Raw genomic sequence first — 56,099 nt, 5'->3', positions numbered from 1 at the left:
GGCGATCTCGAAGCCCTCGTCGATCTGGCTATCGAGCGGGGCGGCAGGCTCGACGTCATCGTGAACAATGCTGGGATCGGGCCCATCTCGCGCTTCGACGCCCTGCGCGTCGAGGATTGGGACGCCATGATCGACATCAATCTGCGCGGAACGCTATACGGCATCGCTGCCGCATTGCCGATCTTCCAGCGCCAACAGTCGGGCCATATCATCAATATCGTGTCGACGGCGGGGATCAAAATCCTCCCGACCATGGGTGTCTATGCCGCGACCAAGAATGCCGTGCGGACGATCACTGAGGCCTTGAGGCAGGAGGCGGGGCCGCATCTGAGGGTCACCGAAATATCGCCCGGCATGATCTCGACGAACTTTGCAGATTCGATGACCGATCCGACCGTCAGAGAGGCCATGGCCCAGCGGATCGGCAACATCGCCATCTCGCCCGATGCGATCGCTCGCGGCATCGCTTATGCGATCGAGCAACCCGCCGATGTTGACGTCGGCAGCATAGTGATACGACCAACGGCTCAGGGTTGATGGCCTGTTGCCTGTGAAGAGGCTCGGGAGTTGCCCACCCCACCCGGTCATCTGCAACGGCTGGGCACCTTGAGGCTGCGCCGCGCCAGTTCCTGACCTTCGGTGCCCGCCTTAAACCAGACGCTCAGAGTTGAGGATGCCCGCTCAGGCAACCGCCGCCGCCGCTCCTAGCCGGCCTCGAGACTCGGCGTCCTACTCAGCAGCTCCGCTGCAACTCCTCTCACGGCCTGCGTCAGGCGGTCGAGCAGCTGCACCTCCAGCCTGGTGCGCTGCCAGTACAGCGTCACGCCGAGCCGCTTCTGCGGAGCCAGCTCGACCAGCCGCCCCTCGGCGATCAAGGGCGATGCGAGCACAAGCGGGGCCATCGACCATCCCAGCCCGGCCAGCGTCATGTCGAGCATGCCCTGTGTGGACGGGATCAAATGGGTCGGTGGCGAAATCGTCACGCCCCATGCCTCCCGCGCCCAGCGGAACTGAAGGTCGTCGCGACGGTCAAACCGCAGCATCGGAGCCTGCTGCAGGCTCTGCCCGTCAATACCCCCCGGACAATGCCGGGCCACGAAGCCCGCAGCGGCAACCGCGAGGTACTCGATCTGACCCAGGGGATGGATCTTGCAGCCCACAACCGGAACCGGTTCTGCTGTTACCGCCGCGAGGACGTCACCCGTCCGCAGCCGATCGGCGGTATGGGCCTCGTCGTCGAGCACGAGATCGAGCAGGCCACTGGTCTCGTTTGCGAACTTAACCGCCGCCTTGGGGAACCAAGTGCCGACGCTGTCGGCATTCACGGCCACCCGAAGCATGGTGGGTCCGGCCGCGCGCGTGGACAAGCCCGGCAGGCCTTCAATGACCTCGCCTTCGAGCAGCCGGACTTTTTCGACATGAGCGCAGAGCCTGGCGCCGATCTCGGTCGGCCGGCAAGGCGCGCCCCGCACCAGCAGGATCGCGCCGAGACGGTCTTCCAACCCTTTCACCCGCTGCGACACGGCCGATGGGGTCACGCCGAGCCCAACCGCAGCTTTCTCGAAGCTGCCCTCGCGCGCGACGGCTGCGACAGCGGCCAGAGAGAGGTAGTCGAGCATTAGCCTGCCTAATGTGTCGTTAGAAGAATGAGTTAGACTACATCAGCCCTGGGGCCCATCAAGTCGTTATGACCAGCGCCTTCCTTCCTGCCTTCGCTCAGGGCTCTGCCCTGTCGCTCGGGCTCATCGCCGCCATCGGCGCCCAGAACATGTTCGTGCTCCGGCAGGGTCTCAGGCGGGAGCATGTCGGGCCCATCGTCCTGTTCTGTGCGGCGGCCGATGCCTCGCTGATCGTGCTCGGCGTCAACGGCCTTGGAAGCGCCTTGACGGTCGTCCCCGGGCTGGCAGCGGCGCTCAGCCTGGCCGGCGCCGCGTTCCTGGCCTGGTACGGCGTCTCGGCGCTGCGGCGGTCAGCCCATCCCTCCGCCATGGTCATCGACAGGCAGCCTGGGATGACGCTGGGGGCCGCGCTCGCAGGCACAGCGGCCTTCACCTTCTTGAACCCGCATGTCTACATCGACACCGTGCTGCTGATGGGCGCGGTGGGAACGAGCCTGCCTGCCGAAGAGCGAACGCCCTTCATGATCGGGGCCGCGAGCGCCAGTTTTGCCTGGTTCGCCGCGCTGGGCTTCGGTGCCCGGTTCCTGGCACCGCTTTTTGCCCGGCCGGTGGCCTGGCGCATGCTCGATCTGGCGATCGGTGTCTTGATGCTGGCGCTGGCGACGAGCCTGCTGCGCACCGCGCTGGCAAGCTGATCGATGCATTCCCTCAATCCCCCCGAAAGGGACATGGGAGTTCGAAGCGCGGGAATCCGAGCCCGCATTTGTCGCTGGCGGCTCGCGAAGACCCGGGTTCAGGATAACCACTAGCGCCATGACAGCGACCTCACTGTCAGCTCCCTTGTTTCGCTGGTACGTCTCGTCCGCGACGTTTGCAGTGCCGCAAGCCGCCGGTCCGGTGGCCTTTGCACTGGTGGCGCTGGCGCTCACGGGCGACACCGGCGGCGCGGCCGCGATGATTCTCGCTCTGACGCTGGCGCAGGTCATCGGCGCGATCCCGATTACCCGGTTGGGAAGAGGTTTGCCGCCCACGACATTCCTGCGCATGCTGGTCGGCTTCAGGACCGTCGCGCTCTGTGCGGTTGCGGTGCTCGCGCAGTTTTCCGCTCCCTTGGTCTGGTTGATCGCGTTCTCGGCGCTGGCTGGCGCGGTTACCGGATCCGCCTTCGGGTATCTGCGAGCCGTGCTCAACGAGCTCACGGCATCCGGCTCGATGCCCAGAGCGTTGGGAATCGCGGCCACGCTCAACGAGGTGACCTTCGTCCTCGCCCCGGTACTCGCGTCCGGGCTTGGAACCATCTCGCCCGTTTTCGGCGTGCTGGCGCTCGCGGCGCTGGGTGCCGTACCTGCCTTGCTGGTCCCGACCGTCAAATCCGCGCCGACCGATGATGTGCATGCGCCAGATGCCTCCTCGGTCACACCCGCGATCCTGCTCTGGCTGATATGCGCGGCGGCGGGCGGGTCGACTGTGGCCGCCCTGGAGATCGGTGCGGTGGGGCTCGCCCTGCAGTTCGGTTACGCGCCCGCCATGGCGATCCTGTTCACCGTTCCCCTCTGCGTCGCGTCGGTGGCTGGCGGCATCTGGGTCAGCTTTCTCAATCGCATGGCCACCCGGAAGGCCGTGCTGATCCAACTGGCGATCATGACGGTGGGGGCCGTCATCGTCAGCCTGCAGGTATCGATGGCTGTCACGGTGATGGGCGCCGTCCTCGTCGGAGCGGTGCTCGCGCCGTTGGGTACCTACTACTCATTGGTCCTCGACACGCTTGCCCCGCGAAACAAGCGCGCCGAGGTCTTCGCCCTGCTCCGCACCGCGAACTCGGTCGGCGTTATCGTAGCGAGTGGGGTCATGACGATCGTCTCACTCCCGACGGCGCTCGTCGTGGTCAGTTGCCTGATGGCGTCCGTGGTGGCGATTGTAAGCCTGGCGCTGATCCGGCAGCATCGCTCGCCATGACCGGCAGCAGCGGGCAGTGGCTGCTGTTTCCGCGGCACTTGCCGTCGAAGCGAGCCTCAAGCGCGCCAGCAGCCCCTTTCCCGCCTCGGAAGAAGCGCCACTTCCGGACATTAAACCAGTGCCAGAAAGCGGGCATTGTGCCCTCCCCGCTTCCCCGGTCGGATACTCACGCCAATTGTTTCGCCGTGGTTTTGGGCCACGTTCCGGCAGACCTGAGCTCGGACTGTCGACGACAAGCGGCACTTGATCTCGCGCTCAGCTCCAGAATGCACTTTGCCACAGGCTCAGCTTCTCGCCGACGCTGTTCTGAAGAGCGTTCTCGTAAACGCGATAGCCGCACATCACGTCATAGATCGCCATGCCGCGGGCAAAGTAGACGATCACATCGTCGTCGTCGCGGCGTCCGCTGGTTTCCCCGGCGATGACCTTGCCGAGGTCGATGATTTCCTCCTCCTTCGCCAGGCCTCGGTCGACCATGACGCTCGGCGTCATCGTCTTGCGTTCCATGCTGATCGCGGAGTTCATGACATAGCCGTCGGCGCGAGCGAGCGTCTCGAAGGTTGCGTCCCAGATCGACAGATCGACAAGCAGGCTCCCCTTCTTCATCCAGTCCGGCGCGATATAGGCATCGTCGATCGTCTGGACGTTGGTTGCGGGGATGACCACATCTGCATCGATGACTGCCTCACGAGCGGAATCGACGGCGCGCACATCGACGTTCAGCTTCCGCGAGAATTCAGCGGCGAAGGCCTTGGCGCGCTCGGTGTTCAGATCATAGACATAGGCGAGCTCGAGCTCCGGCATCACCTCGGCAGTGCAGGCGATCGCTGCCTGATTGATCGGGCCGACGCCGATCAGGCCGATGCTGCGGGAGCCCGGCCGGCGCAAATGCTTGACGCCGACGGCACCAAGCGCGCCTGTGCGCATGCAGCTGATCACCATCGCGTCCATCAGGGCGATCGGATAGCCCGTCTCGGGATCGAGGATTGTCACAAGGCCTGAAGCGCGCGGCCCCTTCCCGTTGATCGGGTTATCCGGGTTGCTCGGGATGTTCTTCAGAGCGACCTTCATTACACCGTTGTCGTCGAGATAGCCGGCATGGATGTTCGCGCGCTTCTTGCTGGGATAGCCCACGAAGTTCTTGAGCTTCTCGGCCGGGACTCCCCAGAACAGGGTCGCGGTCGGCGCCTCGATCGCCTTGCCCTGATAGGCCAGCAATGTGGTGCGCTCGGTATCGGCAACCGTCGCAGGAACGTCGGCGGCGCCGCAGCGGATCGCGTCCTCCTGGCTAAGATAGATGAAGTTCGCTTCGCTCATGAGAAGGCTCCGTGGGTCATCTGTTGTCGGCGGCTGTCAGTCGCGTTGCCGCAGCTTTGGGTCGGTCGCATCGCGCAGGCCGTCTCCGAGGAGGTTCAGCGCGAGCACGGTTAGGAAGACGAAGACGCTCGGGAAGACGGCCAGCCACCAGGCGTCGAGGATGTTCTCAAACCCTTCCCTGATCATGCCGCCCCAGGTCGCCGTAGGCGGCTTGACGCCCAGGCCGATGAAGCTCAGCGAGGCTTCCGTGCGGATCGCCGTCGCCATCCAGAGCGAACCCATCACCAGGATGTCGGAGATCAGGTTTGGAAGGATGTGGACGCGCATGATCCGTCCATGACCGCAGCCCAGAGAGCGGGCCGCCTGGACGAAGTCCTGCTCCTTGAGCACCAGTGTCGGGGCCCGAGCCAATCTCACAAAGGGAGCGATCTCGGTCACTGCGATCGCGATGATGAGGTTTTCCAGGCTGGCGCCCAGGACCGCGGCAACGAGCATGCCGAGAAGCAGGCTCGGAAAGGACAGCATGAGATCGACGACCGCCATGACGAACGCGTCGAAGCGCCCGCCAATATAACCAGACAGCACTCCGAGAACGGTGCCGACGCTCATCGCGATCAGGATCGAGAGCAGGCCGACGATCAGCGAAATCCTGGCGCCGTAGATGATCCGCGAAAGCACATCGCGACCGTAGGAATCCGTGCCCAGCCAGAATTCCGATGAAGGCGGCAGGAACTGGTTGACGATATCCTGCGTGAGCGGGTCGTGCGGGGCAATCACAGGCGCGAGGATCGCGACGAGCACGATCACGGCCAGAAGGGCAAGTCCAGCCCAGGCGAAGGCGCCGCCACGCGACATGAAGCGGCCGGCCTCAGAGAGGCGCAGAACGATCGAGCTCATCGTCATGCCGTCCGAATACGCGGATCGACCGCGGCATAGGCGAGATCGGTCAGGATGTTTGCAAGCACGACGAAGGAGGCGAAGATGATCATCAGCCCCTGCAGCATCGTGTAATCGCGGGTGTTGAGAGCGCCGAGGATCAGGCGCCCGAGACCTGGCCGGTTGAAGACAATCTCCGTCAGCACCGCATTTCCGATCAGCGTGCCGAAATACAGCCCGACGACGGTGATGATCGGTAGCAGCGAGTTCGATAGGACGTGCCGCAAGGCCAAAGTCATCGGCGCGGCGCCTTTGGCCTTGGCCGTGCGCACGTAATCCTCACCCAGGGTTGAGAGCATGGACGCCCGCGTAACGCGCGCCACATAGGCGCTCATGATGACTCCGAGATTGAGTGCAGGGAGGGCTACCGCCAGCAGACGGTCCCACGGCCCGGCATTCTGGGTGGTGCCGATGACGGGAAACCAGCGCAGCTGGATCGCGAAGGCGAGCAGCAGCAGGATGCCTGACACGAAGGCCGGCAACGAAAGTCCCACGAGCGAGAACAACCGCCCGACATAGTCCGGCCAGGCATTGCGGTTTGTCGCGGCGCAGACGCCGAGCGGCAGCCCCAGCACGAGCCCGACGAGAATCGACGCGACCGCCAGCTCGATCGTGTTCGGCAGGACCCGCAGTGCCTCGTCGAGAACCGGCCGCTTGGTGACGAGTGATGTCCCCAGATCGCCCTGCAGCAATCCAGTCAGAAAGCCGAGATACTGCTGTGAGAGTGGCTCATTGAGGCCGAGCTGCTGCCGCAGCGCTTCTAGAGCACCAGCGCTGGCTTGATCACCGAGGATCACCGCTGCCGCGTCGCCCGGGACGATCCGGATGATCACGAAGATCGCCGTGAACATGGCCAGAAGCGTCGGCAAGCCGAGCGATATGCGTTTCAATGCGTATTTCATGAGGATTTCCGGGCGCGGGCAGCGGCCTGTTGATGGCAACTATTCACGGGCTGTGCTAAAACGTCGATTGATAAATTCAGCCAAGGGTATTCCAAACCCTCATGCCTCGCTCGATCAATCTCCGACAAGTCGAAGCCTTCCGCGCGGTGATGGAAAACGGCACTGTGAGTGCAGCCGCAGCGGCTTTGAACGTTACGCAGCCGGCTGTCAGCAAGCTGGTCTCCAATCTCGAACTCGATACGGGGCTGCGGCTCTTCGACCGGCTCAAGGGGAAGCTCACCCCAACCGCTCAGGGCGCGCATCTTTATGAAGAGGTCGATCGGGTCTTTTCTGGGCTCCACCAGATCGAGCGTGCCATCGAGACCGTCCGCCGCGAGCAGAAGGGCCGGCTGCTGGTCGGCGTCCTGCCGGCGCTGTCGGGCCATTTCATCCAGCATGTCACGATGCGCTTCTTGGAGAGCGAGGCACATGTGTTCGTGTCGCTGATCGTGCGTGGTTCGCCAGGCCTGGCGGATTGGCTGGTGACGCGGCAGGTAGACGTCGGAATCCTGAATGCCCGGGTCGAGCATCCCGATCTCGAGACCGAGCCGTTCCTGACCCATCCTCTGGTCTGCATCATGCCGGTCGGGCATCCGTTGTCTCGGAAGGCGGTGATCCGTCCTGACGACCTTCACGATCAACCCTTCGTCGGCTTCGACGAAGGGGTCGAGATCCGACGCCGGGTCGATGAGGTAATGGAGAGCCACGGCAGCGAGCCGCGGCTCGTTCTCAAGGCGACCACGGCTCCGACGCTTTGCGAATTCGTCGCGCATGGCCTCGGCTTGTCGCTGGTCCATCCGCTGATGGCAGGCCCCGTCAAAGGGCGCGTCGCGATCCGGCGCTTCGAGCCGGCCATCGACAACCATTTCCTTCTGGCCAAAGCAACCAAGGCCCGCAATGCGGGCCTTGTCGATCTCTTCATTCAGCATGCCCGGGAATGCGGCGATCAACTGATGCGCGAGGCGCTCATCGCGTGACGCTCGTCTTCTCCGTGATCTGCGGAGCGATGTTGATCGCGCCCTTCAGCTCGTAGCCGTAATCGACCTTCTTGCTGCGCGCCCAGACCTGCTGAAGCTCGAACAGCGGCACCGCACAGACATCCTTGTGGATCTTGTCCTGCGCGATCTTCCAGTCCGCCATTTGCTTGGCCGAATCGGTTTCCTTTCGGGCTTGCTCGATCTCGGCATCCGCCACGTCGCAATGCGAGAAATTGGTGATCGCGGTCGGTTTCCCCACCGTTGCGGCGGAATGATAGAACTCAGTGAGATAGGTATCGGCGACCGGGAACCGCGCGGCGCCATAAAACACCAGAGCGCTCGCATTCTGCCGGATCTGCTGCTGGTAGGTCGGGTGATCGACGACCTTCATATCCAGCTTGATGCCGGCTTTGCCGAGCTGATTCTGGATGACCTCCATGATCGGCAATTGCGAGGAAATGTTCGAGACCACGACGCTGAGCGTGATGCCGTTCGGATGCCCAGCCGCGGCGAGCAGGGCCTTCGCCTTGGCGATGTCGGGCTTGACGGTCCAGGAGCAGTCCTCGCCGCGATAGCCGGGCGGCACCACCGAGCAGCCCTTCTTGGCGACGTCAGGACCCACAAAACGGACGATCTGATCGACGTCAATTGAGAGTGCAATCGCCTGACGCACGCGCAGATCATCCAAGGGCTTGATGCTCTTGTTGATGTGCAAGGTGCGGAACTCGCCCTGACCAAAAATGTCCACGACCGCCTCCGGCCGCGTCTTGACCTGCGTCACCCAGCGCTGATCCCGCCGGCCATAGATCAGGTCGAGTTGCCCGGATTGAAAGGCCAGATCGCGGCTGCTGTCGGAAAGGACGAAGCGCCAAAGGACCTCGTCGATCTTGGGAGCGCCGCGGAAATAGCTCTTGTTGGCGACGAGTTTGACGTGCTGCTGCAACACATGTTCGGCGATCTGATAGGGGCCGGTTCCGATAGGCTTGGCAGCGAATTCGCGCCCTAAACGCTCGACCGCCTTCTTGCTGACGATCATGCCGCCGTGAAAATTGGAGAGCAGCCCGAGCAGCCCAGCGTCAGGATATTTAAGGTCGATCCTGACGGTCAGGTCGTCGAGCTTCTCCACGTTCGCGATGCCCGCGAAATTTGCGGCGAAGGACGAGGTGCTCGGGTCAGCCGCCCGCTTCAGCGAAAAGACGACGTCATCGGCAGTGAACTCGCCGAAATCGCCGTGAAACTTGACGCCTTTGCGCAGGTGAAAAGTCCACGATGTGCCGTCGGCCGAGGTTTCCCAACGCGTCGCCAGATCGGGCTCGATCTTGGCGGGATCGGCGCTTCCCGGAGGGAACCGGACCAGGCCGTCGAACACATTCGCGATCAGCATCGAGTCGAACCCGTTTGCGCGATGCGGATCGATGTTGGTGATGTCCGAGGTGCCAACGGCGACCTGTAGCGTCTCGGCTCTGAGCGACGACAGGGATGCTGTCGCGGCCGCGAGGCTGGCTAAGAATGCCAACGTGGTTTTCTTCATCTGAGCTCTCCCTGATAACCATCAGGCCGCTAAGCTCCAATGACGTCAATTGACATATTCGAGCTCACCTATAACCAAACGGCATAGGCGGCTCTTCGACGAGTTGGCTGGGGCCGGGTCAGCGGCGGCGCCTGCCGGCTATCCCGCATCCTGCAGCGCCTCCATGTTGGAGGAACCTGCCGCGCCGTTCGTACCGGCCTGCTCTTGCTCACGGCGAGGCGACGCCGGACCCGGGGCCCCATCAGACCACATAGTCGTCGCTGCCTATGCGTCGGTATAATTTCTGGCCCGCTTGCAACAGAGCGCCGACCTGATCCTCGACCAGTCTCTCGACGATCCGCATGGCATGAGAGGTGATTCTGTCGTTCCTGAAGTACAGTCCGCGCGAAACGGTGAGATCCTGGATCGGCGCCCCGCTGAGCTCGCCGCGGGCGATCTCGCGCTCCAAAGCCGAGAACGGAAAGATGCCGTAGCCGGCCTTGGCCAGCATTGCTTCGCGCGCAAGCGGCAGAGCATCGACCGCCGCGATCACGTTCAGAGGCAGCTTGGTCTCGAAATGGCTCCAGAGGAAACTCGCCAGCATGACGGGACGCGATCCAATGCTTGATAGCGGCACCGACTCCCGGCCCAGATCCCACAGCTCCGGAGATGCGAACAGCCAGAGCTGCTCGTGAAACAACGGCACGCATCTCAAGCGGTCATGCCCTGCGCGGCAGCTCATGATCGCCATGTCCAGGCTGCCTTCGATCAAGCCCTCTCGGACGGCAGGGGAGACGTTTTCCACCAGATGAAGCTTGATATCGGGGTAGCGCGCGATGCAGTCGGCCAGAATGCGGCCGACGAACAGGCTGCCGACTGAGGGGGGGAAGCCGAACCTGACGACGCCCGCAGGCTTGGTGACCGCTGAGGTCACCTCGTCGCGCAGCTCCTGAGCGTTGCGGAGCAGGTCTTTTCCACGCTGCTCCACCAGCCGGCCCGTCTCGGTCGGCACCACGCCGCGTCGATGGCGCTCGAGCAGCGTATCGCCGAGCTGTTCTTCCAACAACTGAATGCGCCGCGTCAAAGCCGGCTGAGCCAATCTCAGCGACCGGGAGGCGGCCGAGATCGAGCCGAGACGAACCACTTCGACAAAGCAGAGCAGCGATTCCAGATCGAGATGGCGCATCTTCTGCTATCGCCCTTCGGCATGACCGACATCGAGAATGTCTATTATGCAGATGGGCAAGCGTCGGCCTAGCTTCAGCCACCAATAATGTCGGCACGCCGGCGATCACATTTTCAGTCCCTGGGGAGGGCAAGATGACGCTAACCCGCCGGAATTTCTCGATCCATCTAGGCAGCTTGTGCGCGGCTTCCATGGCCGGCTCTGTACAGGCTCAGCAGCCGTACCCGAGCCGGCCCATTACAGTGGTGGTCCCCTCCGGCGCCGGCGGGCTCAGCGACACGCTCGCCCGCATCGTCACCGAGAAGGCGAAGGCGGACCTGGGCGCGGCCTTCGTCATCGAGAACAAGCCGGGCGCGAGCGGGATCATCGCCGCATCCGGCGTAAAGCGCGCGCAGGCGGACGGTTACACTGTCCTGCTTGCCAATGGCACGTCGAATGGAGCGGCAGAGGCTTTGGCCGCTAAGCCGCCCTACGATTCCATCAAGGACTTCGTGCCTGTCGCCCATGTCGGCGAAACGCAGCTTGCCCTCGTCGCATCGAAGAAGCTGCCGGTGAAGACGGCGCAGGAGCTCCTGGCCTATGCGCGCGCGCATCCCGGCAAGCTGACCTATGGCAGCTTCGGCCATGGCTCCGCCGGGCATCTGTTCGGCGAGGTCATGAAGAAGGAGAACGATATCTCGATGGTGCACGTTCCCTACAAGAACGAAGCCGATGTCGTGCAGGCCATGATCGCGGGAGAGATCGATCTCGGCATGCTGGTCTCCGCAAAGCCGTTCGTGGATGAGGGCCAGGTCACGCTGTTCGGCGTCACCAGCCCGAGCGGCACCGCCGCCTATCCGGGGTGGCCGAGCTTGAGCTCCCAGGGCGTGCGCGGCTTCTCGAATGCCCGCGGGTTCCAGATCTTCCTGGCTCCCGCCGGCACGCCCGAACCAGTCCTGAAGAAACTGGGAGCCGCCTTGACCCGTGCCATCTCCGACCCCGTGGTCGGCAAACGGACCCTCGATCTGGGTGTGGCCCCTGCCAATACGCCCGAGGCCGAGATGCAGACGACTTATCGTGAGCTCGTCGAACAGTGGCGCGCACTGGTCAAAGCGTCCAACGTCCAGACCCACTGAACCGTTCGAGCACAAGATGATCGTCGAACGCAATGTTCTGATCCCCGTGGATGACGGCCTTTCGCTGTCGGCCGACGTGTTCAGGCCCGAGGGCCCGCAGCCCGTGCCCGTGATCATGACGCTGGGACCCTACGGCAAGGGCGTGCGTTACCAGGATCAGTACAGTGCGAGCTGGCGCTGGATGACCGACCGACATCCGGATCTGCTGGAAGGATCGAGGCGTGAATTCCTCACCTGGGAAACCGTCGATCCCGAAATCTGGGTTCCCTGGGGCTATGCCGTCATACGGGTCGATTCCCGCGGAGCGGCGAGCACTCCCGGTCGCCTCGACATCCTGTCGCCACGCGAGACGCGTGACTATGCGCAGGCGATCGAGTGGGCCGGAAGCCAGCCCTGGTCGAACGGCAAGGTCGGGCTGAACGGCATCTCCTACTACGCGATCAACCAATGGCATGTCGCGGCACTCGCGCCCCGCCATCTCGCGGCGATGATCCCCTGGGAAGGCGCCGCCGACATCTATCGCGACTTCTTCCGGCACGGCGGCATCCTCTCGAACAGGTTTCTGGAGACCTGGTACCCTCGCCAGATCCTGTCTGTTCAGCATGGAAACGCGGCTGCGCCGCTCGATCCGTGGACCGGCTTGCGCAGCTCGGGACCTGACGACCTGACCGAGCGCGAGCGCGCCGAGGCAAGAGTCGATACGCTGGCGAATGCCCGCGCACGCGAGCTGGAGGACGAGTGGTACGCTGCCCGCTCCCCGGATTGGTCGAAGGTCACGGTGCCTTTCCTCAGCGCGGCGAACTGGGCCGGCTTCGGACTGCATCCGCGGGGCAATTTCGAAGCGTTCGTAAATGCCGCATCGACCGAGAAATGGCTGGAGGTGCACCCCGGCCGCCATGAGGAATGGTTCTATCTTCCATTCGGGATGGAGCTGCAGAAACGCTTTCTCGACCACTACCTCAAGGGAACGCCGAACGGCTGGCAGGACGCGCCTCGGGTGCTTCTCCACATCAGGCGTCCCTTCAGCGAGGCGTTCGAGCTCCGCGGGGAGCAGGAATGGCCACTGGCGCGGACGCTGTGGCGGCGCATGTTCCTCGACGCCAGTGCCGGTGCCTTGGGACGGGACGAGGCAAAAGCGGCCGGCTCGACGACCTTCGAGGCGCTCGGCGCCGGTATCAGGTTGGTGTCTGGCGAGTTGCCGGAGACGACGGAGATCACCGGCCCTCTGGCGCTGAAGCTCTTTGTCTCATCCTCGACGATCGACGCCGACCTCTTCGTCACATTGCTGGCCTTCGCCCCGGACGGCCGCGAAGTCACGTTCCAGGGCACGGTCGACGCCAGGACGCCCTTGGCCCAGGGATGGCTGCGGGCATCGCACCGCAAGCTCTGCCCGCGGCGCTCGCTGCCTTACCGGCCCTTCCACCCGCACGACGAAAAATGGCCCCTGATTCCGGACGAGATCTACGAGCTCGACATCGAGATCTGGCCGACCTGCATCGTGCTTCCGCAGGGCTATCGCCTGGCACTCGACATCCGGGGAATGGATTTCGCGCGACCCCTCGGAGCCGGTGAGGGACCCCATCGCGGGTCGGGACCCTGGCTGCACGACGACCCGATCGACCGCAACCCGCTCGTCTTCGGCGGCCGGACGACAATCCATACCGGAGCGGCGTATCCGAGCCACCTCCTGCTACCGGTCATTCCCGCTCAGCCGGCCTCCGCGTCAAGGCCGCAAGGTGATCACCGATGAAATGGGCCTCCTTCAGAGATTCCGAGCATCGCGAGCGGGCAGCATTGCTCGAACCCGATGGTCTCCATGCTCTGCCGCCGGGACTGAGCCTGGTCCAGCTGCTGGGAGATGATGGGGAACGCCTGTCGCGGGCTGCCGAGCAAGCAAGGGCGAGCCCGGAGCTCATCGTCCCATGGGAGGATGCGGACCTTCTGGCTCCGATTCCCCAACCGCCTTCGTTGCGAGACTTCTACGCTTTCGAACAGCATGCCAGAGCCGGCAGGCGCAGCCGTGGCCTCCCGATGGCTCCGGAATGGTTCGAAATTCCGGTCTTCTACTTCACCAATCCCGCAGCGGTGGTCGCCAGCCGCTCGACCGTAAAGGGCGCTCCGGGCAGCCTGATGCTCGATTTCGAGGCGGAGATCGCAGCGGTCGTCGGCCTGCCCGCCCGTGACGTGGCGCCGGAGCAGGCCGGCCGTCACATCGTCGGCCTCATGATCATGAACGACTGGAGCGCGCGCGATCACCAGCGCAAGGAAGCCGCCGTCGGCCTCGGCCCCGCAAAGGGCAAGGACTTCGCCACGACGCTCGGCCCCTATCTTGTCACGCTCGATGAACTGGAAAGCGCCCGCAAGGGCGCCGCGTTCGACCTGTCCATTTCAGCCAGCGTCAACGGGCGCCGCTACACGACGGGAAACCTCGCCGACATCTCCTGGTCCTTCGAGGAGATGCTGTCCTTCGCCGCGCGCGGTGCAACCGTTCGTACAGGCGATATCATCGGCTCGGGCACATGCAGCACCGGCTGCATCCTGGAGCTTTCGCAATCGCACGGTGCGGACAGGTTCCCATGGCTCTCTTCGGGTGACCAGGTGGTCATCGAGGTCGAGCGCCTTGGCTTGATCGAGAACACCATCGTCCAAACGGCCGAGCCCCACCGGTTGCAACCCCGCTTGCCCCGGATGCCGGAGGATTGACGCCGATGCCTCGTCGTTTCGTCGATATCTCTGCGCCGCTTCAAGCCGGTATCGCCTCGGACCCGCCCGGCTCAGAACCCAAGATCGAATACATCGGTCATGAAGAAGGGCTCGAGCGGCTGCTGCCGCATTTTCCGGGTCTCACCGCAGACGACCTGCCGGATCGCTGCGGGTGGGCGATCGAGAAAGTGGCACTGACAACCCATAACGGCACGCATCTCGACGCCCCCTGGCATTTTCATCCGACGATGAGCGGCGGCGAGCGCGCCTGGACCATCGACGAGATCCCGCTCGACTGGTGCTATGCCCGCGGCGTCAAGCTGGATTTCCGCAATCTGCCGGATGGCCACGTCGTTTCAGCCACTGAGGTCCGGGAGGAGCTGGAGCGGATCAATCACGAGCTGAGGCCTCTCGACATCGTCCTGATCAACACCCGGGCGGGTCTCCGCTACGGTCAGGACGACTATCTCCGATCCGGCTGCGGCATGGGCCGCGAGGCTACGCTGTTTCTCCTTGAGCGAGGGATCAGGGTCACCGGTACGGATGCCTGGAGCTGGGATGCTCCTTTCGTCCATACCGCCCGGCGATATGCCGAAACCCGCGATGCCAGCATCATCTGGGAAGGCCACAAGGCCGGGCGCGAGATCGGCTACTGCCATATCGAGAAGCTGCACAATCTCGAGAACCTTCCCGCAACGGGCTTCGAGGTGATCTGCTTCCCGGTGAAGATCGAGCGCGCTTCAGCCGGCTGGACGCGGGCGGTCGCCGTGTTCGGCTGACCACATCGCAGTGGCCACCGCCTGGGCGCTGCCCCGCCGTCGCTGCTCACACGCGCCATAAACTGACGCCCGGATGTTGCCGGAACCAGAGATGGGGCGCATGGCGCTGCTTGTCGAATGTGCCCGACCCACAGCTTCCATTTTCTGCGATAGGCTGCGCTCAAGCGCTTCGAACGAAGGACACGGCGGCTCTCAAGCCGCGCCCGCTGGGAGGCGTGCCCAAGGTGAGCTCCGCTCCAACGTTGTGCAGGGCCACTTCAACGATCGCGAGGCCGAGCCCACTGCCGGCGTTTCTGGCCGCTCGTCCACGATAGAAGCGCTGCCTGATCAGGGCCAGTTCGTCCGCGGGAACGCCGGGACCTTCGTCATCGACCGCCAGGGTCGCCTCTGCGGTTCTCAGCCATCTGACGCGACCGCCCGGGTGGCTGTGACCGCACGCGTTTTCATGGAGGTTGCGCAGGGCCAGTTTCAGATTGTCGCGGTCCCCCTCCACCGTGATCGCATCGATCGCGTCGTCGAATTCGACGGAGATCGATGCCGGCCGCTGTCCTTCTCGATCAATCTCGCGCAGCAGCTGCCCGAGGTTCACCCGCTCCCGCCGATGTGGATCGGCGCCCGACTCCAGCCTCGCCAGCGCCAGCAACTGACTGATCAGGCGTGCCGTCCGGTCGACGCCCTGCATGATGTGGTCCAGAGCGGCAGTCCGCATCTCGGTCGTGTCGGCAGCCCTGGCGATCTGGGCCTGGGTCCGGATGCCGGCGAGCGGCGTGCGCAACTCGTGCGCAGCGAAGGCGGTGAATTCGCGCTCGTGCCGGCGGGCCGCGTCAAGGCGCGTGAACAGGCCGTTCAGGGCATCCGTCACCGGCCGGATCTCGTCGATGACCCTGGCCTGAAGCGGTGCGAGGTCGTCGGCGGCGCGCTGCTGCAGGTCGCCGGCAATGCCGCGCAGCGGCGACAGGCCACGCCCGACGCTGATCCAGATCAGTCCGGCGAAAATCGGCAGCATCAGGAGCGTCGGTGCGACGAGGCCCATGACGAGGTCGTTGACGAGGCGATCCCGCAAGCCGAGCCGGTCGCCGACCAGAACCCGGACATCCTTGGCGGCGTCCTCGATGGCGTAGACGCGCCACAGCTCGCCGTTGATCATGCTGTCGTTGAAGCCGGCGGCATGATTGGCCAGCCTCTCTGCGGGGGCCGCCGTCGAGGCCGCGACGAGCCGGCCCCCCAGCGACCAGATCTGGCAGGAGAGCTGGCGCTCATAGCCGCCGTGGTCGTCTGTCGAGACCTGTGGCGTCGCGGCGATCGCGGACGGCGCCGATCCGCCGGCATCCCGGACGAGCGAGGAGACCATGCGCGCCGCCTCCTGCAGGCGCGTGTCGAGGACGCGTTCGAGCTCGGCCTTCGTGCCGAGATAGATCCAGGCGGTCGCAGCCAGCCAGATCAGTCCGGTGGTGGCGACGAGGATCACGAAAAGGCGCGCGCGCAGCGACGTCATGGCATCATCCTCAGTCGATAACCCAGGCCGCGTACGGTCTCGATCAGCTCGCGTCCGATCTTCTGCCGGAGATTGTGGATGTGGACCTCGATGGCGTTGCTCTCGATCTCCTCCTGCCAGCCATAGAGCCGCTCTTCCAGCTCGATGCGCGAGCGGATCACGCCCGGCCGCTCGGCGAGTGTCCGCAGGATCGCGAACTCGCGCCGCGTGACCTCGATGGCGAGGCCGTCGCGCGAAACCGAATGGCTTTCCGGATTCAGGACGAGGCCCGCCACGTCGATGGCCGCTGTCGCCCGGCCATCGCGCCGCCGCACCACGGCCCGCAGTCGTGCGGCGAGCTCGCCGAGGTCGAAGGGTTTGCCGAGATAATCGTCGGCGCCGCGATCGAGCCCGGCGATCCGGTCGCGTGTCTCACCGAACGCCGTCAGGAGCAGGATCGGGCTCTCGTCGCCCGCCTGGCGCAGGCTGGCCAGCAGGTCGAGACCCGAGCCGTCCGGCAGCATGATGTCGAGGACGATCGCGTCGAAGGCGCCTGCCGCGAGCGCATGCCGGCCATCGGCACAGTTGCCGACGACCTCGGCGCTGACGCCGTGGAGCTTCAGCCCGACGGCGAGGCCGTCGGCCAGGATGGGGTCGTCCTCGACGATCAGAACACGCATCGTTTCTCCACGGCGGGCAGCATCCCTGCTCGGCTTAAGGCTGGCTTAAGCTGGGACGCGCCGATGGCTGCAATCACTGCGGCACAAGCCGCCGCCTTCACCAGCCGACAAGGATCAGACCGATGCAGCAGGATCGCCGGACCATCATCAGCGGCCTGGCATTGCTCCTCGCCGCCACGCCGGGTTTGGCGCTGGCCCAGGGACGCGATCCTGATGTCGAGGCCATCCTCAACGATCCCGAGGCGCCGGTCTCCGGCAATCCGAAGGGCGACGTCACGATCGTCGCCTTTCTCGATTACAACTGCCCCTTCTGCAAGAAGGCCGCGCCCGATCTCGCCCGGCTCGTCCGGGAGGACGGCCGGATCAGGCTCGTCTACAAGGACTGGCCGGTGATCGCCGAGACCTCGGTCTATGCCGCGCAGCTTGCGCTCGCCGCCGCCTATCAGGGCGCCTATGCCAAAGCCCATGACGCGTTGATGGCGACAAAAGGGCGGCTCGGCCGCGAGCAGATCGCCGCTGCGCTCAAGGGCGCCGGCCTCGACATGGCCCGGCTCGAAGCGGATGTGAACGGCAAGGCTACCCAGATTACCGCGCTGCTCCGCCGCAACATGGCGCAGGCGGAATCGCTCGGGCTGCAGGGCACGCCGACCTATCTCATCGGCCCGTTCCGGACCTCCACCCAGGATTATGCCGGCTTCAAGCAGGTCGTCGCCGACGCGCGCAAAAAGCAGGCGTCCCCGTGACCGACCGGCTCGCACCCTCGATGACCGTCTCCAAGCCCACGCGCCGCCTCGCGGGCCTCATGATCGCTCTGGCTGCCGCCGGCTGTACGACCATCGCGCAGCAGCCGGTTCCGGCGACTCCGACGCCCCAGTTCAGCGCCCTCGATCTCAGGCGCTATGGCGAGGTCGGCGGCGAGCCGTTCCATGTCCCCGCCGTCTCGCTCGAAGACCTGCGGCCCCGCAATCTGCGCCGGCTCGTCGACTATCCGACCGCGCATCAACCCGGCACGCTGATCGTCGATCCCGCGAACCGGTTCCTGTTTCTCGTTCAGGAGAACGGCAAGGCGCTGCGCTATGGCGTCGGCGTCGGGCGCGAGGGTCTGGAGTTCACAGGGTCCGCGACCGTCGAGCGCAAGGCGCAATGGCCGCGCTGGACGCCGACGCAGGACATGATCAAGCGTGAGCCCAGCCGCTATGCGAAATGGGCCGGCGGCATGAAGGGCGGCGAGGCCAACCCGCTGGGTGCCCGGGCGCTCTACCTGTTCAAGGACGGCAGGGACACGCTCTACCGAATCCACGGCACCAACGAGCCCGACACCATCGGCGAGGCGGTGTCGTCAGGCTGCATCCGCATGATGAACCAGGACGTCATCGACCTCTACAACCGCATCCCCAAGGGGTCCAAGGTTGTCATCCTGCCCGCTTGATGGCGAGAACGAGAGCTGGACCGGGCGCGTTGAATGCCATTCCCCCAAGGATGCGCCCCCGGTCGTGAAACCCGGCCGAGGCTAGATCGACGCTGTATGGCGACGGCGACAAGCGAGTTCAGAATCGTAGCCTCATGCCCTGTGGGTTTCCTCAGGGGCTGACCACCTTGACGGCCGGATCAGCCATGCGAGCGGCTACCTCTGCCGGCTTGCCGACCGAAACCCCTTCGATGATGGCGTCGGGCTTGAGCTGCCGGTTGGGCAGATAGATCGCACAGAGTTCGACCTTGCTGCCCTGGCTGATCAGCTTTTCGAGAAGGGCGCGGACGCTCATGCCGGTGGGGGTGACCGGACGCGTGGCGGCTGCGGGCGCGACCTTGAGAGCAATGTCGCCGGCCGGGCCGCAGAGCACGAGATCGACCGCATGGCCGGCGCCGCGGGCTTCGTTGGCGAGGATCAGCGAGAAGGCCTGGGCCTCGGCATCGCTGCTGCTGAGCAGGGTGAGAATCTTCGCGCCGGCCGCCGCGGCGGGCGGGACCGTGAGGACGGAGACGGAGAGGGCGGCGAGAAGCGCGAGAGAACGGGCGGACATGATCACGGCCTTTGCGATGGAGGGGCTGCTATTCGCCGAGCGGGAATTTCGATTTGTCGAGGCGGTAGCTCCAGGGGAGACCGGAGTTCTTCCACCCGTCGACCAGGCGCCAGTTCTTGCGCTCCCCCTCCTTGATCGTGTCGCCTTCGAAGCCGTCGGTGACGACATAGACCTTGCCGTAACCCTTGCCCCAGAGCTCCTGGGCGGAGGGTGCGCCGCGTTCGCCGCCGGAGCGGCACATCAGCAGGATCGGCGTGTCCTTGGACAGGCCGCGCGCAGCCAGCGCCTTGGCGAGATCGGCCTCGAATCGCGGGTTCTTCTCCACCTGATAGACAGAGCGCTGCTCGTTCCACTTCGCCCGGTTGGCGATCATGAACGGCACGACGACATCGACGGCGGGGGCGAAGCCGGTGAACATGATCTCTACGGGATCACGCACATCGACGAGCAGCACCTTGTCGCCCTGCGCCTGCTTCATTGCGAAGGCCTCGCGGGAATCGACATAGAGGCCCCATGGCGTGCGTCGCGCCGGATCGGCGGGTTCCGGCGCGGCCAGCGCCAGGCCGGAGGACGCGCCCAGTAGCGGCAGGATCACGAGAAGATGTTTCATGTCTGTCTCCAGCGATGAGGGAGTTGCGAGGCCCGCGCTCAGCGGGCCGGGCCGCGGCGCGCGGAAGCCGGGGCGAAGGAGAGCGCGACATAGACGATCATCGCGCCGCCGATGACGCCGGCGGCGGCGATGGCGAGCGTCAGCAGCCAGTCGATCGGGCCGCCGAGGAGATCGGTGGCGCGCGAACTCGTAAACCAGAGCATGGCCCAGACGGCGAGGACGCCGCCGAAGGCGCCGATCCCCTGTGCATAGACCAGGCGGCGCGGCGAGATGCGACCCTCGCGGACCACGGTCAGAACGACCGCGACGACCATGAGCAGGATGAAGCCGGCGAGCGGCCAGAAGGCCAGGCCGAGCATCTCCTGGAAGACCGCGACGAACACCATGGGGTCGATCTGCTGCATCGACGTTCTCCTGTATGCGCCGCTCAGGCCTGGCCGCGAAGCATGGCGAGATAGGTCGGCTTGAGAGCGATGCCCTTCATCACCCACGACACCCAGAGCTCCTCCAGCGGGGCAATCACACCCGGGAAGGACGGGGTGAGGTTGTTGTCGTAATCGAACTCGACCAGCATCGCCCGGCCGATCCGGGTGATCAGCGGGCAGGAGGTGTAGCCGTTATAGGCGGCTTCGGAGACGCTGCCCTGGAGGCTCGCCACCAGATGGTCGACCGCCACGGGCACCTGCCATTTGACGCTGGCGGCTGTCTTTCCCTTGGGCACGCCCGCCACGTCGCCGATGCCGAAGACATTGGGGAAACGGCGGTGGCGCAGCGTCGCGGGATCGACCTCCATCCAGCCATCGGCGGCGAAGATGCCGCTCTGCCAGGCCAGGGGGCTGAACCGGACCGGATCGGGCGCGCGCATTGGCGGAACGATGTTGACGAAGTCGTAGCCGATCTCGGTCCGGCCCTGCGGGGTCCTGAAGGTGGCGATGCGGCGTCCCGGATCAATCGCCGTCATGACATGGTCGTGCGTCGTCCGGATCTGCCGCTCCTCGAACAGCATGCGCACCTTCTCGGAGACGATCGGGACGCTGAAGAGAGCCTTGTTCTGGGCGGCATAGATCAGTTCGGCCTTGCCGCGCCTGTCCGCGCGACGCAGCCGATCATCGGCGATGAAGGCGTATTTCAGCGGTGCGCCCGCGCATTTCATCTCGGTGTCGGGACGGTGGAACAGGCCTACGCCACCGCGTTCGATGAAGCGCGCCAGCTCCCGCCAGGTCGCCTCGGCCGCGTCGGGGCCGCCATAGACGGAGCCGATGCCGTCGACCCCGATCAGCCGCGTGTCCATGCCCTCGATCGCGGCATAGTCGAGCTGGAGTCCGGTGGCGACGATCAGAAAGTCGTAGCCGAAGCGCTGACCGCCGGCCGTCACGACGACGTTCGACTCGGGGTGGAAGGCGACCACCCGGTCCTCAACGAGGGTCGCCCCGGGCGCGACATAGTCACGTGTCGCCCCGATCGCATAGCTCTTCGGCTTGAGCCCGGCGGCGACCAGCGTGAAGCCAGGCTGATAGAAATGGGCGCGACGCGCATCGATGATCGTGATCTGCGCGCCGTCGAGCCTCTGGCTGAGCCGGGAGGCGGTGGCCAGGCCCGCAGCGCCCGCACCTGCGATCACGATCCGTGCTTTCGTCGCGACCTTGGCCGCCGCGCCCGCCGGCCGTGCCCATCCGGCTGCGGCGGCGCCGGCGAGTGCCAGCCTCAGCACGTTGCGGCGCGTCAAATCCCGTTCCGACGTTGATGCCATGGACCCCTCCCGGATCCGCTCCACCTTCGGGAGCGATTGGCGGGCCGCCTCGCGTGACACCCCGCCTGCGCTTCCTGCGCCTGCGGAACCGCGGTCGAAATGACAATTCGCAATGGGATGACGGCGGTGCGCTTCGACCTTGGTCGCGGTGCCGCCGGTCAGGTCTCGAGCAGGCGGCGCAGGCTCGGCATGTCGCAGAGGAACTGGTTCAGCCGCGGCTCGGAAATGAAGCCCTGCCGCTTCAGCTCCGCCATGGTCCGGCTTGCCGTCTCGGTGGTCAGGCCAAGGACGGCGCCGAGATCCTCGCGGCTGAACAATTCGCAGCGCTCGTCGCCGCGGGCTTCCGCCAGCCAGAGCAGGAGACGCACGACCCGGTCCCGCGACGAGCCGGTCGAAAACTCCGTGATCCAGCGGTCGGCGTTGCTCAGGGCCCTGTGCCAGCGCGCCATCAGCTCGTTGAAGAGCTGGGCGTTGCTGTGGGAGAGCGACCGCACGAAGTCTACCGGCAGGCGGCAGATCTCGGTCGGCTGCAGCGCCGTGGCGGTGTGGGGATACTCGCTGGCGATGAGGGCCTCGAGTCCGATCAGGTCGGTGCTGCGCAGGAGCCGCACGATCCGCTGCGTGCCATCCGGCAGGAACTGGGTCAGCTTGACCAGCCCGGAGCGGATCGTGAACAGCGATGTCGCGGGGTCGCCCATGGCGTAGATGGTAGCGCCGGCCCCGTAGACCGACTGGTCGATCGGCCGATGGAACCGCTCGAAGTCGTCCTCCTTCAGGCCGGCGAACAGCACCGAGCCGCGGATCGCACAGAGGCGGCAATCCGCCGTGCCTGTCCACGCTTCCGTCGCGCCGATTCGCTTCACCCACCGTCTCCCGGGCCGATTGCGGACAGCATTGTGCCGAGCGTCCATCAGTGCGCAAGCATGCGTCCCGCGACAAGACGCAGAGTCGTGTCGCAGGCGCGCAGGATGGCCTCGTCATGGCTGATGACGAGGATGGCCTGCTCGGCCCGTGCGCGGCGCAGACGCTGCAGCAGGGACAGGGCCGCCTGAGGGTCGAGCCCTTCGGTCGGCTCGTCGAGAATCAGGATCGGGGCAGGCTTGAGCAGGGCCCGCGCCAGCGCGATCCGCCGGGCCTCGCCTCCGGAGACCTTGGTGCCATGGGCGCCGACAAAGGTGTCGAGCCCCTCGGGCTGCTGCAGGACGCAGGGCAGGATGCCGGCCAGCTCGCAGGCCGCTCGCATCTCGGCCTCGCCCGCATCGGGCGCGGCGAGCTGCAGATTGGCCCGGATGGTCGCGGCGAGCAGAGGGGCGTCCTGCGGCAGCAGCGCGATGCGCTGGCGCCAGGCATCGCCATCGAAGGCCGAGAGCGCCGTGCCGGCGAAGGAGATGCGGCCTTCGGTTTCGGGCACGAACCGCATCGCCACCGAAACGAGGCTGGATTTGCCGGCTCCGCTCGGCCCGGCGACTCCGAGCATCCGGCCCGGCGCGAGCGCGATGTCGATGTCGCTCAGCGCGAGGTCGGTGGCGCCGGGATAGCGCAGGCTGACCCGCTCGAAGCGGAGCACGCCTGAGGCCGGCGGCGGGATCGGACGTGCCGGTTCCTGCACGGCCGGCACCCGCTCGGTCACCGACAAGAGACGCTGGATCGACGCCCGGACCGCCGGCAGGGACTGAAGGGCAAGCGGCAGCGGCGCCACCGCCTCGAACAGGGCGAGCGAAAGCAGCGCGAGCATGGGCACCTGCGGCGCCGTCAGCGCACCGCCTGCAAAGGCGGCGATCGCCACGGCCATCGCCGCGATCAGGGCGAGATGGGCGCAGAAGCCGACCATCGCGCCGGTGAAGGCATTGGCCTTCGCCAGCCGCGTCTCGTCGTCCAGAACCGCGTCGCTCTCCGCCAGCAGCCGCGCGACATGCCGCTCCTGCGGGTCGTAGATCGCGAGCTCGGCCAGACCCTCGACATGGTCGACCAGCGTCGCGGCCAGCCGCGCCTGGCCTTCCGCCAGCCGCGCGGCGGCACAGGCGCCGTAGCGCTGGGCCGCCAGCGGCACCAGGAGACCCGCCAGCACCAGCAGCGGCGCCACGACGCCCGCGATGGCCGCATGGGCGACCGCGAGCCAGCCGAGGCCGACCGCCAGAACGATGGCGGCGACGGCGATGGGCGCGACAACGCGCAGCACCACCAGTTCGAGCCGGTCGACATCGCCCCGCAGTCGCGACAGCAGGTCGCCGTCACGCAGGTCGGCAAGGACCGCCGGTGCGAGCGGCAGCAACCGCTCGAACAGCCAGGGCCGCAGCGTTGCGACGACGCGCAGCGTCGCCTCGTGCCCGACCACGCGCTCGGCATAGCGGCCTGCGGTGCGGGTCATCGCCAGTCCGCGGATCGTGGCGCCGGGCGTGAAATAGTTCATCGACACCCCTGCCAGACCGGCCATGGCCATGGCGGTGATGAACCAGCCGGAGAGGGCCAGCAGCGCGATATTGGCCAGCATCGCCAGCGCCCCGAGCCCAATGGCGAGCGCGATCCAACCGGCCAGCGGCCGCAGCAGCGGCCCGATCCTGCGCAGCGTCAACATGGGCAGGCTGTCTCGGCAGGTTCTGCCTGCCCAACCGCGATGCGACCCTCCTCGATCCGGATGATCCTGTGGGCCAGCGCGAGGCTCGCGGGGCGGTGAGCATTGACCAGAAGGGTCCGCCGCCCCTTCAGTTGCGTGATGGCCGCATGGATCATGGCCTCGCTGTCATCGTCGAGATGGGCGGTCGGTTCGTCCAGCAGGGCGAGCGGCGCGTCGCGGCAGAAGAGGCGCGCAAGGGCGATGCGGCTCGCCTGACCGCCCGAGAGCTGCCGCCCGCCATTGCCGATCGCCGTGTCGAGCCCCTGCGGCAGGTCGGCGATCACCCCGGCGACGCCCGCGCGTTCGGCGGCCCTGAGGATGGCGCTGTCGTCCGGATCGGCTTCGCCCGGTGCGATGTTGCCGCGCACGGACGCCGCAAACAGCTTGGGCCGCTGCGGCATGAAGCCGAGATGGCGGCGCCAATGCTCGGGATCGAGCGTCTCGAGCGGATGGCCGTCGATCAGGATGCGCCCGCTGGTGGGGCCGACGAAGCCGAGCAGCAGGGCCTGGATGCTGGACTTGCCGGCGCCGGAGGGACCCGCGAAGGCAACGGTTTCCCCGGGCTCGATGGCAAAGGTAACGCCCCGCAGCGCGATGCGGCCGTCGGGGTAGGTCAGATGCACATCCTCGAAGCGGATCGCGATGCCATCGCCGAAAGCGGGCCTGGCCGTGCCGCTGGCGAGCACCGGCTCCGGCAGGGCATCGAGCGCGACAAGTCTCGACGCGGCCCCCAGCGCTTCCATGCGGGCATGATAGGCGGTGCCCATCATCCGCAGCGGACCATAAAATTCCGGCGCCAGCAGCAGGATGAACAGGCCCGCCCGGTAATCGAGTTCGCCCCAGAGCAGCCGGAAGCCGATCAAAACGGCGATGATCGCGATCGCGACCGTCGAGAAGAATTCAAGCGTCAGCGACGACAGAAAGGCGATCCGCAGCACCGCCATCGTGTCGCGCCGGTAGCGCTCGGCCGTGGCGCCGACCTCGGCGACCATCCGGGGTCCGGCGCCGAAGGCCTTGATCGAGGCGAGGCCCTGCACAGCATCGAGAAAATGGCCCGACATGCGCTGCAGCCGCAGCCATTGCCGCTGGTTGAGCGCCTCGGCGCCCTTGCCGATCAGCACCATGAAGAGGGGGATGAGCGGGGCGGTGACGAGGAAGACCAGCGCCGACAGCCAGTCCAGCGGCGCCACGACGAGAAAGATACCGACGGGCAGCATCGCGGCCTGCGCGGTCGCCGGCAGGTAGCGTGAGAAGAAGGGCTCGACCGCGCGCACGCCGTCCGACAGCGCCGCGACGATCTCGCCGGTCGGCAGCGCTGCGGCGCCCGATGGTCCGACCCGGCCGAGCTTGCCGAGCAGGGCGCGGCGCAGCGCCGGCACCACCCGCATCGCGGCCGCAAAACCTAACCGCTCGGCCGCGAAGGTCGAGGCGGCGCGCAGCGCCACGATGCCGAACAGGAGGACGAAGGGCAGGACGAGCTCCGCCAGGGGCTCACGGCCGACCAGCGCCCGGTCGAGGATGGTCGCGACCCACCAGGCCTGAAGCACCACCATCACGCCCGCCACGGCGCCGGCCAGGAGCGCGAGGCGCAGCTCGCGGGCAGCCAGCGGCCGTAGGCGCCGGAGGAAGGCCAGGTCGTTCGGGGCGGAGGTCACGAGGATGCCATTCGGTTGATGGTCTTCGCCGCGGCGCCGCGATCGGCGAGGCCATCGACCGGCGGTCGTCAGCGGCCGATTGCGCCCGAGGACCCCATGGGCCGCGGCGCTGCTTCCATGCTCTGTCGCCGGTCATCGATCGACCCGTCGGCCCCAGGCAGCGCGGTTCCGCGCGTCTCGAACTCGTTCTGGAATTCGAACCACATGACGTTGATGATGGCGATGGCGAGGGCGGCCGTGACGCCGAGGATCCAGGCGAAATACCACATGGCGGGTTCCTTCCGGCTCAATAGGCCTGATGCTTGCGCGCTTCGACGTCGGCGACGGTGACCTTCCCCCACATCTGGACATAGGCCCAGACCGTGTAGGCGAGCACGATCGGCAGCAGGATCACCACGGCCCAGAACATGATCTTCAGGGTCATGTGGCTGGAGGCGGCGTCCCAGACCGTCAGGCTCGAGGAGGGCTGCGTGCTGGACGGCATGATGAAGGGAAACAGCGACAGCCCTGCGGTGCCGATGATCCCGGTCAGGCCGAGGCCGCTCAGGGTGAAGCCGAGACCGGGCCTCTCCTGCCGCGACAGGGCGGCGGCGAGAAGTGGCGCGACGAGACCGGTCAGGGGTAGGATCAGGGTGACGGGCCAGTTGCGGTAGACGTCGAACCAGGCCCCGGAAGCACGCACGACCTCCTTTGCGAGCGGGTTCGGCAGGGCCGACAGCGGCGGCTGGGAGACGATCCGGTAGCCGTCGATGCCGAGCCAGACCCACAGCCCGCCCAGCGCGAAGAGGGCGGAAACGCCGATGGCGAGCATCGGCACCAGCGCCCGCGCCCGTGCGGCGATCACGTCGTCGGTACGCATCTGCAGCCAGATCGCGCCGTGCAGCGCCAGCATGCCGACGCTGATCAGCCCGGCGAGCAGGGCGAAGGGGTTCAGGAGCGGCAGCAGGGCCCAGATGAAGGACCCCTCGTAATGCGGTCTGAGGAAGCGATCGAGGTGGAAGGGCACGCCCTGCAGCAGATTGCCGAAGGCGACGCCGAAGATCAGCGCGGGGATCAGCCCGCCGGCGAACAAACCCCAGTCCCAGGCATTGCGCCAGGTCGGATTGTCGATCTTGCTGCGGTAGTCGAAGCCGACCGGGCGGAAGAACAGGGCGATGAGGACAAGCAGCATCGCCAGGTAGAAGCCGGAGAAGGCGGCCGCATAGACGGCCGGCCAGGCGGCGAAGATGGCGCCGCCGGCGGTGATCAGCCAGACCTGGTTGCCGTCCCAGTGCGGTCCGATCGTGTTGATGATGACACGCCGTTCGGGGTCGTTGCGGCCAAGGAAGGGCAGCAGCATGCCGACGCCCATATCCATGCCGTCGGTGATGGCGAAGCCGATCAGCAGGGCCCCCACCAGGGCCCACCAGATGAGTTTCAGGCTTTCATAGTCGAGCATCGTCTCGCTCCTCGGACGGGAAATGCGCTCATTCGGCCGCGACGAGGCGGGGCGGGACGGGCGATGGCGGGTCGGGCTGCTCGTGGTGATAGCGGCCCGTATGCAGCGAGCTGGGGCCGAGCCGGACGAAGCGGACCATGAGGTAGACTTCGATGACCAGCAGCAGCGTGTAGAAGGCGAAGTACGCACTCATCGAGACGATCAGATCGGTGACCGTCAGGGCTGACGTCGCGAGGAAGGTCGGCAGCACCTCACCGATCGCCCAGGGCTGGCGGCCATATTCGGCGACGAACCAGCCGAGTTCGCTGGCGAGCCAGGGCAGCGGGATGCTCCAGACCAGCAGGCGCAGAAGCCAGCGTTGCCGCTCGATCGTGCCGCGGGCCAGATGGTAGAAGGACAGGGCGAACAGCGTGAGCATGGTGAAGCCGAAGGCGACCATGATCCGGAAGCTCCAGAACAGGTAGGGCACGTGGGGGACGCCGTCCCAAGCCGCCGTCGCGATCTGCTGCTCCGTCGCGGCGGCAGGATCCTCGACATAGCGCTTCAGCATCAGCCCGTAGCCGAGATCCTTCTTGTGGTCGTTGAAGACGGCCTTGGTTTCAGAGGAGCTGTCGCCGGCCCGCAGCTTTTCGAGCGCGCCGTAGGCAAGGATGCCCGAACGGACGCGCTGCTCGTTCTTCGCCACGAGTTCGGTGATGCCCGGAACCTGCTTGTCGATCGACCGCGTCGCGATCAGGCCGAGCGCCCAAGGAATCTGCACCTCGTAGCGGTTCTCGCGCTTGTCCTGGTCCGGCAGGGCGAAGAGGTTGAAGTTCGCCGGCGCCTGCTGGGTGTGCCACTCGGCCTCGATCGCGGCGAGCTTCATCTTCTGGACGTCGCCGAGTTCGTAGCCGCTCTCGTCGCCGAGCACGATCACCGACAGCGAGGAGGCCAGGCCGAAGCCGGCCGCCACGGCGAAGGACCGCTTGGCGAAGGCCAGGTCCCGGCCCTTCAGGATGTACCAGGCCGAGATGCCGATGACGAACATCGAGGCCGTCACATAGCCGGCCGCGACGGTGTGGATGAACTTGACCTGCGCCACGGGGTTGAGCAGCACCGCGACGAAGTCGGTCATTTCCATGCGCATCGTCTCCGCCGAGAACTCGGCACCGACGGGGTTCTGCATCCAGCCATTGGCGACGAGGATCCAGAGCGCAGACAGGTTGGTGCCGAGCGCGGTTGCGAAGACGACGGCAAGATAGCGCCGCTTGCTCAGGCGATCACGGCCGAGCAGGAGCAGGCCGACAAAGGTCGATTCGAGGAAGAAGGCCATCAGGCCTTCGATCGCCAGCGGCGCGCCGAAGATGTCGCCGACGTAATGCGAGTAGTAGGCCCAGTTCGTCCCGAACTGGAACTCCATGGTCAGGCCGGTGGTGACGCCGAGCGCGAAGTTGATCGCGAAGAGCTTGGTCCAGAACCGCGACATGTCGCGGTAGATTTCCTTGCCGGTCATCACATAGACCGATTCCGTGATCACGAGGATCCAGCTCAGGCCCAGTGTCAGCGGAACGAAGATGAAATGGTACATCGCCACCGCGGCGAACTGCCACCGGGATAGCTCGACGAAGGTCGGGTCGATCATGGACGGAGGGCTCCTCAAGAGCGGCTCGCCTCGGCCCTGCTCGGTGGGCCTCGGCGTGTGTCACCCTGCTAGGAAAGGCAGATCGCCGTAACGTCGCATTGCGTAATCGCAATCGCGAACAGAGCCGATCGTTTTCCTAGCCGAAGCCAGGCTGCGGGTCGGCGAGGAGGGACTGGGCCCAGTTCTCCATAGCGGAATTGGCCAGGGGCATCGGGGTTTCGAGGAAGCTGACGACGAACCGGTCCGTCAGTTCCGCGATGCCGATCGAGCGCGGCCGCAAGGCCAGGATCTCCGGATTGGGGATCGACATGCCGAAACAGAACACGACGTTCTGGGCGTCGAGAATCCCCTCCGCGATCTCGCCGTCCGGCAAGGCGCGCGTATGGGCCATATGGTCGAACACGCCGAGGAAGCGAGCACAGGGATGCCGCTCGATCAGCCGGCGGAAATGCGCCACGATGTCGGCAACGTTTCGGCACGCAGTTCCTGTCTTGGCGACGTCGAGGATGAAGACCGGATAGCGCGCGTGGATGATTTGCGGGCGGGCGGGCCGCAGTTCGGACTGCATGACGCCACCTATTCCGGTTGGCAGATCTGGTGCCGGGCGACCGCGATGCCGGTGCGCAGCAGCAGGCCGGTGACGAGAAGGCTGGTGAAGGCCAGCAGGACGAAGCCGATCTGGCGATAGCCCGCAAAGCCGGTCTGCTCCGCCATCGCGAAGCTCGCAACGGTGATCGCCGCGAGCGGAAAGGAATAGGCCCACCAGGACAGGTAGAAGGCGATGCGCCGCAGTCGCGGCAACTGCGTCAGCAGGAGCACCGTCAGGAACAGCCCGAAGAAGTAGAGGATGCGGGCGAAGGCGTCGATCCCGCCGGCCAGTTTGAGATAGGCGAGGCATCCGACGGCCGGAGGCGCGATCAGGATGAAGAGCGTCGGCCTCAGCCGGTCCGGCAAGGGCTGGTGGAAGACGATCCGGTTCAGGACGACGGCGAAGAGCGGCAGCCAGAACACGATGCCCACCGAAAAGAACAGCCAGGAGGCTTCGCGATAGCCGAGGCTCACCGCGGCGATCGGGACCAGCATGTTGCCGACGATCGGGATGAACCAGGCCGGGTTGAGATGGGGCGTCTGGAAATGCTCCCGGTTGATCCAGCGATCCAGCACCAGCAGGGTCAGTGCCAGCTGGAGTGGCGCGCCGACGAGCAAGAGCCCGGCTGCCAGATCGCGGCTGAGCTCCAGCGACGCGATGCTGAGCAGGATCAAGCTGATCGCGATCGTCGGGACGAAGTGCAGCCGCACCGGATGGGCGAACTCCTCGCGCACCGCCTGCGGGTGGAGCAGCATCTTGGCGCCGTAGAACAACGCGAGCACGACGAACAGGCCGCCGGCGAGCGCCAGCACGGTGTGCCCGACGGCCTGCAGGGAGGGGATCGTGCTTCCTGCCTTCTCAAATGCGATCGAGAGCCCCGCGAGGCCCATCACCATCGAAAAGAAGCTGACGGGAAAATGACTGAGGCGAGGTTCGGCCTCATGGCCGCTCGCAGAGATGGCTGTGGTCATGACGTCGCTCCCGGGCGGGCCCGCCGCCGGTGGCAGCTCTCGAGGGCCGGCGACCGTGGCGGAGCGAGAATGACGCGCGGAGGCGTTATTTCATTGCGTAATCGCAATCGGCCGGGGCGAAGGCGCCGGCATGCCCGGTCCGGGCATCCTGGCCTGTCCGGAGCCATTCCTTCGGTCAGCTGATCGTCGAACGACGGATCAGACCCTGCAGCCACACGGCTTACGCGATCGTGCTGGAGATCGTCCCCTATTTGCGGACGTTCCTGTGCGGCAGCTCGAGGCGCTGATCGGTTTCGTCGGTATCGACGATCAGCTCATAATCGATGCTGACCATCGTCGGCGGGTTGTCCTGACGGAGGCCGTGCAGCTTCACCTCGACGCCGCGCAGCTTGAACCGGATCACCGGCGTCACCCGCTCTATGCCCTTGAGCATGCAGGCCGCGACACATGGTTGTTTCGCCGGCGATTGACGAAGCGCAATGCCGGTGCGGCCGCGGTGATAGAGACGGGCAGTTGGAGCTCTGCGGCTTGTTGCGCCCTTCCGAGATCGGATCTGTCCATGTTCAAGCGCCTCGCGCTGCCGGCCGTTCTGATGCTCGTCGCGATGGCGGTGGCCGGCATCCTCTATGTCCGTAAGCTGAGCCCCGTCACGGTCGACGTCGCGCGGGTCGAGCGCGATGTCGAAATCCGGGTCTTCGGGCTGGGCAGTGTCGAAGCGCAGGTGCTGTCCCGGATCGGCTTTCAGGTCGCGGGCCGGATCGTGCAGCTTGCCGCCGACCAGGGCGAGATCGTCCCGGCGGGCACCGTGCTGGCTACTCTCGAGGACAGTTCGCAGCGCGCCCGTGTCGCCAAGGCGCAGGTGGCAAGGCTCCAGGCGCAGGCGGCTCTCGCCAGGGCGCAGGCGCTGTTGCAGCGGTCGGAGGCCAACCTCCAGCAGCGAGTGTTGGTGAACCAGCGGCGCCAGTCGCTCGTCGATCGCGGCAGCGTCTCGCGCGAGCAGGCCGATGAAGCCCAGACCAACGAGACGCTCGCCCAGGCCGATCTCGCCGTCGCCAAGGCGGAGGTCCGGGTCGCCGAGGCGGCCCGTGACGACGTCGCCGCGGCGCTGACGATCGAGCAGGTGCTGCTCGACCAGCACCGCATCATGGCGCCTTATCGCGCCCGTATCCTGTCGCGCCTGAAGGAGGCGGGTGCCGTCGCCGGTGTCGGGGAGGTCGTCTTCACGATCATCGAACCGAACTCGGTCTGGGTGCGTGTCTTCGTCGACGAGGCCGTGTCCGGCGGCCTCGCGATCGGGCAGAAGGCGCTGGTGCGGCTGCGCTCCGAGATGAACACCGTTGTCGAGGCGCAGATCGTCCGGATCGATCAGGAGAACGACCGGGTCACCGAGGAGCGCCGAGTCTATGTGCGCTGCGTGACCTGCGAGCCGGAGCATGAGGGCCGCTATCTCGGCGAGCAGGCCGAGATCGAGATCATCAAGCGGGTCGTTCCGGAGGGGCTGTTCGTGCCGCTGCGTGCCGTGAGCGGTTTCGATGGTCGTGCGGGCACGATCTGGACGGTCGAGGACGGCAAGCTCCATCGGCGTCTCGTCGCGCTCGGAGACCGGCTGCTCGACGGTCGCGTGCTGATCGTCGGGGGCCTTCCCGCCGGCGCGCGCGCGGTGGTCTCTGTGCCGGCGGACGGTTTCACGGTCGGGCGCAGGGCGGTGGCCTCCGAGAGCTCCCGATGAACCTCGCCTGGCGCGACGTCCAGCATGGGCTCGGACGGTTCATCCTGACCTGCGTCGGCCTCAGCCTGCTGCTGGGCGTCGTCATGGGCATGGTCGGCATCTATCGCGGGCTGGTCGCCGAGGCGCTCGGCCTGGTCCGGAGTGCCGGGGCCGACGCCTGGGTCGTCGAAGCGGGCAAGAGGGGCCCTTTCGCCGAGAGTTCGCGCCTGCCGCGCGACACGCGCGATGCCATCGCCGTCCATGCCGGCGTGGCGGCGGCCGGCGCGGTCGTCTACCAGACCGTCGAGTTTCCCTATCGCGGCACGAACCTGCGCGTCTTCATCGTCGGCGCCCAGATCGGGCGGCCCGGCAGCGAAGTCGCAATCGAGGAAGGCCGCGCCATCCTGAAGTCGCGCTCCGAAGTGGTGGCCGATCGCAAGGCCGGGCTCGCGCTCGGCGAACGCATCCGCATCGGCCGCGACGACTTCACCGTCGTCGGCCTGACCGCGAACGCCACCAGTTCGGCAGGCGACCCCGTGCTGATGATGACCTTGCGCGACGCCCAGATCGTCCAGTGGCAGTTCGATCCGTCTGCGGTGAGGCGGGAGACGGCCCGCGATGCGCCGGCCGGCGGGTCGAGCGACCTGGTCAGCGCCATCATCGTGCGCATGCAACCCGATGCGTCGCCCGAGGGCATCATCGGCTCGATCGCGCGCTGGAAACATCTGACCGCGATGACGGAGGCTCAGCAGGAGGAGATCCTGACGCGCTCGGTGATCGAGCGCGCACGGCGGCAACTCGGCCTGTTCGCGGTGATCCTGCTGGCCGTCTCGACGGTGGTGATCGGGCTGATCGTCTACACCATGACCATGGACAAGAAGAAAGCGATCGCGACGCTCAAGCTCATCGGAGCGCCCGACCGCGTGATCGTCTCGCTGATCCTCCAGCAGGCGTTGGCGATGGGCCTGGTGGGCTTCGCCATCGGCGCGACGCTGATCCGCCTGGCCAAGGACTATTTCCCGCGACGCGTGGTGCTGGAACCCTCCGACACGGCGATCCTGCTCGGCATTATCGTCATGGTTTGTCTGATTGCCAGCATCTTCGGGGTGCGCTCGGCGCTGAAGATCGATCCTGCCTCGGCGCTCGGAGGCTGATATGATGGCCTCATCCAGACCCATCGTCGCGCCAGGACCCGTCGTCGAAATCGCACACCTGTCGAAGACCTTCGGCGCCGGCGCGACGAAGGTGCCAGCACTGATCGACATCGATCTGACGATCGGGACCGGAGAGGTGGTGGGCCTGATCGGCCCCTCCGGGTCCGGCAAGAGCACGCTGCTCAACTGCATCGGCTGCATCACGGAGCCCGATTCCGGCTCAATCCGTCTCGATGGCCGCGCGATCTTCGACGGCAAATGGCTGATCGGCGATCTCAGGCGGCTCAGGCTCGAGACGATCGGGTTCATCTTCCAGTTTCACAATCTACTGCCGTTCCTCTCGGCCTGGGAGAACGTGGCGATCGTCCGCACGCTGATGGGCGAGAGCCCCGAGCGGGCCAAGGCCCGCGCCATGGAACTGCTCGGCTATCTGCAGGTCGACCACCGTGCCGATGCGCTGCCATCCAAGCTGTCGGGCGGCGAGGCCCAGCGCGTGGCCATCGCTCGCGCGCTCGCCAACGAGCCCCGGATCATCCTCGCCGACGAGCCGACCGCGGCGCTCGATTCCGAACGGGCGGCCATCGTCATCGACCTGCTGAAGCAGGTCGCGATCGAGCGTGACGCTGCGGTCATCGTCGTGACGCATGACGAGAAAATCTTCTCGCGCCTCGACCGCATGGTCCATCTGCGCGATGGGCGGATCGTCGAGGTGGTTTCATCGCAAGCTTTATGACAAAGCGGTGCGCTCGACCACGGCTCGCTGCCCGAGGCCAGACCTTTCGAAGGTCCAACCCGCAACCTTGGTCTCTTCAATCGCGATCCTCGGCAGCCTGCCCTGAAGCGGACGTTCCAGAGGTCGGCTCGGGACCAAACCGGGCCTTTGCAGACTCTGCGGGCGTCCGGCTTCAGATGGCTCGACTGAGCTGTCCTTGACGGATCTCATTCCCTGTCCAGCCTTTCGCCGATGTGCTGCCATGCGCGCTTGTTCTTCTGGAACCGCTGAACGGTCGTTCTGAAGCCGCCGGGAGAACCGGAGGTTCCGTTCTTGCGGCTTGGAGAGCCTCGACGCCACCGACGTCGAGGCTGGATGGCCGCAGATGACGGATAGCTCCGCCAATTTGCGCTAACGCAATCCACGGGCCGAGCACTCCGCCTAAGGGTTTCAACGCGGCGAGGAACTGAAAAGCGCGTCGCGATGATGGAGAGAGCGGATGTTCAAGACCCTTCTGGCCGGCGCGGTAATGGCGTTGGCGATCACCGGCGCGAGTGGCGCCGAGGTCGAGGTGAAGATGCTGAACAAGGGCGCCGCAGGTGCGATGGTGTTCGAGCCAGCTCTGGTGAAGATCGCGCCGGGCGACACGGTCAAGTTCGTTCCCACGGACAAGGGCCATGATGCCGCAACCATTCCGGACATGCTGCCGGCCGGGGCTGAGCCCTTTGCAAGCAAGCTCAACGAGCCGATCGACGTCACCTTCAAGCAGTCCGGAGTCTATGGCGTGCGCTGCAAACCGCATTACGGCATGGGCATGGTCGCTCTCGTCGTGGTCGGCGAGCCGACGAACATCGACGCCGCGGCCGCCGTCGCGGCCAAGGCACCCGGCAAGGCCAGGACCGTTCTCGCCGACCTCCTCGCCAAGGCGAAGTGAATCCACTCGGATCCGGACGCGGCCGGCACTCGCCGGTCGCGGGAGGTCGGCATCATGGCACCGATACCGCGACTGCGGGCCTATGACGGCCCGCCGATCCTGTCCTATGGTTTCCGGCCGTTCTTCCTGCTCGCAGCCTTGCAGGCGGGGTTGATGATCCTGGTCTGGCTGCCCTTCGTCGGCGGCCATCTTTCCGTGCCGACCGCCTTCGACCCGGTCGACTGGCATATCCATGAGATGCTCTTCGGCTATCAGGCGGCGGCGGTCGCAGGCTTCCTGCTGACGGCGATCCCCAACTGGACCGGCCGGCTGCCTGTGCAGGGCACGCCGCTGCTCGTGCTGGTGCTGGCCTGGCTCGGCGGCCGTGCCGCGGTCAGTGTCTCGGGTCTGATCGGCTGGCCGTTGGCCATGGTGATCGACAGCCTGTTCCTGCTGCTGCTCGCCGCCGCCGCCGCCCGCGAGATCGTGGCGGGGCGCAACTGGCGCAATCTCAAGGTCGTCGTCCTGCTCTCGCTGCTGCTTACGGCCAATCTCGCCTTTCACCTCGAAGCCGCGCTGATGGGCGGCGCGATGGTCTCCAGACGTTTCGCCATTGCCGTCGTGCTGGTGCTGATCGGGCTGATCGGGGGGCGCATCGTCCCGAGCTTCTCTCGCAACTGGCTGTCACAGCGCGGCAAAGGCCGGATGCCGCGCGCCTTCGGCAGCTATGACAAGGCGGTGCTGGCGATCACCGTGATGACGCTGGGACTATGGGTTGGTTTGCCGGACAGTTTGACGACAGGGGCTGCGCTGACTCTGGCAGCACTCCTCCATCTCGTCAGACTAGCCCGCTGGGCTGGGGATCGCACCTGGCGCAATCCGCTGCTCGCCATCCTGCATGTCGGCTATCTCTTCGTGCCGCTGGGCTTCGCGCTGACCGCGGCGGCGAGCTTCGGGCTCGTCGCACCTGCCGCCGGCGCCCATGCCTGGACGGCGGGGGCCTTCGGCACCATGACGCTTGCCGTCATGTCGCGCGCCAGCCTCGGCCATACCGGGCGCCCGCTCATTGCCACGGCGGCGACGCAGCTCAGCTACGCGCTGATCGTCATCGGCACCGTGGCACGGATCTGTTCCGGTCTCGGACATGGTTCGTCCGCGCTGCTGCATGTCGCCGGGCTGAGCTGGTCTCTGGCCTTCCTGGTCTTCGCTGCGGCCTATTGGCGTGTTCTGACGGGTATGCGGGCCGGCCCCAAGGCCTCGCCTGCGGCCCGGCAAACCTGACCGGCCAACATCGGGAACGACCGAGACGAGGCGAGGCGGGTCGCGGGCTGCGCCTATCCCGCGTTCTCAGCCAGCCGCCTCAAGGCCGGGACATCGCAGACGATCAGCTTCTGCCGTCCGCCTTCGACCAACCCCCGGGTCTCCCAGGAGCTGAGGATGCGCGAAACGGTGTGAAGCGTCGTGCCGGTCATCTCGGCAATGTCGCGCCGCGAGATCGGGAAGTCGACGCGCAGGCCGGCATCGTCCTGCTTGCCCGCCTGCTCGACGAGCCGCAGCACGGCATGGGCGACGCGGCGCTCTACCTCCTCGGTCGACATCTCGCGGATGCGGGTGTGGGCCTCGTCCAGGCGTTGGCCGATGGTCCGGATCGCGTTCATCGCCAGATGCGGGTTGTTCTCGACGAAGCCGTCCCAGGATTCACTGGGCCAGGCGGCGACGAGGCTGTCGACGGCGGCCGTCGCAGTGCCCGGATAATCGGGGCGGCTGAGCGCCCGGGTGAAGCCGAAGAGATCGCCGGGATGCACCACCCTGACGATGATCTGCTGGCCGTCGCGCGTCACCTGCGTCACCTTCAGCCGGCCGTGTAGCAGCAGGTAGAAGGCCTTGGCCGGGTCACCCTGCTCAAAGACCGCCTCGCCCTGCGGGACCCTGCGGGCGCTCGCCTGCGCCGTCATCCGGTCGAGTTGGGCATCACTCATGGCCGTGAAGAGCGTAATGCTGCGCAGCACGCTGCGGTCCAATGCCACGGGTGTTCCTCCTCGGACGGATTTGAAAGCGGTTCGCGACCCGGTGGGCTATCGCGCGGGAGCGCGGATATGACCGCAACCACGGGGTCCGTTCAAGTGCGTCACGACAGCCCGGCCAATGCGGTCGGCAGGCCGGCCAGCAGGCAGACCAAGGCGGCATAGCCAGCTGGTCCTCCTATGTGGAGAGCGCTGAAAGCTCCCGCGTGAAAGCGAGGCTTTTCACGCCACAGAACAGAATGCCGCCCAGCGCCGGCGCGACGAGGTTGGCTTGCGGCCGGCGGCCCTCTGCCGCACGGAGGCGAAGAAGCCGCCGCAGAGCAGGATCACGGTGGCGGAGGCGGCAAGGTCGCGGTCGAGCGCGCGACTCAGCGCCGCCAGCGCCGCCGCCGGGTGGAGTGCGCTCGGCAGCACAAGCGCGCCCCGCAGCGCGCCGAAGACGACCAGTTCACTGACGATCAGCACCGGATCGAGGCCGGGCGCGCGTCCGGCGCTTCGGCTCCGGTCGCGTGATCGGTGAGCGTGGTACTCATGCCGGCAGCCGGCGCCGCAGCATCTCCGGCACGGCGTCCCGCCAGCTCCGCTCCCGGACCAGCCGGAAGCCGAGATGGTCTGGCGGCGTGCCGACCGAGCAGCCGCCGCTCTTCGGGTTGCGGATGAAGAAGGTCATCATCGCGCGATGCTGGCCTTCGACGACATGAATGCCGCAATTGCTCGTCTCGCCGAGCGTCCGGCCGGCGGCGTCGAGCGAGACCCGGCGCAGGCAGGTCGATGTCCACTCCCAGATATTGCCGGCGATATCCGCAACGCCGTGCTCGTTCAGGCCGAACCCGCCGACAGGCCGCAGGGCCACGTCATTGCCGCCCGCGGCCTTGCGTTCCGCCTCGCGATCGTAGTCGGCGAGCCAGCGCAGCGCCGGGTTGGCGGCATCTGCATCGAGGCCCCGTGCGTCGTCGCGGAAGCGGGAGCCCGCCGCATACGCCCATTCGCGGTCACTCGGCAGTCGCCATGTCGCGCCGGTCTCCCGGGAGAGCCAGGCGGCATAGTCGCTCGCATCGGTCAGGCTGACGCCGGTCACGGGCAGGTCGCCGCGCGAGGCCGGCTGGTCGAGGCGCTTGCAGGCGCTGGCCGCGATGCAGCGCGCATAATCGGCCGCCGTCACCTGATAGCGCATGATCTCGAGCGGCCGGTGGATCCGCACCAGCTGGCGCGGGGCGTCAACGGGCTGGCCGACGCGGCTGTAATCGCCGTCGAGCCGGTGCAGCATCGTCCCGGGCCGGACCAGAACCGTCTGCGGCGGCGGAAGGTCCGGGGCCAGGCGCCGCGCCGGCGCCGCCAGCAGGAGGGCGGCGGCGCCGGCGAGGAGGACGAGGCCGAGCGAGGTCGTCAGCGTCGGCAGCGAGAGGCGCAGCGTCGTGGCCATGATCGGGAGCCCTTTCGGGAGGGATGGCCTCCCCGCCCGAGCGGGGAGGCGGGATCGTCAGATGCCTGCCGGAGCCTTGATCTGCTTCATCAGGTCATCGTTCCACTGGCCCTCGACCTTGAAGTGGCCGGCGGCGCCGAGCTCGAAGGCCTCGATCAGGTTGTGGTTGACGTAGGCGTAGATGCCGGGCTGCAGGAAGGTGTAGAGCGCCGCACCCGCGCAACCGCCGGGGATGAACCAAGTCTCCAGATCGCGCTCCGGCGGGTTGCGGAACTTGCCGGTGGCCCAGACATAGTCGCCATGGCCGCCGATGAGATGAGGCCGCGTGTCCCGATTGGCCTGGGAATGCACGACCAGCACCGTTTCGCCGACCTTGGAGGTCAGGGCGTTCTTGCCGGTCAGCGCGCCGACCTTGCCGTTGAAGACGATATGGCTCGGCGTCAGCGTCCGCATCGCCTTCACGACATCCTCGTGGGCGTCGCCCGGGCTGGCATAGCGCTTGAACTTGCCGGTCTCGTCGCGTGGGACATAGAAGTCCTGCTCGCCGACATAATAGACCTTGTCGTACTTCAGCGCCTTGCCCTGGCCGTCCTTCAACCCGTCGCGCGGCAGGACCATCAACGCCCCGTTCATGCCTGCTGTGACGTGCCACGGCACCATGCCGGGAGGCGCGCAGTGATAGACGAAGACGCCCGGCCGCGTCGCCTTGAAGCGCAGCACCACCCGCTCCCCGGGGCTGACCTCGGTCAGTGCGCCGCCGCCGAGCGCGCCGGTGGAGGCGTGGAAGTCGATATTGTGCATCAGTTCGTTGGTGTCGGCGTTGATGAGCGTCAGCTCGACATAATCGCCCTCATGCACGACCATCAGCGGGCCCGGGACCGTGCCGTTGAAGGTGAAGGCGAAGGTCTCAGTGCCGGCATCGTCGAGAACGATCTTCTTCTCATGGATGGTCATCTCGAACTCGATGACTTTGGGGCCGCCTGTCGCGATCTGCTCGTGCGGATGGACGAAGGGCGGATCGACGAGCTTCTGCTTGACGCGCGGCAGCTTGGCGATGTCTTCCGCCGTCACCTTGGTCATCACTGCCTGCGCCTGTGCTGGGGCGGCGGCCTGAGCGATCGCGCCTGTGGCCGCCGCTCCTGCCAGGATACTGCGGCGGGTCAGGGTGAGGCTTTCGCCCGGTTTGCGGTCTTGGCCCATGGCTTGTCTCCTTGCCGACAACCGGCGTCTCCGGTCGTGATCACATTAGGAGGCGGGCGGATCCGATCTTTGTTGCAGCACAACATCTTTGACGATCCCGGCGGGTCGCCTCACTCCGCCGCGACCATGGCGGGCTGCCAGGCGGGCTCGTAGACGAGCACGACCTCGACCGCCGAAACGCCTTCCACCGCCCCGGCAGCCAGCGCCACGGCCTGCTTCAGGAAGCCCGCCAACGGACAACCGCGCGTGGTCGTCGTCATGGTGACGGTAACGGTGGCGTCGGATGCGGCGGAGATGCCGTAGATCAGGCCGAGATCGACGACGCTGCGGCCCATCTCGGGGTCGAGCACATCGCGCAGCGCGATCTCGACCAGCCTTTCGAGACGCACACTCATCCGTGGCCCCTCGCGCCGCCGCCATGGCGCACCAGGAGCCGATAGACAATGCCGGCCGAATCGAAATTGCCGGCCCATTCATGCTGGCGCTTGGCCAGTTCGCGGAAGAGGAAGACCGGCTCGCGAGCAAGCAGAGCGAAGAGCACCTCGCCCGGCCGCAATTCCTCGAGCGCCTCCAGGATCCGCACCATCGGCTCCGGCGGGTCGAGATTGCTGAGGTCGAGCTCCATGGCCGGCTCTCCCCAGAAGATCGCCGCCGGGCTCGAGCCCAGCGCCAGGCCCTCCTCGGGCTCCGCCGCGACGGGCGAAAACAGGACTTCCCAGTCGCCATCGCCGAGCGCGCTTTCGCTGGCGGCAAAGCCGCGATTGGCCATTACCGACAAGAGCGGTACCGGCCGAAACGGAGCGATCAGGCGGAGCGACTGTCCTGCCGCCAACTCACTCGTAGCCTCCATGATCGCTTGGAAGGGGTCGTCGCCAGCCCGCAGCAGCGGTCTGACATCAACATCGAGGGGACCGGGCGTGCCTGATGTGGGGTTGGGTCCGCGGGGGGTCGTCATGGGACAAGCTCCTTTCATCTGCGCGCGCCAGCAGCAGCCTGGGCCGTTCATGCGGCGGTGGCCGGTCTGCCGCCTTGACCTGGGACAAGCGCCGTACCCGGACGAACTCGGCCGCGATCCCCGCCGTGCCGGCCAGCGCCAGTGTCATCGCCAGCCGGAAGCCGAGGGTCGCGCCGCAAGCCAGCGCTCCGCTGCCGAGGACCGTGCCGCCGTAGTAGAGTGCGAACCAGACGAGAGGACGCCGGGCCGCGAGAAGCTCGCCGACACGGGGGGCAGGCCCTTTGCCGATCCGTGGCGCATAGGCTTCGAGCCATGTCAGGAACGGGACGATCTTGGTGAGCTGCGCCAGCGTCAGCCCGCCGAGCCAGCCGAAAACGAGCAGGAAGGACGCCGCAGCGACGAAACCCTCGCCAGCTCCCGCGATCAGCGCAATCGGTAGCGCCCCGATGCCGAAGCCGAGCGCGGCGAAGGCCGGAAGGCTCGCCAGCATGTTGACCTCCAACGCCTTGCGCCTGCGGCTGCGATAAAGCGTCAGCATGTCGCGGCCATAAAAGCCGGTCGCAAGCGCCAGCAGCAGGCTCACCGTGGCGACGAGCCCCGAACCGCCGTCGAGGCCGACCGTCGGGGCGCCGAGGCCTGCCGCGGCCAGAACGAGCCCCATGCCGGCTGCCGTGACGAGGAGGTTCATTCGGCCGCCCGATGGCTCGGGCGCTATCATGAACATGGCGAAGAGGCGATAGCTGACGCCGAAGGCGATGAGCCCGAGCCAACCGCCGAAGCCCAGCAAGGCGTGGAAAGGCAGCCCGCCCGGCAACAGCGTGCCGAACGCGCCGAGCGCGCCGCCCCGGCCGGACAGGATGGTGGAGAAAGCCGCCCCGCCCAGCGCGGTCAGAGCGAGGCAGGCGAGGCCGCCCCGAATTATGCCGGCAAAGGGATCTAGCCGCCGCAAGCCCGCCAGTGTCCGGCACAGCATGACGACGAGCAGAAGAAGCCCGCCGAGCAGGCTCAGCCCGCCTAGCGGCAGCAGGCCGAGCGGCACATCCGCCCAGCCAGCGAGCGTCGCGAAGCCGGCGCAGAGCAATAGCAACCCCGCGACCAGCGACATGAGCGTCGGCAGTGCGAGATAGGGCGAGGCCAGCGGGCGCGCCGCCAATACCGGCACGAATTGCAGCAGCGCCCCCGCCATGGCGAGGCTGAGCCAGCCGATCGCCACCAGATGGACGAGCATCAGGGTCGCGGGCTCGCTCATCCCGGCTGCGGGGTAGCCGATACCGAGCATGGCGAGCCCCTCCGCCGCCAGCAGGCAGCCGAGCGCAGCGGCGAAATAGCTCATCGTCCAGCGGGAGAGCGATGGCATCGGCATGGCCGCTTGGCCTCGGTCGGCAGCCGTTCTCAGTGCCCGCAGGTGCAGGCATGGCCCGCATCGTGCCCGCCGCAATCGGCGTCTCCCGCCGGCGCCGCGTTGCGGGCGATCTCGACCTGCCAGACGTCCGGCCCGGCCGCGACGTAGCTCCAGGAATAGATCTCGGGCCAGCGCGCATCGATCTGATGATGCAGCGGAGCGGGATCGTGATCGTTGACGATACAGAAGGATTCCCCCGGCTCGAGGCGCTCCAGAATGCCGAAGATGGTGGCATGCCGCATGCCCGGCGGGATCGCGCGCACGTCGAGCGGTGCGAGAGTCGGGGTGGTCATGATGGTCGGCTCCGGGTTGCGGTCCCGCAAGGCGGGGCATTCGGGGAGCCTAGCCCGGCCGCACCCGGCCGGAATTGTCGGAGCGCAAACAGCCGAGCAGCGGCCGCCCTACTGCTCGATGAAGAGGACCATGGCAATGGCAGCCGACACCTGCACGGCCGCGCCGACGCCGCCCTTCTGCAGCACGCCCATGCGGTTCAGGATCACCGCCATGACGACGATGGCGGAGGTGACGACGGCGCGACCCGTCCGGGCTTCAGTCATGATCAGTCTCCCCGGTGTTCGCCTTCGACGGTCGGGCGTTCAGCCTGCGAGTGCTCGGTAGATCGCCGGCAGCGCGGCCGGCAGGCGCTCCAGCCTGGGGGCCACGGCATGACCGCCTTGCCCGAAGAGATGCGGGCTCTCTAGGGAGCAAAGCGTTGGCGCATGCGTCAAGACCCGCCTGCCGCAATGCCGTTGAGGGCTGTGATTGCGTCGTCCGGCAGGACAAGCGAAGCGGCCGCAAGATTTTCGCGGAGATGCGCGATCGAGGACGTTCCCGGGATCAGGAGAATGTTCGGCGCCCTTCGCAAAAGCCAGGCCAGGGCCACCTGCATGGCGGTCGCGCCGAGCTTCGCTGCCAGCTCGGTGAGGATCGCCGACTGCAGTGGAGCGAAGCCCCCTAAGGGGAAAAACGGCACATAGGCGATGCCGTCTTCGGCAAGGTCATCGATCAGTTGGTCGTCATCGCGGTGAGCGAGATTATAGTGGTTCTGTACGCAGACGATCTCAGCGATGCCGCGGGCCTCTTGCACTTGCGCCGCCGTGACATTGCTCAAGCCGATGTGGCGGACCAGTCCGCGCCGCTTCAGCATGGCGAGTGCCTCCAGCGGAGCGGCGATCGAGCCCTCGGCCGGGCCATGGCTGTCGAACATGATCCGCAGGTTGACGACGTCGAGCGCCTCGAGCCCGAGATTGTGGAGATTATCCTCGACCGCCCGAAGAAGTTGGTCGACCCCCATGGCTGGTAGCCAAGAGCCATCTTCTCCCCGCTGCGCCCCGACCTTGGTCACGATGACCAGATTGCTGGGGTAGGGCGACAGCGCCTCGCGAATCAGCTGATTGGTGACATGAGGCCCATAGAAATCACTGGTGTCGATGTGATCGACACCGGCGGCGACGGCCTCACGCAGCACTGCGAGCGCCCCATTCCTGTCGCGTGGGGGCCCGAATACCCCTGGGCCGGCGAGCTGCATGGCTCCGTACCCCAGTCGCGTCACACGTCGGTCTCCGAGGGTGAAGCTGCCGGCCTGCTCGATCGATTGCATGTCCATCTCCTTCGATGACCATGAGATAAAGACTGGCGACTGAGAGGATAATCCCGAATGATCCGTACAGGCCGTGCGGAAATCCGAACAATGAAAACCGAGCTGAGCGATCTCAACGGCTTCTTGGCCGTGGCCCAGGCGCGCGGGTTCCGCGACGCGGCCCGCAAAACAGGTGTCAGCGCATCTGCACTGAGCGAGGCGGTTCGCCGGCTCGAAGCCCAACTCGGCGTCCGCCTGCTCCATCGCACCACGCGCAGCGTCACCCCAACAGAGGTGGGGACCAGGCTGATCCATCGTCTGGGACCGGCGCTCGGTGAAGTCGAAGCTGCGCTCGCGGGCACGAAGAGCCTGGGTGACGAACCTGCCGGCACGCTTCGCCTGAACGTGCCGGTCAGCGCCGCCCGGCTGGTGCTCCCGGCGATCCTGCCCGCTTTCCTGGCCGCCTATCCCCATATCACGATGGAGATTCTCGCCGACGACAACTTCGTCGATGTGGTTGCTGCAGGTTGCGATGCCGGCATTCGCTATGATGACCGCCTGGACCAGGACATGATCGCCGTCCCGATCGGACCGCGACGGCAACGCTTTGCGACAGCCGCGGCGCCGGCCTATCTCGAACGGCATGGCCGCCCTCGGCATCCCAAGGACCTGCTCAGCCACGCCTGCCTGCTCGGGCGCTTTGCCAGCGGCGCGACAACGAGCCCCTGGGAGTTCGAGCACGACGGCGCGATCGTGCGCGTCGAGCCGCGGGGACCAGTGCTAGTGCAAGTCGGCGGCGCTACCGATCTCGCCATCGACATGGCCGTCGCGGGCGTCGGGATCATCCAGCTCTTTGAGCAATGGCTGCGTCCTCATCTCGAGAGCGGCGCGCTCGTGCCGGTTCTGGAGGATTGGTGGCAGCCCTTCCCAGGGCCATTCCTATATTTCTCTGGCCGCCGGCTCTTGCCCCCGCCGCTACGCGCCTTCATCGACTTCATCAAGCAGAGCAGTGGCGGTAGCGGCCTGTCATCTGAGCCGTCGACAAGATGAACGAATGGGCCCCGGGCGTTCGCCCCCGGGGCCCTTCTGTGCCAGAAGTCTGATGCGCTCGGCCTACCTGTTCATTTCCATGAACATTCGTGGGCTAGGATGCGTCACGGGCTGCTTGCGGACATGTCGGGATATCGGATTTTAGCGCCGGTATCCCGTGATGCGCCCGCAAAGCCGCGGGCTGTCGGTCAACGCTTTGCTAGGCCTTCGACAGGCGCGAGACATTGGCTCGAACCGCGGAGCGATATCGCTGCACGATCCTGATGGGAGGAACGCCGCCCATCAGACTCTCGATTGCAGAATGAGCCGCGTCGACTTTTTCGGTGATCATCAACTGGGCTTCCGTCCCGGCTGCTTCTCCTCCGAACGAGAGCCTGGACGTCCGAAGACAGATCGCCTGGTGACTTTCGAAAGCGAGCATCCAGAGCTCGTAGAACAGTCCCATGGGGCTGCCGGACTTCACGGCTGGCGAGGCGGCCATCAGCGCGAAGCCTTGTAGAGCTTGGTGGCGATCTCGAACATTTCCTCCGGGGCGTAATCCGGAGTGAATGCCGATGGAACGCCGGTCAGCTGGTGGATCTTCCCGCCGTCCGGCATCCCCTCGACGACTTCCAGTTCGCCTGGCGGGTCGCCGGGAAGCGCCATCTCCCCATTGCCCCAGATCCCGGCCATTTCGGTGTAGTCACCGGGGCTGAAGGTATAAAGGCGCCTGTGGGAGCCCTCCTGAAGGTATTTCTGGCATTCGGGAATCTTGTCGAGATTGATGTTGGGCGTCGGCAGCATCTTCTCGATCTCGACGCCGGTGATCTGCTTGAGAGCCAGCGCATAGGCATGCGCGTGGACTGAGCCGCGAACGAGCAAATAACCGCACACTTCGCGTCCCGTGGGATCGGACAGCGTCTCATAGACCCGCATCTTGTGCAGGCGCGCGCCGCATTCCAGGTGAAAGTTGTGCAGGAGATCTGTGACGACATTGCCCGTGGTGGTGATGAAATCGGTATTCCAGGAGACGCCGTTGCTGTTCACGGGCGTCGCGCCGCCTGCATTCGACAGGAAGGCCGCAGCGAGGCGCATGTCCTTCATGGCTTCGTAGGGCGCTCCCGAAATATCGCCGCCATCGCCTTCGTCGCCATCTTTCTTGTCGGGGCCGTTGGCGATCATGGCAACGCCATTGCTGACGAGCTCGACATGGCCCAGCTCTTCGGCCGTGATCGCGGCCACCAGGCTGTAGAACGGCCTGAGTTTCTCTTTGCTGCGGAAGTTGAAGCTCTGGAACATATAGTTCCCCAGCGTGGACATCTCGCCGTATTTGCCGCCGAGCAACTCCTGCAAGGCGGCGGCCGCGTTGGGATCGGCCTTCTTCGGCGGTGGTAGTTCAGCCTGGAGCTGATCAATTCGCATGAACATGAGCGCTGTCCTGACCCCCCGGCCTTGGATGTCGTGAGGTTCGACGATGATGGGTGGGCGCCCGCGACGCTCGGAATTGTCCGTGCCGAGCGTCTGAACTGAGGCAACGACGGCCGGTCGCGATTGTTCCCCGGCCGCTACGGCCGAAGAACGACCTTGATGACCCCGTCCTCCTTGTCCCTGAATTTCTTGTACATCTCGGGAGCGTCTTCGAGGCTCGCCGGGTGCGTGATTACGAAGCTCGGATCGATCTCGCCGGCCTCGATCTTGGCGAGCAGCGGCTTGGTGTAGGCCTGGACGTGGGTCTGGCCCATCTTGAAGGTCAGGCCCTTGTTCATGGCTGCGCCGATCGGAATCTTGTCGCCCATGCCGACATAGACGCCCGGGATCGAGATCGTTCCGCCCTTGCGGCAGCACATGATCGCCTGGCGCAGAACATGCACGCGATCGGTGGCCAGGAAGGCGGCAGCCTTGACCTTGTCGAGGATGGCGTCCGCCGCGCCATGACCCGAGGCTTCGCAGCCGACGGCATCGATACAGCTGTCGGGGCCTCTGCCCTTGGTCATGACCATCAGCTCGTCGTAGATATCGACCTCGCTGAAGTTCAGCGTCTCCGCGCCCCCGGCTTGCGCCATGGCAAGGCGCTCCGGCACCTCGTCGATCGCGATGACGCGTCCGGCGCCCATCATGATGGCAGAGCGGATGGCGAACTGGCCGACGGGCCCGCAACCCCAGATCGCGACGGTGTCACCATTGCGAATCTGGGCATTTTCAGCGGCCATATAGCCTGTCGGGAAGATGTCGGAGAGGAAGAGGGCCTGCTCGTCGCTGACGCTGTCGGGCACCTTGATCGGGCCGATATCGGCCATCGGGACACGCAGATACTCGGCCTGGCCGCCACTATAGCCGCCCAGCATGTGGCTGAAGCCGAATAGCCCGGCCGGTGACTGGCCCATCGCTTCCGCGGCCATCTTGGCATTGGGATTGGTGCGGTCGCAGGCCGAGAACAGCCCCTGGCGGCAGAACCAGCAGTCACCGCAGCTGATCGTAAAGGGGACGACGACCCTGTCGCCCACTTTGAGGTTGGTCACCTCGGCGCCCAGCTCCATCACGACGCCCATGTTCTCGTGGCCGAGGATGTCGCCGCTCTCCATGGTGGGTTGATAACCATCGAGGAGATGCAGATCGGAACCGCAGATCGCGCAACAGGTGATCTTGATCACGGCATCGCGCGGGTGTTCGATCTTCGGGTCAGGCACAGTGTCGACGCGCACGTCGCCCTTGCCGTGCCAGCACAGCGCTCTCATGGGGTCGTCCTTGCTTGTCCGGAGGCCCCCGCCTACCGACGGCAACGCAAGTGAGACGTCAGACGTTCCCTTCGCCGCCCTCATGGAAAGTAGGACCGTTTTCTTCGATTGTCCGGAACCAGTGCGAGGGATCGGACGATCGGGCGAGACGGCGAGTGGCTACTCTGATGCGATGCCAGCCAGAATCTCCAGCAGCCTCGCTTCCTGATAAGGCTTCGGCAGGAACACGGTGTCCGAGGGCATGTCGACGACCGCAGGCGACACTCGGCCAGACGCAAGGATGAGGACGACGGGGGGCCAGCGCTTGCGGATCGCATGGAGCAGCTTCAGCCCATCCATGGCCCCTGGCATTTCGATATCAGAAAAAACGACCCGGATGTCGGAGCGCGTTTCCAGATGGCGGACCGCCTCGTCCGCATCGGCCGCCTCAACGACATCGTAACCCGCGTCTTCGATAACCGAGACCGCATTCATTCGAATGATGACCTCGTCTTCGACGACAAGAACGACAGTATTTGCCATGAAAATCTTTCGGCCATGAGCCGACTGAACGAGCGAATATCGCGGATGTTTCGTGACTACGAAAAGAATCGGGCTGAGAATTCGACCTCGGTCGGATTCGGCAAGGCGATCAGTCGTGGGCGCCACAACCGCGCCAGTGGACGGTGAGGCTCGATATCGCAGGTTCAGCGCAGGCGGCCGCGAACGGGCGTCCGGAGAACGACAGATCAGCGCGGACGAAGCGGGCGGCTAGCTCGCGAGCTTGGACGCTTTCATCATGAGCGTGACGACGACGCCCTCAGCCGACCAGTCATACTCGATCGAGCCGCCCAACTGTCCCGCGATGCTGCGCTCGACCAGCCGGCTGCCATAGCCGCTCTGACGCTTGCTCTCGACCTCCGGCCCGCCGCGCTCGGTCCAGACCATCCTGACGTCTTCCCCTTCGGTCACGCCCGACACGTCGAGCGTGCCGCTTTCGGATGAAAGCGCGCCGTATTTCAGGGAGTTGGTCGCCAGCTCATGGATGACCAGAGCAAGTGTCGTCGCGGTGTTTTCTCCAACGCCCATGCGAGGAACCGCCACTCGTATGCGCCCGCTAAAGGCTCCCATGTCCTCATAGGGCGAAAGCAGGATCGACACGAGGTCTCCCAACAGAGCGGCCGTGCCCTGATGGCCGGGGAGCGGCCGCACGAGGTCGTGGGCACGCCCCAGTGCGCTCAGCCGGCCTGTCAGCTCGACGGCCATTTCCTGGGCGGTCTTGGTCGATCGCGACGAGATCTGCGTGAGCCCTGAGGCGATGGCCAGAAGATTCTTGACGCGATGGCTCATTTCGCCGGCGAGAAGCTCATGGCCTTCCTCGGCCTGCTTGCGCCCGGTCACGTCCAGGAAGATGCCATAGGCCAGGCGATCGTGAAGACCCGCGTCGTCACCGATGCCACGGGCCGAAATCCATCGGATCTCATCGTCGATGATGATGCGGAAGTCGATCTCGTAAGCGCCGACGATCGCCCGTGTCGCCGTGAAAGCCTCCCGAACGCGATCGCGGTCAGCCGGGTGGATGCGTGCCGACAGGTCCTCGAACTTGACGTTCTCGCTCCGGGGAACCGCCCACAGATCAAAACCCCGATCGTCCATGGCGAATCTGTCGGTCTCGACATTCCAGGACCACAGGGCTACGCCCGCGGCGCTGATGGCACGGCGCAGGCTCGTCGCACTCCAGGCGCTCGGATTGGACAAGGGCAAGGCCAGATCTCCAGGTGAACCGGTGGCAGCTCATCGTACTGCTACTGGAGATGCGTCACATTCACTATGTCTTTCACCCGGCCCCTCGCACGCATGGATGGAGCCTCGGCGCAATCTGCCGGTGCCTGCCCCAGCATGATCTCGCACACGGCAATGATCTGACGCGGCCGTGACTGTCCCGCCAGAACCGGCTTTGTCCGGCGGAGGAGAAGCGGTCAATTCGTTAATAAATGCGGTTGTTTACTCGCCGTCGCGCTATTTCCGGCGGAGGGGGGCCCGGTTCACGCATTCAAGAGGAGATCAGACGTGCGAGTCGGCGGTCACCAGGATTGCGAGGACACACGTTTGGCGGCCGTGAGGGCGCTGGAACTGCTCGACACCCCGAGAGATCCGTCTTTTGATGCGATCGTGGCGCTTGCCGCCGGGCATTTCGATTGCCCCATAGCGCTGGTTACGCTGATCGATCACGATCGCCAGTGGTTCAAGGCCTGTTGCGGCCTCGAATCAACCGAAACCTCGCGAGACGTCGCTTTCTGCAACTATACGATCAAGCTGCCCGGGCTGCTTGTCGTCGAGGATGCCAGCCGAGACGTCAGGTTTCTGAGCAATCCGCTTGTGACAGGCGCTCCGCACATCCGCTTCTATGCTGGCTACCCCCTCTCGATCGATGGCGTCAGTCGAATCGGCTCGCTGTGCATCATCGACACCAAGGCGCGCAGTTTCGACGAGGCCGCGCAGCAGGCACTCGTGAGGTTCGGCCGGCTCGTCGAAGACCTTGTACGCCTTCACGCCAATGAACTCGCGCTGAAAGCCGCCGCAAGAAAGCGGATGCGTGAGAACCGAGAGCTCGAAACCAAGAACCGACTGCTTCTGCAGATCGAGCGCATGGCGGCAATCGGTGCATGGTCGATCGATCTGGAAACGCACCGCGCAACTTGGTCCGACGAGATTTTCCGCCTTCATGACCTGCCTGTGGGCGTCCCTCCAACGGCAACCGAAGCTCTTGCATTTTACCCTGGCAAGGCCCGTCAGATGGTTGAGGCGCACCTCGCAGAAGCGATACGAACCGGCGAGCCGTTTGAGTTCGCCGCGGATTTTGTGACTGCGACCGGCCGCAAGCGTCGTGTCCGTTCGGCAGGGCAGATCGAAACGGTCGATGGCGCTCCTGCGCGGCTGATCGGCGTCTTCCAGGACATCACCGCAAGCCACGAGGCCCAGGAACGCCTATGGCTGGCAGCCAACATGGACTTCCTCACGGGGCTGGCGAACCGAGCCTTCTTCGAGAAGTCGTTGGTCGCCAATCTTTCGGATGCGGATGCCGGCCGATCGACCGTGGCGCTCGTCCTGATCGATCTCGACGGCTTCAAGGAGATCAACGATACGCGCGGGCATGAGGCCGGAGACGAGGTCCTCAAGGCCGTCGCTGGCCTTCTGAAAGAGCGCGCGCCTGCAAACAGCACCGTCGCGCGCCTGGGAGGTGACGAATTCGCTGTCATTATGCCCGTTGCGGGCAAACGGTCTCGTCATCGGGCCATCGCTCGCAAGGTGCTCAGCGCCTTGAGGCAGCCGATCGTCGCCATCAACGAGAGCATCCTCGTTTCGGCCACGGTGGGGGTAGCGAGTTATCCGCAGGATGCGCTGAACGCCAAGGATCTGCTGCGATGCGCAGATATCGCGCTTTACAATGCGAAACGCCGGCAACGCGGCTCGGTCGGCTGTTTCGCTCCCGAAATCAGCTCGCTCTTCGACAAGCGCCGTCTCGCCATCGAGAAGGTGGAGCGCGCCATCATCGGCAACCGTCTGGTGCCATTCTATCAGCCCTTCGTTCGGCTGTCGGACCGATCGACCTGTGGTTACGAGGCTCTGGCGCGCATCCGCAATCAGGACGGCTCGATCAGTGCCGCAGGAGACTTCGCTGAAGCCTTTTCCGATCAGCGCTCATGCAGGCGTATCGGCGAGCGAATGATGAGCCTCGTCATCGCCGACATCGCCAATCTGCGGGCTGGCGGCATCGATCCCGGGGTCATCAGCCTCAACGCGACGGAAGCAGAGCTGCATTCGCCCGACTACGCCGGACGACTTCTGAAGCGTCTCGATGATTGCGGGATCGATCCGGGCACGATCAAGCTGGAGGTCACCGAGACACTGTTTCTCGGAAGCGATACGAGCGCGATCCGCACGGAGCTGCGCCGACTGAGTGCCGCAGGCATCTTGATCGCGCTCGACGATTTCGGGACCGGCTACTCCTCCCTGACACATCTGCGGGACTTTCCGATCGACCAGATCAAGATCGACAAGTCGTTCGTCTTCGGACTTGGACAGGACGCCGAGAGTCTTGCCATCGTGAAGGCCCTGGTGGATCTCGCTCATGCACTCGACATGACCGTCGTTGCGGAAGGCGTGGAGACGGAAGCGCAATTTGCTCTCCTTCAGGCCATCGGCTGCGATTCCGGGCAAGGCTACCTGTTTGGGAAAGCCAATGCCGTTTCATCCGTCACGGGCAGACGGCGCCATGCGCCTCTTCTCAGATCTGTCGCATAGGCTTCTCGAAGCGAATATTTCCCTTGGACTTCGATCCCCGTGCTATCGCTTGTCCAAGAGGAGCATGTGAGCCCGGTCGGGCTATGCTATAGCCACGGGAGATCCGTGGATCCGCTTTCGCTCCGAGAGCTGCCGACAGCCGAAAAGGCCTGTTATGGCTGATCCGATCCTATCCTCGCCGCCGGAACTCGCCCTCGGGCTTGCCCTGGCTGTGATTTCTTCCTCGGACGCCCCGCTCCTCCTGCTTAATGAGAGGCTGGAAATCATCGTAGCCAGCCGCTCGTTCTGCCGCGTGTTTTCCCTCAACCCTTCGAACGTCGTCGGCCAGAAGATGGCTGATCTCGGCGCCGGAGAATGGGATGTTCCCCAGCTCGAATCCCTGCTCAAGGCCACGGCGTCCGGGTATGCCGAAGTCGAAGCCTATGAGATGAATCTCCAGAGGGTCGATCGCAGTCCGCGCCGGCTCGTCGTCAACGCTCACAAGCTCAGTTACGAAAGCACGGATGACGTGCGGGTCCTGCTTTCGGTTCTCGACGTCACGGACGCCAGGCGCAGCGAGAAGCAGAAGGATGAGCTTCTGCGCGAAAAGGCGATCCTGCTTCAGGAACTGCAACACCGCGTCGCCAACAGCCTGCAGATCATCGCAAGCGTGCTGATGCAGAGCGCCCGCAAGGTCCAGTCGGATGAAACCCGCGGCCATTTGCAGGATGCGCATCATCGCGTGATGTCCGTCGCGGCTCTTCAGCAGCAGCTCGCCACGTCCCAGATCGGCGACGTCGAGCTGAAGCCTTATCTTACAAACCTGTGCGGCAGCATCGGCGCATCGATGATCCGCGACCGCGACGTCCTGTCACTGGACGTCGACGTCGATGAGAGTGTCGTGCAAGCGGATAAGTCGATCAGCCTCGGACTGGTCGTGACCGAACTGGTCATCAATGCCCTGAAGCACGCCTATCCCGGCCAAAGGGGTGGTCGGATCACGGTGAGCTACAAGGCGGCCGGATCGGGCTGGTCTCTCGCGGTTGCAGATGACGGTGTCGGGATGCCGACCGCCGCCGAAGATGCCAAGGCCGGCTTGGGAACGAGCATCGTCAAGGCATTGGCCGGTCAACTGGGCGCCGAGATCACGGTGACAGAGGCCAGACCAGGGACGCTCGTGACATTGAGCTATGCAGCGGAGAGCGATTCAAAGGGACAATTGACGCCGGCACCTGTGAACCGACCGGTCTGAAAGCCTCGCTCCCTGCTCCATCGCGCCGATCGGCCGCCAGCGTGATCCACGTGCATGCGGACGTGCCGGAGCGTTCGCGAAGGCCGTCTCCGTCGGCTCGGCCACCGAGTCCCCGTACCGTCCGCAAGAAGTCCTCCCGAATGCTCGACCGGGCGCAAGGAGCGCTTCGGGCTCTGGCCGGCCCGGCTCGCCGCCGACAGCGGCTACGGCTCGGCCGGACCTCGCCAGTTGGTCCGCCTGTGCGCTCGTATGGACGAGCGGCTCGCTGCAATACGGATCCGAGCGGGCTTCAGCGCCATTCGGCGCATCAGCAGTACCGGCGACGTTGCACAGCTTGAGTCCATGCTTGCCCCGCATGATCGACCAAAGCGGCTCGCCGATCGACGCTCTTGCCTCGGCCGTTCTCGATCGGCGAACATCGGGGCGACGGTGGTTGCGACCAGAGCAAGCCATGCAGGGAACGAGAGGCAAGGATAGATGGGCGGACTCCTGATCGCTGGCGGCCGCGTGGTCGATCCGGAAAGCGGCCATGACGGCATCGCCGACATCGCGATAGCCGACGGAAAGATCGTCGCGATCGGCTCTGACCTCGGCAATGCAGAGCGCGTCATCGACGCGCGGGGGCTGATCGTCGCGCCCGGCTTCATCGATCTGCACGCCCATGGCCAGTCGATCCCGGCCGACCGAATGCAGGCTTTCGACGGCGTCACCACGACTCTCGACCTCGAAGCCGGGGTGTTGCCGGTCGCGCCCTGGTATCGCCGGCAGGCGGAACAGGGCCGTGTCTTGAATTACGGCGCCGCGACGAACTGGGCTTTTGCCCGGATCGGCGCAATGATCGGGATCAATGAGGAATCGTCTCTCGAAGCGTTCGGGCGTGCCATGCGCGATCCGCGCTGGATGGACAACATCTCGTCTCCCGCCGAGCAGCAGAACATCCTCGACCGTATCGCGGCGGGGCTCGATGAGGGCGGCATCGGCATCGGCATTCTCAACGCCTACGCTCCCGGTGCGGGCGTGCAGGAACTGACGGCGCTCTGCCAGCTCGCCGCTGCGCGCGGTGTGCCGACCTTCACCCATATTGCCTACATGGCGAATACCGACCCGAAGAGCGCTGCGGAGGCCTATATCCGCCTGATCGGCTATGCTGGCGCGACGGGCGCGCATATGCATATTTGCCATTTCAACAGCTCCAGCAAGACCGATGTCGAGCGCTGCGAGCGGCTGATCAGGAAGGCGCAGGAACAGGGCCTGCCAATCACCGTCGAAGCCTATCCCTATGGCACCGGCTCAACCGTGATCGCCGCTGCGTTCTTCAGCGACCCGGAATTCGAGCAACGCAACGACACGCGCTACCAACAGATCCAGCTGGTCACGAGCGGGCGCCGAATTCAGGATCGCGAGGACCTGTTGTCGGCACAATCCGAGGATCCCTCGCAGCTCGTCCTGTGGCATGTCCTCGACACGGAGAACAATGCCCGCCACCGCGACATGCTCGACCTCTCGGTCCTGTACCCCGGTGGCGCGATCGCGTCCGATGCCATGCCCTGGTCGATGCCGGACGGATCGACCTATACCGGCGATGCTTGGCCCCTTCCCGACGAGGCGACCTCGCACCCGCGGTCATCCGGTACCTTCACGCGCTTCCTCCGTCACTGGGTGCGCGAGCGGCAGGCGATCGGCCTCAAGGAGGGGATCGCAAAATGCACGTTGATCCCTGCCGAGATCCTTGCCGCGAGCACGCCTGCGATGCGGGACAAGGGGCGGCTGAAAATGGGCGCCGACGCCGACGTCGTCGTGTTCGATCTGGACAAGCTGACTGACCGCGCCGAGTTCTCGGCGATGAACCGCCCGGCCGAAGGCGTCCGGCACCTTGTCGTCAGCGGCGAGCCGGTCATTGCCGACGGGCTCATGAATGTCGCAGCCCGGCCGGGACGGCCAGTGCGTCGCCCCTTCGGCGCGGCAGCTTAAGGCGTGCCCGTTCCGATCCTGCTGGTCACCGGCTTTCTCGGAGCTGGCAAGACGACGCTGGTCAATCGTATCCTGCAGCAGGCCGACGGCCGCCGCATCGCGGCCGTCGTCAATGATTTCGGTGCCATCAATATCGACGCGGAGCTCATTGCTGGCGCCGAGGACGGGGTCGTCAGCCTCGCCAATGGCTGCATCTGCTGCTCGCTCGAAGGCGACCTCCTTCGGACCCTCTCCAATCTGCTGCGGCGAACCCCGAAGCCCGACGCTATCGTGATCGAAACCAGCGGCGTCGCCGATCCCGAGGACATCGTCCGCAATCTGATGGATCCGGTGATCTGGCGTGAAGCCCCTCTGGAAACGGTGCTATGCGTCGCCGACGCGGCATCCCCGGAAGCGGATCTCAGCGATCCCTTGCTCCTGAGCCAACTGCGGGTCGCCGATCTCATCGCTGTCAGCAAGGGCGATCTCGTCGACAAGCCAACCCTTGATGCGCGCCGTCAGGCTCTGTCGCAGATCAATCGCAGGGCAACCCTCGTCGAGGCGGACGGAGGCGAGATCCCGCTCGATCTGGTCCTTCCCGAAGTCGGAACGGCCCGCGAGCGGACGACACGCCCGAAGAGGCCGAGCACCGACCGATTCGAGAGTTTCAACTGGACGGCCGCGGAGCCAATATCGCTCGCCGGCTTCCAGCAGGCGATCGGCCGGCTAGCGTCCCGGCTCGTCCGCGCGAAAGGTATTCTCGAAACGGCCGAGAAGCCGGATGTCGCCTACCTCTTCCAGCTCACCCGTGGGAAGGCCACGCTGACTCCGCTTGGCCGGGACGACATGGCGAAGAGCGGCACGCGCATCGTCTTCATCGCGGAGGTCGACAGGATCGTTCGATCGGAGATCGATGAGGCCATGAGCCAGGCGGGACGAAAGAGCTGAGAGGTACCGCCCGCGAACTCGGCTCGAATCCCGAGTGAGCGCCGCGACTGCCGGCAGCTTGCGGCAGGATAACTGGCGCGCGCGGCTGGCGACGCCTCGTCGCCGAGCCGCTAGCGTCCGCCAGCTGATGGCGCATTCCGTCCGGGATTCGTTAAATGCGGTTCTGGCCGGTCTCGTCCGGACCAGTGTCCGGCGCTTCCGGCGAAACGCGTCACACAGCTCAGCTCATTTGGCAGCCATTCCTCAGAACTCTTCCCAGCCGGCATCCTGGGCGCGGCCGGCTGGGGAGGCTTTCGCGGGAGCTGCGGCCTTGGTCTGTGCGAAGGCGGCTTCGGCGAGCTGGCGCAGGCGTTCGGGTTCGCCGCCGCCATCCTGCGTGGTCATGCCGGC

General features: G+C 65.7%; 55 protein-coding genes and 1 pseudogene (1 of these 56 running past the window's edge). 20 read left to right on the top strand and 36 right to left on the bottom strand.

Translation table 11 applies throughout. From position 1 onward, the window contains the following. Positions 1-537, top strand: partial view of an SDR family oxidoreductase gene (locus tag BW981_RS17570; protein WP_076441574.1) — the 3' portion only. Its footprint begins 198 nt before the window's first position; the window shows 537 of its 735 coding nt (coding positions 199-735); its start codon lies off the left edge, out of view; it ends in the stop codon at positions 535-537. Positions 538-704: 167 nt separating this feature from the next. Here the strand turns inward: BW981_RS17570 and BW981_RS17565 are convergent, their stop codons facing one another. Then, positions 705-1,619: a LysR family transcriptional regulator ArgP gene (locus BW981_RS17565; protein WP_076441572.1), complete on the bottom strand. Its 915-nt coding sequence runs from the start codon at positions 1,617-1,619 to the stop codon at positions 705-707. A gap of 68 nt (positions 1,620-1,687) precedes the next feature. Between BW981_RS17565 and BW981_RS17560 the strand changes: the two genes are divergently transcribed. Together BW981_RS17560 and BW981_RS17555 are read left to right on the top strand one after the other, a co-directional pair. Further along, entirely contained in the window at positions 1,688-2,314 is a 627-nt protein-coding gene (locus tag BW981_RS17560) for a LysE/ArgO family amino acid transporter (RefSeq protein ID WP_076441570.1), read from the top strand. A 118-nt stretch (positions 2,315-2,432) separates the two neighbouring features. Continuing rightward, entirely contained in the window at positions 2,433-3,575 is a 1,143-nt protein-coding gene (locus tag BW981_RS17555; RefSeq protein ID WP_076441569.1) for an MFS transporter, read from the top strand. A 255-nt stretch (positions 3,576-3,830) separates the two neighbouring features. Here BW981_RS17555 and BW981_RS17550 read toward each other — a convergent pair whose 3' ends face one another. From BW981_RS17550 to BW981_RS17540, 3 genes are read right to left on the bottom strand one after another with little or no spacing between them, the layout of a single operon-like run. Further along, positions 3,831-4,892 (bottom strand): hypothetical protein, encoded by a 1,062-nt coding sequence (locus BW981_RS17550; protein WP_076441567.1) that lies wholly within the window; start codon positions 4,890-4,892, stop codon positions 3,831-3,833. Positions 4,893-4,928: 36 nt separating this feature from the next. Then, a complete protein-coding gene (locus BW981_RS17545; RefSeq protein WP_139333824.1) occupies positions 4,929-5,789 on the bottom strand; it encodes an ABC transporter permease in 861 nt (286 codons plus the stop codon). A 2-nt stretch (positions 5,790-5,791) separates the two neighbouring features. After that, positions 5,792-6,730, bottom strand: a complete 939-nt coding sequence (locus BW981_RS17540) for an ABC transporter permease (protein ID WP_076441563.1) — start codon at positions 6,728-6,730, stop codon at positions 5,792-5,794. A gap of 101 nt (positions 6,731-6,831) precedes the next feature. Between BW981_RS17540 and BW981_RS17535 the strand changes: the two genes are divergently transcribed. Continuing rightward, positions 6,832-7,746, top strand: a complete 915-nt coding sequence (locus BW981_RS17535; protein WP_076441561.1) for a LysR substrate-binding domain-containing protein — start codon at positions 6,832-6,834, stop codon at positions 7,744-7,746. On the opposite strand, the gene BW981_RS17530 is transcribed toward BW981_RS17535, so the two are convergent. Then, positions 7,736-9,277, bottom strand: a complete 1,542-nt coding sequence (locus tag BW981_RS17530) for an ABC transporter substrate-binding protein (RefSeq protein WP_076441559.1) — start codon at positions 9,275-9,277, stop codon at positions 7,736-7,738. The two genes, BW981_RS17535 and BW981_RS17530, sit on opposite strands and share 11 nt — an antisense overlap. Positions 9,278-9,518: 241 nt before the next feature. Then, positions 9,519-10,442 (bottom strand): LysR family transcriptional regulator, encoded by a 924-nt coding sequence (locus tag BW981_RS17525; protein WP_076441557.1) that lies wholly within the window; start codon positions 10,440-10,442, stop codon positions 9,519-9,521. Positions 10,443-10,576: 134 nt separating this feature from the next. Between BW981_RS17525 and BW981_RS17520 the strand changes: the two genes are divergently transcribed. Genes BW981_RS17520 through BW981_RS17505 form a run of 4 tightly spaced genes read left to right on the top strand, consistent with a single transcriptional unit; the run spans position 10,577 to position 15,039 of the window. Further along, entirely contained in the window at positions 10,577-11,557 is a 981-nt protein-coding gene (locus tag BW981_RS17520; protein ID WP_076441555.1) for a Bug family tripartite tricarboxylate transporter substrate binding protein, read from the top strand. A 16-nt stretch (positions 11,558-11,573) separates the two neighbouring features. Then, on the top strand, positions 11,574-13,307 hold the full coding sequence (locus BW981_RS17515; RefSeq protein ID WP_076441554.1) for a CocE/NonD family hydrolase: 1,734 nt from the start codon (positions 11,574-11,576) through the stop codon (positions 13,305-13,307). Further along, entirely contained in the window at positions 13,304-14,260 is a 957-nt protein-coding gene (locus tag BW981_RS17510) for a fumarylacetoacetate hydrolase family protein (protein WP_076441552.1), read from the top strand. Before BW981_RS17515 ends, BW981_RS17510 begins: the two co-directional genes overlap by 4 nt. 5 nt (positions 14,261-14,265) lie before the next feature. Continuing rightward, positions 14,266-15,039, top strand: a complete 774-nt coding sequence (locus BW981_RS17505; RefSeq protein ID WP_076441550.1) for a cyclase family protein — start codon at positions 14,266-14,268, stop codon at positions 15,037-15,039. Positions 15,040-15,199: 160 nt separating this feature from the next. Here the strand turns inward: BW981_RS17505 and BW981_RS17500 are convergent, their stop codons facing one another. Continuing rightward, a complete protein-coding gene (locus BW981_RS17500; protein ID WP_076441548.1) occupies positions 15,200-16,534 on the bottom strand; it encodes a histidine kinase dimerization/phospho-acceptor domain-containing protein in 1,335 nt (444 codons plus the stop codon). Continuing rightward, complete coding sequence (locus tag BW981_RS17495) at positions 16,531-17,193, bottom strand: response regulator (protein ID WP_076441546.1); 663 nt, start codon at positions 17,191-17,193, stop codon at positions 16,531-16,533. The genes BW981_RS17500 and BW981_RS17495 overlap by 4 nt, the downstream gene beginning before the upstream one ends. A gap of 122 nt (positions 17,194-17,315) precedes the next feature. On the opposite strand from BW981_RS17495, the gene BW981_RS17490 reads away from it, so the two are divergent. Both BW981_RS17490 and BW981_RS17485 read left to right on the top strand, forming a co-directional pair. Then, the gene (locus BW981_RS17490) at positions 17,316-17,936 is read left to right on the top strand and encodes a DsbA family protein (RefSeq protein ID WP_076441544.1); all 621 of its coding nucleotides are present in this window, start codon (positions 17,316-17,318) and stop codon (positions 17,934-17,936) included. A 20-nt stretch (positions 17,937-17,956) separates the two neighbouring features. Further along, complete coding sequence (locus BW981_RS17485; protein ID WP_076441615.1) at positions 17,957-18,622, top strand: L,D-transpeptidase; 666 nt, start codon at positions 17,957-17,959, stop codon at positions 18,620-18,622. Between the two features lie 151 nt (positions 18,623-18,773). On the opposite strand, the gene BW981_RS17480 is transcribed toward BW981_RS17485, so the two are convergent. From BW981_RS17480 to BW981_RS17420, 13 genes and pseudogenes are all read right to left on the bottom strand, one after another. Then, positions 18,774-19,214 carry a DsrE family protein gene (locus tag BW981_RS17480; protein WP_076441613.1) on the bottom strand — a complete coding sequence of 147 codons (441 nt, stop codon included), beginning with the start codon at positions 19,212-19,214 and terminating at the stop codon, positions 18,774-18,776. 28 nt (positions 19,215-19,242) lie between these two features. Beyond that, positions 19,243-19,824, bottom strand: a complete 582-nt coding sequence (locus BW981_RS17475) for a rhodanese-like domain-containing protein (RefSeq protein WP_076441542.1) — start codon at positions 19,822-19,824, stop codon at positions 19,243-19,245. Between the two features lie 38 nt (positions 19,825-19,862). Beyond that, positions 19,863-20,228: a DUF5368 family protein gene (locus BW981_RS17470; RefSeq protein WP_076441540.1), complete on the bottom strand. Its 366-nt coding sequence runs from the start codon at positions 20,226-20,228 to the stop codon at positions 19,863-19,865. Positions 20,229-20,251: 23 nt separating this feature from the next. Continuing rightward, positions 20,252-21,574 (bottom strand): NAD(P)/FAD-dependent oxidoreductase, encoded by a 1,323-nt coding sequence (locus tag BW981_RS17465; RefSeq protein ID WP_076441539.1) that lies wholly within the window; start codon positions 21,572-21,574, stop codon positions 20,252-20,254. A gap of 158 nt (positions 21,575-21,732) precedes the next feature. Next, positions 21,733-22,437 (bottom strand): Crp/Fnr family transcriptional regulator, encoded by a 705-nt coding sequence (locus BW981_RS17460; protein ID WP_210188689.1) that lies wholly within the window; start codon positions 22,435-22,437, stop codon positions 21,733-21,735. A gap of 47 nt (positions 22,438-22,484) precedes the next feature. Next, positions 22,485-24,149, bottom strand: coding sequence for a thiol reductant ABC exporter subunit CydC (cydC, locus tag BW981_RS17455; protein ID WP_076441535.1), 1,665 nt, complete (start codon positions 24,147-24,149; stop codon positions 22,485-22,487). After that, the gene (gene cydD / locus BW981_RS17450) at positions 24,143-25,843 is read right to left on the bottom strand and encodes a thiol reductant ABC exporter subunit CydD (protein WP_210188688.1); all 1,701 of its coding nucleotides are present in this window, start codon (positions 25,841-25,843) and stop codon (positions 24,143-24,145) included. Before cydD ends, cydC begins: the two co-directional genes overlap by 7 nt. A 182-nt stretch (positions 25,844-26,025) precedes the next feature. Further along, positions 26,026-26,112, bottom strand: a pseudogene (gene cydX, locus BW981_RS23455) (cytochrome bd-I oxidase subunit CydX); the annotation flags it as partial. A 17-nt stretch (positions 26,113-26,129) separates the two neighbouring features. Next, complete coding sequence (gene cydB / locus BW981_RS17440) at positions 26,130-27,281, bottom strand: cytochrome d ubiquinol oxidase subunit II (protein ID WP_076441531.1); 1,152 nt, start codon at positions 27,279-27,281, stop codon at positions 26,130-26,132. A 28-nt stretch (positions 27,282-27,309) separates the two neighbouring features. After that, on the bottom strand, positions 27,310-28,902 hold the full coding sequence (locus tag BW981_RS17435) for a cytochrome ubiquinol oxidase subunit I (protein ID WP_076441529.1): 1,593 nt from the start codon (positions 28,900-28,902) through the stop codon (positions 27,310-27,312). Between the two features lie 136 nt (positions 28,903-29,038). After that, positions 29,039-29,470, bottom strand: coding sequence for a DUF6858 family protein (locus BW981_RS17430; protein ID WP_076441527.1), 432 nt, complete (start codon positions 29,468-29,470; stop codon positions 29,039-29,041). 8 nt (positions 29,471-29,478) lie between these two features. Further along, positions 29,479-30,462 (bottom strand): SLAC1 anion channel family protein, encoded by a 984-nt coding sequence (locus tag BW981_RS17425; protein WP_076441525.1) that lies wholly within the window; start codon positions 30,460-30,462, stop codon positions 29,479-29,481. A 247-nt stretch (positions 30,463-30,709) separates the two neighbouring features. Continuing rightward, the gene (locus BW981_RS17420) at positions 30,710-30,874 is read right to left on the bottom strand and encodes a hypothetical protein (protein WP_348521413.1); all 165 of its coding nucleotides are present in this window, start codon (positions 30,872-30,874) and stop codon (positions 30,710-30,712) included. A 147-nt stretch (positions 30,875-31,021) separates the two neighbouring features. Between BW981_RS17420 and BW981_RS17415 the strand changes: the two genes are divergently transcribed. The 5 genes from BW981_RS17415 (at position 31,022) to BW981_RS17395 (ending at position 36,230) form a co-directional block, all read left to right on the top strand. Then, on the top strand, positions 31,022-32,191 hold the full coding sequence (locus tag BW981_RS17415) for an efflux RND transporter periplasmic adaptor subunit (protein ID WP_076441521.1): 1,170 nt from the start codon (positions 31,022-31,024) through the stop codon (positions 32,189-32,191). Next, a complete protein-coding gene (locus tag BW981_RS17410) occupies positions 32,188-33,324 on the top strand; it encodes an ABC transporter permease (protein WP_076441519.1) in 1,137 nt (378 codons plus the stop codon). Before BW981_RS17415 ends, BW981_RS17410 begins: the two co-directional genes overlap by 4 nt. 4 nt (positions 33,325-33,328) lie before the next feature. Next, a complete protein-coding gene (locus BW981_RS17405; protein WP_076441611.1) occupies positions 33,329-34,057 on the top strand; it encodes an ABC transporter ATP-binding protein in 729 nt (242 codons plus the stop codon). 478 nt (positions 34,058-34,535) lie between these two features. Then, the gene (locus tag BW981_RS17400) at positions 34,536-34,970 is read left to right on the top strand and encodes a pseudoazurin (RefSeq protein ID WP_076441517.1); all 435 of its coding nucleotides are present in this window, start codon (positions 34,536-34,538) and stop codon (positions 34,968-34,970) included. Between the two features lie 54 nt (positions 34,971-35,024). Continuing rightward, a complete protein-coding gene (locus tag BW981_RS17395) occupies positions 35,025-36,230 on the top strand; it encodes an NnrS family protein (protein WP_076441515.1) in 1,206 nt (401 codons plus the stop codon). A 53-nt stretch (positions 36,231-36,283) separates the two neighbouring features. On the opposite strand, the gene BW981_RS17390 is transcribed toward BW981_RS17395, so the two are convergent. From BW981_RS17390 to BW981_RS17350, 10 genes are all read right to left on the bottom strand, one after another. Next, positions 36,284-36,976: a Crp/Fnr family transcriptional regulator gene (locus tag BW981_RS17390; protein ID WP_076441513.1), complete on the bottom strand. Its 693-nt coding sequence runs from the start codon at positions 36,974-36,976 to the stop codon at positions 36,284-36,286. A gap of 219 nt (positions 36,977-37,195) precedes the next feature. Further along, positions 37,196-37,438: a hypothetical protein gene (locus BW981_RS17385; protein ID WP_076441511.1), complete on the bottom strand. Its 243-nt coding sequence runs from the start codon at positions 37,436-37,438 to the stop codon at positions 37,196-37,198. Between the two features lie 64 nt (positions 37,439-37,502). Next, positions 37,503-38,396 (bottom strand): SUMF1/EgtB/PvdO family nonheme iron enzyme, encoded by an 894-nt coding sequence (locus BW981_RS17380; protein ID WP_076441509.1) that lies wholly within the window; start codon positions 38,394-38,396, stop codon positions 37,503-37,505. A gap of 57 nt (positions 38,397-38,453) precedes the next feature. Continuing rightward, positions 38,454-39,596: a copper-containing nitrite reductase gene (gene nirK / locus BW981_RS17375; RefSeq protein WP_076441507.1), complete on the bottom strand. Its 1,143-nt coding sequence runs from the start codon at positions 39,594-39,596 to the stop codon at positions 38,454-38,456. Between the two features lie 110 nt (positions 39,597-39,706). Beyond that, on the bottom strand, positions 39,707-39,991 hold the full coding sequence (locus BW981_RS17370; RefSeq protein WP_076441505.1) for a metal-sulfur cluster assembly factor: 285 nt from the start codon (positions 39,989-39,991) through the stop codon (positions 39,707-39,709). Next, complete coding sequence (locus BW981_RS17365; RefSeq protein WP_076441503.1) at positions 39,988-40,551, bottom strand: DUF2249 domain-containing protein; 564 nt, start codon at positions 40,549-40,551, stop codon at positions 39,988-39,990. Before BW981_RS17365 ends, BW981_RS17370 begins: the two co-directional genes overlap by 4 nt. Beyond that, a complete protein-coding gene (locus BW981_RS17360; protein WP_076441501.1) occupies positions 40,493-41,914 on the bottom strand; it encodes a hypothetical protein in 1,422 nt (473 codons plus the stop codon). The genes BW981_RS17365 and BW981_RS17360 overlap by 59 nt, the downstream gene beginning before the upstream one ends. Positions 41,915-41,943: 29 nt before the next feature. Beyond that, on the bottom strand, positions 41,944-42,246 hold the full coding sequence (locus BW981_RS17355) for a DUF2249 domain-containing protein (protein WP_076441609.1): 303 nt from the start codon (positions 42,244-42,246) through the stop codon (positions 41,944-41,946). Positions 42,247-42,354: 108 nt separating this feature from the next. Further along, complete coding sequence (locus BW981_RS23160) at positions 42,355-42,510, bottom strand: hypothetical protein (protein WP_175624165.1); 156 nt, start codon at positions 42,508-42,510, stop codon at positions 42,355-42,357. A 167-nt stretch (positions 42,511-42,677) separates the two neighbouring features. Further along, the gene (locus tag BW981_RS17350) at positions 42,678-43,553 is read right to left on the bottom strand and encodes an aldo/keto reductase family oxidoreductase (protein ID WP_076441607.1); all 876 of its coding nucleotides are present in this window, start codon (positions 43,551-43,553) and stop codon (positions 42,678-42,680) included. A 90-nt stretch (positions 43,554-43,643) separates the two neighbouring features. Between BW981_RS17350 and BW981_RS17345 the strand changes: the two genes are divergently transcribed. After that, positions 43,644-44,582: a LysR family transcriptional regulator gene (locus BW981_RS17345; RefSeq protein ID WP_076441499.1), complete on the top strand. Its 939-nt coding sequence runs from the start codon at positions 43,644-43,646 to the stop codon at positions 44,580-44,582. Between the two features lie 199 nt (positions 44,583-44,781). Here the strand turns inward: BW981_RS17345 and BW981_RS17340 are convergent, their stop codons facing one another. The 5 genes from BW981_RS17340 to BW981_RS17320 form a co-directional block, all read right to left on the bottom strand. Next, the gene (locus tag BW981_RS17340; protein WP_083712449.1) at positions 44,782-45,063 is read right to left on the bottom strand and encodes a hypothetical protein; all 282 of its coding nucleotides are present in this window, start codon (positions 45,061-45,063) and stop codon (positions 44,782-44,784) included. Beyond that, positions 45,063-45,989, bottom strand: coding sequence for a manganese catalase family protein (locus BW981_RS17335; RefSeq protein WP_076441497.1), 927 nt, complete (start codon positions 45,987-45,989; stop codon positions 45,063-45,065). Before BW981_RS17335 ends, BW981_RS17340 begins: the two co-directional genes overlap by 1 nt. A gap of 137 nt (positions 45,990-46,126) precedes the next feature. Then, positions 46,127-47,296 carry a zinc-dependent alcohol dehydrogenase gene (locus tag BW981_RS17330; protein ID WP_076441495.1) on the bottom strand — a complete coding sequence of 390 codons (1,170 nt, stop codon included), beginning with the start codon at positions 47,294-47,296 and terminating at the stop codon, positions 46,127-46,129. A 159-nt stretch (positions 47,297-47,455) separates the two neighbouring features. Then, positions 47,456-47,818, bottom strand: coding sequence for a response regulator (locus BW981_RS17325; RefSeq protein WP_076441493.1), 363 nt, complete (start codon positions 47,816-47,818; stop codon positions 47,456-47,458). Between the two features lie 228 nt (positions 47,819-48,046). Then, complete coding sequence (locus BW981_RS17320) at positions 48,047-49,039, bottom strand: sensor histidine kinase (RefSeq protein ID WP_076441491.1); 993 nt, start codon at positions 49,037-49,039, stop codon at positions 48,047-48,049. A gap of 354 nt (positions 49,040-49,393) precedes the next feature. Here BW981_RS17320 and BW981_RS17315 point away from each other — a divergent pair, with 354 nt between their 5' ends. The 4 genes from BW981_RS17315 to BW981_RS17300 all read left to right on the top strand — a co-directional run bounded on the left by BW981_RS17315 (position 49,394) and on the right by BW981_RS17300 (position 55,709). Further along, positions 49,394-51,580, top strand: a complete 2,187-nt coding sequence (locus tag BW981_RS17315) for a sensor domain-containing phosphodiesterase (protein ID WP_244560365.1) — start codon at positions 49,394-49,396, stop codon at positions 51,578-51,580. 154 nt (positions 51,581-51,734) lie between these two features. Then, positions 51,735-52,811, top strand: coding sequence for a sensor histidine kinase (locus tag BW981_RS17310; protein WP_076441488.1), 1,077 nt, complete (start codon positions 51,735-51,737; stop codon positions 52,809-52,811). A gap of 477 nt (positions 52,812-53,288) precedes the next feature. Next, positions 53,289-54,782 carry an amidohydrolase family protein gene (locus tag BW981_RS17305; RefSeq protein ID WP_076441486.1) on the top strand — a complete coding sequence of 498 codons (1,494 nt, stop codon included), beginning with the start codon at positions 53,289-53,291 and terminating at the stop codon, positions 54,780-54,782. Between the two features lie 3 nt (positions 54,783-54,785). Next, positions 54,786-55,709: a CobW family GTP-binding protein gene (locus BW981_RS17300; protein WP_076441484.1), complete on the top strand. Its 924-nt coding sequence runs from the start codon at positions 54,786-54,788 to the stop codon at positions 55,707-55,709. Positions 55,710-56,099: the final 390 nt, after the last annotated feature.

It is taken from the genome of Allobosea sp. TND4EK4, from assembly GCF_900156025.1.
Classification (GTDB): domain Bacteria; phylum Pseudomonadota; class Alphaproteobacteria; order Rhizobiales; family Beijerinckiaceae; genus Allobosea.
Note: the sequence above shows the minus strand (reverse complement) of the source record. Positions and strands in the feature narration are given on the sequence as shown.

Coding starts and splice junctions, on each gene's coding strand:
- BW981_RS17565 (WP_076441572.1), bottom strand. CDS start 1,619: ATGCTCGACTACCTCTCTCTGGCCGCTGTCGCAGCCGTCGCGCGCGAG.
- BW981_RS17495 (WP_076441546.1), bottom strand. CDS start 17,193: ATGCGTGTTCTGATCGTCGAGGACGACCCCATCCTGGCCGACGGCCTC.
- BW981_RS17400 (WP_076441517.1), top strand. CDS start 34,536: ATGTTCAAGACCCTTCTGGCCGGCGCGGTAATGGCGTTGGCGATCACC.
- BW981_RS17380 (WP_076441509.1), bottom strand. CDS start 38,396: ATGGCCACGACGCTGCGCCTCTCGCTGCCGACGCTGACGACCTCGCTC.
- BW981_RS17345 (WP_076441499.1), top strand. CDS start 43,644: ATGAAAACCGAGCTGAGCGATCTCAACGGCTTCTTGGCCGTGGCCCAG.
- BW981_RS17370 (WP_076441505.1), bottom strand. CDS start 39,991: ATGAGTGTGCGTCTCGAAAGGCTGGTCGAGATCGCGCTGCGCGATGTG.
- BW981_RS17340 (WP_083712449.1), bottom strand. CDS start 45,063: ATGGCCGCCTCGCCAGCCGTGAAGTCCGGCAGCCCCATGGGACTGTTC.
- BW981_RS17360 (WP_076441501.1), bottom strand. CDS start 41,914: ATGCCGATGCCATCGCTCTCCCGCTGGACGATGAGCTATTTCGCCGCT.
- BW981_RS17505 (WP_076441550.1), top strand. CDS start 14,266: ATGCCTCGTCGTTTCGTCGATATCTCTGCGCCGCTTCAAGCCGGTATC.
- BW981_RS17415 (WP_076441521.1), top strand. CDS start 31,022: ATGTTCAAGCGCCTCGCGCTGCCGGCCGTTCTGATGCTCGTCGCGATG.
- nirK (WP_076441507.1), bottom strand. CDS start 39,596: ATGGGCCAAGACCGCAAACCGGGCGAAAGCCTCACCCTGACCCGCCGC.
- BW981_RS17475 (WP_076441542.1), bottom strand. CDS start 19,824: ATGAAACATCTTCTCGTGATCCTGCCGCTACTGGGCGCGTCCTCCGGC.
- BW981_RS17410 (WP_076441519.1), top strand. CDS start 32,188: ATGAACCTCGCCTGGCGCGACGTCCAGCATGGGCTCGGACGGTTCATC.
- BW981_RS17490 (WP_076441544.1), top strand. CDS start 17,316: ATGCAGCAGGATCGCCGGACCATCATCAGCGGCCTGGCATTGCTCCTC.
- BW981_RS17405 (WP_076441611.1), top strand. CDS start 33,329: ATGGCCTCATCCAGACCCATCGTCGCGCCAGGACCCGTCGTCGAAATC.
- BW981_RS17520 (WP_076441555.1), top strand. CDS start 10,577: ATGACGCTAACCCGCCGGAATTTCTCGATCCATCTAGGCAGCTTGTGC.
- BW981_RS17500 (WP_076441548.1), bottom strand. CDS start 16,534: ATGACGTCGCTGCGCGCGCGCCTTTTCGTGATCCTCGTCGCCACCACC.
- BW981_RS17395 (WP_076441515.1), top strand. CDS start 35,025: ATGGCACCGATACCGCGACTGCGGGCCTATGACGGCCCGCCGATCCTG.
- BW981_RS17550 (WP_076441567.1), bottom strand. CDS start 4,892: ATGAGCGAAGCGAACTTCATCTATCTTAGCCAGGAGGACGCGATCCGC.
- BW981_RS17510 (WP_076441552.1), top strand. CDS start 13,304: ATGAAATGGGCCTCCTTCAGAGATTCCGAGCATCGCGAGCGGGCAGCA.
- cydC (WP_076441535.1), bottom strand. CDS start 24,149: ATGTTGACGCTGCGCAGGATCGGGCCGCTGCTGCGGCCGCTGGCCGGT.
- cydB (WP_076441531.1), bottom strand. CDS start 27,281: ATGCTCGACTATGAAAGCCTGAAACTCATCTGGTGGGCCCTGGTGGGG.
- BW981_RS17425 (WP_076441525.1), bottom strand. CDS start 30,462: ATGACCACAGCCATCTCTGCGAGCGGCCATGAGGCCGAACCTCGCCTC.
- BW981_RS17515 (WP_076441554.1), top strand. CDS start 11,574: ATGATCGTCGAACGCAATGTTCTGATCCCCGTGGATGACGGCCTTTCG.
- BW981_RS17555 (WP_076441569.1), top strand. CDS start 2,433: ATGACAGCGACCTCACTGTCAGCTCCCTTGTTTCGCTGGTACGTCTCG.
- BW981_RS17365 (WP_076441503.1), bottom strand. CDS start 40,551: ATGACGACCCCCCGCGGACCCAACCCCACATCAGGCACGCCCGGTCCC.
- BW981_RS17485 (WP_076441615.1), top strand. CDS start 17,957: ATGACCGTCTCCAAGCCCACGCGCCGCCTCGCGGGCCTCATGATCGCT.
- BW981_RS17335 (WP_076441497.1), bottom strand. CDS start 45,989: ATGTTCATGCGAATTGATCAGCTCCAGGCTGAACTACCACCGCCGAAG.
- BW981_RS17535 (WP_076441561.1), top strand. CDS start 6,832: ATGCCTCGCTCGATCAATCTCCGACAAGTCGAAGCCTTCCGCGCGGTG.
- BW981_RS17465 (WP_076441539.1), bottom strand. CDS start 21,574: ATGGCATCAACGTCGGAACGGGATTTGACGCGCCGCAACGTGCTGAGG.
- BW981_RS17470 (WP_076441540.1), bottom strand. CDS start 20,228: ATGCAGCAGATCGACCCCATGGTGTTCGTCGCGGTCTTCCAGGAGATG.
- BW981_RS17525 (WP_076441557.1), bottom strand. CDS start 10,442: ATGCGCCATCTCGATCTGGAATCGCTGCTCTGCTTTGTCGAAGTGGTT.
- BW981_RS17530 (WP_076441559.1), bottom strand. CDS start 9,277: ATGAAGAAAACCACGTTGGCATTCTTAGCCAGCCTCGCGGCCGCGACA.
- BW981_RS17480 (WP_076441613.1), bottom strand. CDS start 19,214: ATGTCCGCCCGTTCTCTCGCGCTTCTCGCCGCCCTCTCCGTCTCCGTC.
- BW981_RS17540 (WP_076441563.1), bottom strand. CDS start 6,730: ATGAAATACGCATTGAAACGCATATCGCTCGGCTTGCCGACGCTTCTG.
- BW981_RS23160 (WP_175624165.1), bottom strand. CDS start 42,510: ATGACTGAAGCCCGGACGGGTCGCGCCGTCGTCACCTCCGCCATCGTC.
- BW981_RS17560 (WP_076441570.1), top strand. CDS start 1,688: ATGACCAGCGCCTTCCTTCCTGCCTTCGCTCAGGGCTCTGCCCTGTCG.
- BW981_RS17305 (WP_076441486.1), top strand. CDS start 53,289: ATGGGCGGACTCCTGATCGCTGGCGGCCGCGTGGTCGATCCGGAAAGC.
- BW981_RS17325 (WP_076441493.1), bottom strand. CDS start 47,818: ATGGCAAATACTGTCGTTCTTGTCGTCGAAGACGAGGTCATCATTCGA.
- BW981_RS17430 (WP_076441527.1), bottom strand. CDS start 29,470: ATGCAGTCCGAACTGCGGCCCGCCCGCCCGCAAATCATCCACGCGCGC.
- BW981_RS17310 (WP_076441488.1), top strand. CDS start 51,735: ATGGCTGATCCGATCCTATCCTCGCCGCCGGAACTCGCCCTCGGGCTT.
- BW981_RS17435 (WP_076441529.1), bottom strand. CDS start 28,902: ATGATCGACCCGACCTTCGTCGAGCTATCCCGGTGGCAGTTCGCCGCG.
- BW981_RS17350 (WP_076441607.1), bottom strand. CDS start 43,553: ATGCAATCGATCGAGCAGGCCGGCAGCTTCACCCTCGGAGACCGACGT.
- BW981_RS17355 (WP_076441609.1), bottom strand. CDS start 42,246: ATGACCACCCCGACTCTCGCACCGCTCGACGTGCGCGCGATCCCGCCG.
- BW981_RS17330 (WP_076441495.1), bottom strand. CDS start 47,296: ATGAGAGCGCTGTGCTGGCACGGCAAGGGCGACGTGCGCGTCGACACT.
- BW981_RS17545 (WP_139333824.1), bottom strand. CDS start 5,789: ATGAGCTCGATCGTTCTGCGCCTCTCTGAGGCCGGCCGCTTCATGTCG.